This window comes from Pseudomonas sp. 1D4 (assembly GCF_001728925.1).
Classification (GTDB): domain Bacteria; phylum Pseudomonadota; class Gammaproteobacteria; order Pseudomonadales; family Pseudomonadaceae; genus Metapseudomonas; species Metapseudomonas otitidis.
In genome coordinates this window covers 1-52,303 of the sequence record NZ_LXJQ01000040.1, presented here as the reverse complement: position 1 = coordinate 52,303, position 52,303 = coordinate 1, and the positions used below count along the sequence as shown (strand labels likewise).

General features: G+C 67.0%; 60 protein-coding genes, 1 tRNA gene and 3 pseudogenes (1 of these 64 cut by a window edge). 33 read left to right on the top strand and 31 right to left on the bottom strand.

Annotated elements, in window-relative coordinates; translation table 11 throughout:
- The 4 genes from A7D27_RS19250 to katB all read right to left on the bottom strand — a co-directional run.
- On the bottom strand, positions 1 to 643 hold the 5' portion of the coding sequence (locus tag A7D27_RS19250) for a PspA/IM30 family protein (protein WP_069565782.1). 62 nt of this gene lie to the left of the window's left edge; 643 of the gene's 705 nt are visible here — the first part of the coding sequence; its start codon is at positions 641 to 643; its stop codon lies off the left edge, out of view.
- Between the two features lie 26 nt (positions 644 to 669).
- Complete coding sequence (locus A7D27_RS19245; RefSeq protein WP_069565781.1) at positions 670 to 1,326, bottom strand: YjfI family protein; 657 nt, start codon at positions 1,324 to 1,326, stop codon at positions 670 to 672.
- 173 nt (positions 1,327 to 1,499) lie between these two features.
- The gene (locus tag A7D27_RS19240) at positions 1,500 to 2,027 is read right to left on the bottom strand and encodes an ankyrin repeat domain-containing protein (RefSeq protein WP_069560517.1); all 528 of its coding nucleotides are present in this window, start codon (positions 2,025 to 2,027) and stop codon (positions 1,500 to 1,502) included.
- A gap of 477 nt (positions 2,028 to 2,504) precedes the next feature.
- Positions 2,505 to 3,968 (bottom strand): catalase KatB, encoded by a 1,464-nt coding sequence (gene katB / locus A7D27_RS19235; protein WP_371850555.1) that lies wholly within the window; start codon positions 3,966 to 3,968, stop codon positions 2,505 to 2,507.
- Positions 3,969 to 4,234: 266 nt separating this feature from the next.
- Here katB and A7D27_RS19230 point away from each other — a divergent pair, with 266 nt between their 5' ends.
- On the top strand, positions 4,235 to 5,137 hold the full coding sequence (locus A7D27_RS19230) for a hydrogen peroxide-inducible genes activator (RefSeq protein WP_069560515.1): 903 nt from the start codon (positions 4,235 to 4,237) through the stop codon (positions 5,135 to 5,137).
- A gap of 6 nt (positions 5,138 to 5,143) precedes the next feature.
- On the opposite strand, the gene A7D27_RS19225 is transcribed toward A7D27_RS19230, so the two are convergent.
- On the bottom strand, positions 5,144 to 5,500 hold the full coding sequence (locus tag A7D27_RS19225; protein WP_240924350.1) for a hypothetical protein: 357 nt from the start codon (positions 5,498 to 5,500) through the stop codon (positions 5,144 to 5,146).
- Positions 5,501 to 5,655: 155 nt separating this feature from the next.
- Complete coding sequence (locus A7D27_RS19220; RefSeq protein WP_069565780.1) at positions 5,656 to 5,919, bottom strand: hypothetical protein; 264 nt, start codon at positions 5,917 to 5,919, stop codon at positions 5,656 to 5,658.
- Between the two features lie 121 nt (positions 5,920 to 6,040).
- Between A7D27_RS19220 and A7D27_RS28010 the strand changes: the two are divergent.
- Positions 6,041 to 6,205: pseudogene (locus A7D27_RS28010) on the top strand (hydrogen peroxide-inducible genes activator); the annotation flags it as partial.
- A gap of 7 nt (positions 6,206 to 6,212) precedes the next feature.
- Here A7D27_RS28010 and A7D27_RS19215 read toward each other — a convergent pair.
- Positions 6,213 to 7,826: an FMN-binding glutamate synthase family protein gene (locus A7D27_RS19215; protein WP_069565779.1), complete on the bottom strand. Its 1,614-nt coding sequence runs from the start codon at positions 7,824 to 7,826 to the stop codon at positions 6,213 to 6,215.
- A 373-nt stretch (positions 7,827 to 8,199) separates the two neighbouring features.
- On the opposite strand from A7D27_RS19215, the gene earP reads away from it, so the two are divergent.
- The gene (earP, locus tag A7D27_RS19210; RefSeq protein ID WP_256557189.1) at positions 8,200 to 9,327 is read left to right on the top strand and encodes an elongation factor P maturation arginine rhamnosyltransferase EarP; all 1,128 of its coding nucleotides are present in this window, start codon (positions 8,200 to 8,202) and stop codon (positions 9,325 to 9,327) included.
- Between the two features lie 43 nt (positions 9,328 to 9,370).
- A complete protein-coding gene (gene efp / locus A7D27_RS19205; protein WP_044399835.1) occupies positions 9,371 to 9,937 on the top strand; it encodes an elongation factor P in 567 nt (188 codons plus the stop codon).
- Between the two features lie 63 nt (positions 9,938 to 10,000).
- Here efp and A7D27_RS19200 read toward each other — a convergent pair whose 3' ends face one another.
- A complete protein-coding gene (locus A7D27_RS19200) occupies positions 10,001 to 10,453 on the bottom strand; it encodes a MarR family winged helix-turn-helix transcriptional regulator (protein ID WP_069565777.1) in 453 nt (150 codons plus the stop codon).
- Positions 10,454 to 10,587: 134 nt separating this feature from the next.
- Here A7D27_RS19200 and A7D27_RS19195 point away from each other — a divergent pair, with 134 nt between their 5' ends.
- Entirely contained in the window at positions 10,588 to 11,100 is a 513-nt protein-coding gene (locus A7D27_RS19195) for an RDD family protein (RefSeq protein WP_069565776.1), read from the top strand.
- Between the two features lies 1 nt (position 11,101).
- Here A7D27_RS19195 and A7D27_RS19190 read toward each other — a convergent pair whose 3' ends face one another.
- Positions 11,102 to 12,058, bottom strand: coding sequence for a LysR family transcriptional regulator (locus A7D27_RS19190; protein WP_069560508.1), 957 nt, complete (start codon positions 12,056 to 12,058; stop codon positions 11,102 to 11,104).
- A 102-nt stretch (positions 12,059 to 12,160) separates the two neighbouring features.
- On the opposite strand from A7D27_RS19190, the gene A7D27_RS19185 reads away from it, so the two are divergent.
- Positions 12,161 to 12,913, top strand: coding sequence for a sulfite exporter TauE/SafE family protein (locus tag A7D27_RS19185; RefSeq protein WP_069565775.1), 753 nt, complete (start codon positions 12,161 to 12,163; stop codon positions 12,911 to 12,913).
- Between the two features lie 6 nt (positions 12,914 to 12,919).
- On the opposite strand, the gene A7D27_RS19180 is transcribed toward A7D27_RS19185, so the two are convergent.
- Positions 12,920 to 13,771, bottom strand: a complete 852-nt coding sequence (locus tag A7D27_RS19180) for a LysR substrate-binding domain-containing protein (RefSeq protein WP_069565774.1) — start codon at positions 13,769 to 13,771, stop codon at positions 12,920 to 12,922.
- 96 nt (positions 13,772 to 13,867) lie between these two features.
- Between A7D27_RS19180 and A7D27_RS19175 the strand changes: the two genes are divergently transcribed.
- The 4 genes from A7D27_RS19175 to A7D27_RS19160 are packed head-to-tail and all read left to right on the top strand — an operon-like array spanning position 13,868 to position 16,691.
- Positions 13,868 to 14,095 (top strand): DUF1127 domain-containing protein, encoded by a 228-nt coding sequence (locus tag A7D27_RS19175; RefSeq protein WP_069565773.1) that lies wholly within the window; start codon positions 13,868 to 13,870, stop codon positions 14,093 to 14,095.
- 37 nt (positions 14,096 to 14,132) lie between these two features.
- Positions 14,133 to 15,005, top strand: coding sequence for a PhzF family phenazine biosynthesis protein (locus tag A7D27_RS19170; protein WP_069565772.1), 873 nt, complete (start codon positions 14,133 to 14,135; stop codon positions 15,003 to 15,005).
- Between the two features lie 10 nt (positions 15,006 to 15,015).
- Positions 15,016 to 15,477 carry a DUF3291 domain-containing protein gene (locus A7D27_RS19165; protein ID WP_069565771.1) on the top strand — a complete coding sequence of 154 codons (462 nt, stop codon included), beginning with the start codon at positions 15,016 to 15,018 and terminating at the stop codon, positions 15,475 to 15,477.
- The gene (locus A7D27_RS19160; protein ID WP_069565770.1) at positions 15,474 to 16,691 is read left to right on the top strand and encodes a winged helix-turn-helix domain-containing protein; all 1,218 of its coding nucleotides are present in this window, start codon (positions 15,474 to 15,476) and stop codon (positions 16,689 to 16,691) included. The genes A7D27_RS19165 and A7D27_RS19160 overlap by 4 nt, the downstream gene beginning before the upstream one ends.
- Before the next feature lie 30 nt (positions 16,692 to 16,721).
- Here the strand turns inward: A7D27_RS19160 and A7D27_RS19155 are convergent, their stop codons facing one another.
- The gene (locus A7D27_RS19155; RefSeq protein ID WP_069565769.1) at positions 16,722 to 17,726 is read right to left on the bottom strand and encodes an NADP-dependent oxidoreductase; all 1,005 of its coding nucleotides are present in this window, start codon (positions 17,724 to 17,726) and stop codon (positions 16,722 to 16,724) included.
- A 227-nt stretch (positions 17,727 to 17,953) separates the two neighbouring features.
- Between A7D27_RS19155 and A7D27_RS19150 the strand changes: the two genes are divergently transcribed.
- Positions 17,954 to 18,715: an SDR family oxidoreductase gene (locus A7D27_RS19150; protein WP_069565768.1), complete on the top strand. Its 762-nt coding sequence runs from the start codon at positions 17,954 to 17,956 to the stop codon at positions 18,713 to 18,715.
- Positions 18,716 to 18,774: 59 nt separating this feature from the next.
- Here the strand turns inward: A7D27_RS19150 and A7D27_RS19145 are convergent, their stop codons facing one another.
- Both A7D27_RS19145 and A7D27_RS19140 read right to left on the bottom strand, forming a co-directional pair.
- Positions 18,775 to 19,977 (bottom strand): benzoate/H(+) symporter BenE family transporter, encoded by a 1,203-nt coding sequence (locus tag A7D27_RS19145; RefSeq protein ID WP_069565767.1) that lies wholly within the window; start codon positions 19,975 to 19,977, stop codon positions 18,775 to 18,777.
- Positions 19,977 to 20,588 (bottom strand): LysE family translocator, encoded by a 612-nt coding sequence (locus A7D27_RS19140; RefSeq protein ID WP_069565766.1) that lies wholly within the window; start codon positions 20,586 to 20,588, stop codon positions 19,977 to 19,979. Before A7D27_RS19140 ends, A7D27_RS19145 begins: the two co-directional genes overlap by 1 nt.
- Before the next feature lie 147 nt (positions 20,589 to 20,735).
- On the opposite strand from A7D27_RS19140, the gene A7D27_RS19135 reads away from it, so the two are divergent.
- Entirely contained in the window at positions 20,736 to 21,365 is a 630-nt protein-coding gene (locus A7D27_RS19135; RefSeq protein ID WP_083265703.1) for a hypothetical protein, read from the top strand.
- 6 nt (positions 21,366 to 21,371) lie between these two features.
- Here A7D27_RS19135 and A7D27_RS19130 read toward each other — a convergent pair whose 3' ends face one another.
- Positions 21,372 to 21,827, bottom strand: coding sequence for a MarR family winged helix-turn-helix transcriptional regulator (locus tag A7D27_RS19130; RefSeq protein WP_069560497.1), 456 nt, complete (start codon positions 21,825 to 21,827; stop codon positions 21,372 to 21,374).
- 81 nt (positions 21,828 to 21,908) lie between these two features.
- Here A7D27_RS19130 and A7D27_RS19125 point away from each other — a divergent pair, with 81 nt between their 5' ends.
- The 3 genes from A7D27_RS19125 (at position 21,909) to A7D27_RS19115 (ending at position 24,121) form a co-directional block, all read left to right on the top strand.
- Positions 21,909 to 23,075 carry a PLP-dependent aminotransferase family protein gene (locus A7D27_RS19125; protein ID WP_069565765.1) on the top strand — a complete coding sequence of 389 codons (1,167 nt, stop codon included), beginning with the start codon at positions 21,909 to 21,911 and terminating at the stop codon, positions 23,073 to 23,075.
- Positions 23,076 to 23,089: 14 nt separating this feature from the next.
- Positions 23,090 to 23,689 carry a glutathione S-transferase family protein gene (locus A7D27_RS19120; protein WP_069565764.1) on the top strand — a complete coding sequence of 200 codons (600 nt, stop codon included), beginning with the start codon at positions 23,090 to 23,092 and terminating at the stop codon, positions 23,687 to 23,689.
- A gap of 81 nt (positions 23,690 to 23,770) precedes the next feature.
- Positions 23,771 to 24,121: a GFA family protein gene (locus A7D27_RS19115; protein WP_069565763.1), complete on the top strand. Its 351-nt coding sequence runs from the start codon at positions 23,771 to 23,773 to the stop codon at positions 24,119 to 24,121.
- A 66-nt stretch (positions 24,122 to 24,187) separates the two neighbouring features.
- Here A7D27_RS19115 and folE read toward each other — a convergent pair whose 3' ends face one another.
- A complete protein-coding gene (gene folE, locus A7D27_RS19110) occupies positions 24,188 to 24,748 on the bottom strand; it encodes a GTP cyclohydrolase I FolE (protein WP_069560493.1) in 561 nt (186 codons plus the stop codon).
- A 143-nt stretch (positions 24,749 to 24,891) separates the two neighbouring features.
- On the opposite strand from folE, the pseudogene A7D27_RS29215 reads away from it, so the two are divergent.
- Positions 24,892 to 25,863: pseudogene (locus A7D27_RS29215) on the top strand (PAS domain-containing protein); the annotation flags it as partial.
- A gap of 192 nt (positions 25,864 to 26,055) precedes the next feature.
- Positions 26,056 to 26,406 (top strand): annotated as a pseudogene (locus tag A7D27_RS29210) (methyl-accepting chemotaxis protein); the annotation flags it as partial.
- A gap of 39 nt (positions 26,407 to 26,445) precedes the next feature.
- Here the strand turns inward: A7D27_RS29210 and A7D27_RS19100 are convergent.
- The 3 genes from A7D27_RS19100 to A7D27_RS19090 all read right to left on the bottom strand — a co-directional run bounded on the left by A7D27_RS19100 (position 26,446) and on the right by A7D27_RS19090 (position 28,071).
- Complete coding sequence (locus tag A7D27_RS19100; RefSeq protein ID WP_069565761.1) at positions 26,446 to 27,003, bottom strand: Smr/MutS family protein; 558 nt, start codon at positions 27,001 to 27,003, stop codon at positions 26,446 to 26,448.
- A gap of 48 nt (positions 27,004 to 27,051) precedes the next feature.
- Positions 27,052 to 27,372, bottom strand: a complete 321-nt coding sequence (locus tag A7D27_RS19095) for a hypothetical protein (RefSeq protein WP_069565760.1) — start codon at positions 27,370 to 27,372, stop codon at positions 27,052 to 27,054.
- A 102-nt stretch (positions 27,373 to 27,474) separates the two neighbouring features.
- Positions 27,475 to 28,071 (bottom strand): cysteine hydrolase family protein, encoded by a 597-nt coding sequence (locus A7D27_RS19090; RefSeq protein WP_044399773.1) that lies wholly within the window; start codon positions 28,069 to 28,071, stop codon positions 27,475 to 27,477.
- 326 nt (positions 28,072 to 28,397) lie between these two features.
- Between A7D27_RS19090 and prmB the strand changes: the two genes are divergently transcribed.
- A complete protein-coding gene (gene prmB, locus A7D27_RS19085) occupies positions 28,398 to 29,312 on the top strand; it encodes a 50S ribosomal protein L3 N(5)-glutamine methyltransferase (RefSeq protein ID WP_069565759.1) in 915 nt (304 codons plus the stop codon).
- An 81-nt stretch (positions 29,313 to 29,393) separates the two neighbouring features.
- Here prmB and A7D27_RS19080 read toward each other — a convergent pair whose 3' ends face one another.
- Together A7D27_RS19080 and A7D27_RS19075 are read right to left on the bottom strand one after the other, a co-directional pair.
- Positions 29,394 to 30,182: an N-acetyltransferase gene (locus A7D27_RS19080; protein ID WP_069565758.1), complete on the bottom strand. Its 789-nt coding sequence runs from the start codon at positions 30,180 to 30,182 to the stop codon at positions 29,394 to 29,396.
- A gap of 34 nt (positions 30,183 to 30,216) precedes the next feature.
- Positions 30,217 to 31,209: an alpha/beta hydrolase gene (locus A7D27_RS19075; protein ID WP_083265702.1), complete on the bottom strand. Its 993-nt coding sequence runs from the start codon at positions 31,207 to 31,209 to the stop codon at positions 30,217 to 30,219.
- A 129-nt stretch (positions 31,210 to 31,338) separates the two neighbouring features.
- Here A7D27_RS19075 and aroC point away from each other — a divergent pair, with 129 nt between their 5' ends.
- The 5 genes from aroC (at position 31,339) to mtnC (ending at position 35,644) form a co-directional block, all read left to right on the top strand.
- Entirely contained in the window at positions 31,339 to 32,430 is a 1,092-nt protein-coding gene (gene aroC / locus A7D27_RS19070) for a chorismate synthase (RefSeq protein WP_069560488.1), read from the top strand.
- Positions 32,427 to 33,578, top strand: a complete 1,152-nt coding sequence (locus tag A7D27_RS19065) for an MFS transporter (RefSeq protein WP_069560487.1) — start codon at positions 32,427 to 32,429, stop codon at positions 33,576 to 33,578. The genes aroC and A7D27_RS19065 overlap by 4 nt, the downstream gene beginning before the upstream one ends.
- A complete protein-coding gene (locus A7D27_RS19060; RefSeq protein ID WP_069565757.1) occupies positions 33,575 to 34,189 on the top strand; it encodes a methylthioribulose 1-phosphate dehydratase in 615 nt (204 codons plus the stop codon). The genes A7D27_RS19065 and A7D27_RS19060 overlap by 4 nt, the downstream gene beginning before the upstream one ends.
- 85 nt (positions 34,190 to 34,274) lie before the next feature.
- Positions 34,275 to 34,820, top strand: a complete 546-nt coding sequence (locus tag A7D27_RS19055; protein ID WP_069560485.1) for an acireductone dioxygenase — start codon at positions 34,275 to 34,277, stop codon at positions 34,818 to 34,820.
- A 140-nt stretch (positions 34,821 to 34,960) separates the two neighbouring features.
- On the top strand, positions 34,961 to 35,644 hold the full coding sequence (mtnC, locus tag A7D27_RS19050; RefSeq protein ID WP_069565756.1) for an acireductone synthase: 684 nt from the start codon (positions 34,961 to 34,963) through the stop codon (positions 35,642 to 35,644).
- Positions 35,645 to 35,657: 13 nt separating this feature from the next.
- Here the strand turns inward: mtnC and A7D27_RS19045 are convergent, their stop codons facing one another.
- On the bottom strand, positions 35,658 to 36,539 hold the full coding sequence (locus A7D27_RS19045) for an endonuclease/exonuclease/phosphatase family protein (protein ID WP_069565755.1): 882 nt from the start codon (positions 36,537 to 36,539) through the stop codon (positions 35,658 to 35,660).
- 295 nt (positions 36,540 to 36,834) lie between these two features.
- On the opposite strand from A7D27_RS19045, the gene A7D27_RS19040 reads away from it, so the two are divergent.
- Together A7D27_RS19040 and A7D27_RS19035 are read left to right on the top strand one after the other, a co-directional pair.
- A complete protein-coding gene (locus tag A7D27_RS19040) occupies positions 36,835 to 37,026 on the top strand; it encodes a PLDc N-terminal domain-containing protein (protein ID WP_069560482.1) in 192 nt (63 codons plus the stop codon).
- The gene (locus A7D27_RS19035) at positions 37,023 to 37,583 is read left to right on the top strand and encodes a histidine phosphatase family protein (protein WP_240920415.1); all 561 of its coding nucleotides are present in this window, start codon (positions 37,023 to 37,025) and stop codon (positions 37,581 to 37,583) included. The genes A7D27_RS19040 and A7D27_RS19035 overlap by 4 nt, the downstream gene beginning before the upstream one ends.
- 1 nt (position 37,584) lies before the next feature.
- Here A7D27_RS19035 and A7D27_RS19030 read toward each other — a convergent pair whose 3' ends face one another.
- Positions 37,585 to 38,085 carry a methylated-DNA--[protein]-cysteine S-methyltransferase gene (locus tag A7D27_RS19030; RefSeq protein ID WP_069560481.1) on the bottom strand — a complete coding sequence of 167 codons (501 nt, stop codon included), beginning with the start codon at positions 38,083 to 38,085 and terminating at the stop codon, positions 37,585 to 37,587.
- Position 38,086: 1 nt separating this feature from the next.
- On the bottom strand, positions 38,087 to 38,968 hold the full coding sequence (locus A7D27_RS19025; protein WP_069565754.1) for a DNA-3-methyladenine glycosylase: 882 nt from the start codon (positions 38,966 to 38,968) through the stop codon (positions 38,087 to 38,089).
- A 151-nt stretch (positions 38,969 to 39,119) separates the two neighbouring features.
- Between A7D27_RS19025 and speE the strand changes: the two genes are divergently transcribed.
- A complete protein-coding gene (gene speE, locus A7D27_RS19020) occupies positions 39,120 to 39,980 on the top strand; it encodes a polyamine aminopropyltransferase (protein WP_069560479.1) in 861 nt (286 codons plus the stop codon).
- 87 nt (positions 39,981 to 40,067) lie between these two features.
- On the opposite strand, the gene A7D27_RS19015 is transcribed toward speE, so the two are convergent.
- Positions 40,068 to 40,835, bottom strand: coding sequence for a class III extradiol ring-cleavage dioxygenase (locus A7D27_RS19015; RefSeq protein WP_069565753.1), 768 nt, complete (start codon positions 40,833 to 40,835; stop codon positions 40,068 to 40,070).
- Between the two features lie 102 nt (positions 40,836 to 40,937).
- Between A7D27_RS19015 and A7D27_RS19010 the strand changes: the two genes are divergently transcribed.
- Entirely contained in the window at positions 40,938 to 41,597 is a 660-nt protein-coding gene (locus A7D27_RS19010) for a thiopurine S-methyltransferase (protein WP_069560477.1), read from the top strand.
- A 66-nt stretch (positions 41,598 to 41,663) separates the two neighbouring features.
- On the opposite strand, the gene htpX is transcribed toward A7D27_RS19010, so the two are convergent.
- The 4 genes from htpX to A7D27_RS18990 form a co-directional block, all read right to left on the bottom strand.
- Positions 41,664 to 42,536 carry a protease HtpX gene (gene htpX, locus A7D27_RS19005; RefSeq protein ID WP_069560476.1) on the bottom strand — a complete coding sequence of 291 codons (873 nt, stop codon included), beginning with the start codon at positions 42,534 to 42,536 and terminating at the stop codon, positions 41,664 to 41,666.
- Positions 42,537 to 42,625: 89 nt separating this feature from the next.
- Positions 42,626 to 43,078, bottom strand: a complete 453-nt coding sequence (locus tag A7D27_RS19000) for a hypothetical protein (RefSeq protein ID WP_069560475.1) — start codon at positions 43,076 to 43,078, stop codon at positions 42,626 to 42,628.
- Positions 43,079 to 43,080: 2 nt separating this feature from the next.
- Positions 43,081 to 43,827, bottom strand: coding sequence for an SDR family NAD(P)-dependent oxidoreductase (locus A7D27_RS18995; protein WP_069565752.1), 747 nt, complete (start codon positions 43,825 to 43,827; stop codon positions 43,081 to 43,083).
- Positions 43,828 to 43,840: 13 nt separating this feature from the next.
- Complete coding sequence (locus tag A7D27_RS18990; protein WP_069565751.1) at positions 43,841 to 45,052, bottom strand: pyridoxal phosphate-dependent aminotransferase; 1,212 nt, start codon at positions 45,050 to 45,052, stop codon at positions 43,841 to 43,843.
- Between the two features lie 184 nt (positions 45,053 to 45,236).
- Here A7D27_RS18990 and msrB point away from each other — a divergent pair, with 184 nt between their 5' ends.
- From msrB to A7D27_RS18975, 3 genes are all read left to right on the top strand, one after another.
- The gene (msrB, locus tag A7D27_RS18985) at positions 45,237 to 45,632 is read left to right on the top strand and encodes a peptide-methionine (R)-S-oxide reductase MsrB (RefSeq protein ID WP_069565750.1); all 396 of its coding nucleotides are present in this window, start codon (positions 45,237 to 45,239) and stop codon (positions 45,630 to 45,632) included.
- Positions 45,633 to 45,750: 118 nt separating this feature from the next.
- Positions 45,751 to 46,236 carry a glutathione peroxidase gene (locus tag A7D27_RS18980; protein ID WP_069560471.1) on the top strand — a complete coding sequence of 162 codons (486 nt, stop codon included), beginning with the start codon at positions 45,751 to 45,753 and terminating at the stop codon, positions 46,234 to 46,236.
- Complete coding sequence (locus A7D27_RS18975; RefSeq protein WP_069560470.1) at positions 46,233 to 46,706, top strand: MarR family winged helix-turn-helix transcriptional regulator; 474 nt, start codon at positions 46,233 to 46,235, stop codon at positions 46,704 to 46,706. The genes A7D27_RS18980 and A7D27_RS18975 overlap by 4 nt, the downstream gene beginning before the upstream one ends.
- On the opposite strand, the gene A7D27_RS18970 is transcribed toward A7D27_RS18975, so the two are convergent.
- The gene (locus A7D27_RS18970) at positions 46,687 to 49,014 is read right to left on the bottom strand and encodes an ATP-binding protein (protein WP_069565749.1); all 2,328 of its coding nucleotides are present in this window, start codon (positions 49,012 to 49,014) and stop codon (positions 46,687 to 46,689) included. The two genes, A7D27_RS18975 and A7D27_RS18970, sit on opposite strands and share 20 nt — an antisense overlap.
- A gap of 94 nt (positions 49,015 to 49,108) precedes the next feature.
- On the opposite strand from A7D27_RS18970, the gene A7D27_RS18965 reads away from it, so the two are divergent.
- Positions 49,109 to 49,996, top strand: coding sequence for an ATP-binding protein (locus A7D27_RS18965; RefSeq protein ID WP_069565748.1), 888 nt, complete (start codon positions 49,109 to 49,111; stop codon positions 49,994 to 49,996).
- The gene (locus A7D27_RS18960; protein WP_069560467.1) at positions 49,996 to 50,478 is read left to right on the top strand and encodes a GAF domain-containing protein; all 483 of its coding nucleotides are present in this window, start codon (positions 49,996 to 49,998) and stop codon (positions 50,476 to 50,478) included. Before A7D27_RS18965 ends, A7D27_RS18960 begins: the two co-directional genes overlap by 1 nt.
- Positions 50,479 to 50,526: 48 nt before the next feature.
- On the opposite strand, the gene A7D27_RS18955 is transcribed toward A7D27_RS18960, so the two are convergent.
- Complete coding sequence (locus A7D27_RS18955) at positions 50,527 to 51,189, bottom strand: glutathione S-transferase family protein (protein ID WP_069560466.1); 663 nt, start codon at positions 51,187 to 51,189, stop codon at positions 50,527 to 50,529.
- A gap of 36 nt (positions 51,190 to 51,225) precedes the next feature.
- On the bottom strand, positions 51,226 to 51,993 hold the full coding sequence (locus A7D27_RS18950) for a hypothetical protein (protein ID WP_069560465.1): 768 nt from the start codon (positions 51,991 to 51,993) through the stop codon (positions 51,226 to 51,228).
- 235 nt (positions 51,994 to 52,228) lie between these two features.
- Between A7D27_RS18950 and A7D27_RS18945 the strand changes: the two genes are divergently transcribed.
- Positions 52,229 to 52,301 (top strand) — tRNA-Glu (locus tag A7D27_RS18945).
- Positions 52,302 to 52,303: the final 2 nt, after the last annotated feature.

Here is a 52,303-nt window from a genome sequence, read left to right as displayed (position 1 = left end):
CGCTCTGGGCGCCGATGCCGGCTTCCTGCAGGCGACGCTCCAGGTCGCCACCGTTGGCAGCGGTATGCATCTCGTCGGCGGCGGCCAGGCGGGCGTCCTGCTCGTCCTGACGCTGGCGCAGGCGGTTGAGGCTGTCCAGGGCGGACTCCACCTTGCCGTTGGCGCCACCGGTGGCTTCGGCGGTCGCGACGCGGGCGCGCTGCACCACTTCGCGGGCCTTGGCCATCTCGATCTGCTGCTTCAGGCTCTTCAGTTGGCCTTCGGCCTTGTTGACCTGGGCATGCAGCATGTCGGCCTGCTTGCCGAACTGCTCGGCCTGGTTCCTCTCCTGGTCACGCTGGGCTTCCAGTTCGGCGATCTTGTTGGCGCACTCCAGGGCCAGGCTTTCCTCGCCCTTGTTCAGCGCGGCGGTGGCCTTGCCTTCCCAGTTGGCGATGTCGTTGCCCAGGCTCTCCAGGCGCTGCTGGGACAGCTTCTGCTTGGCCTTGATGTCCACCAGGCCGTTGCGGGCCTGCAGCACGGCCTTGTCGGCGTCACGCATTTCCTGCTCGAGGATGCGGATGGCGTTGGCATCGACGATGGCTTCGCCGACTTCCGAGGCACCGCCACGTACGGCGGTGATGATTTTTTTCCAGATGCTCATGGGGCTTCTCCTACAGGGGAATTCGGTCAGGCCTTGAAGTGGTCTTCGAAGGCTTCGACGGCGCGGATCACGTTCTCGGCCAGGGTGAAGACCTCCTGCACGATGACGGTCAGCGACGAGGCGGCGCTGAGGGCACCGAACATGGAGTACACCTCCTGTCCGTCGATCACTTCGACCCCGACCGAGGACAGCGGGAACAGGTCGCGGGTACGCAGTACCAGGGCGTTGAAATAGTGCGGGTCCTTAACGTCGCTGACCGGCACCAGGGTGGCGTCGACCATGATGTGGTCGCCTTGTACCGCCAGGTAGATCGGCAGGTCGCCGTAATCGGTCATGGTCAGCTTCAGGCCGGCCTGCTCGCCTTCGGCGACGCTCAGCAGGATTTCACCCGCGGTCACCAGTTCCAGTTCGGCCAGGGCGCTGTGAAGCGAGCTGAGGGTCCAGTTGCTGTTCTCGGTCATGTAGTCCTCCAGTTTGACTCGGTCACCCAAAAAGGGCTGCCGTAACGCTCTCTCGATGCCTTTGAGGGCGTTCACGTTTTCGGGAAGGATCCAGAATTCGCGCTTCACCAAACCCGCATCGCGAAGTCGGTTCCTCATATCGCGGACGTAGTCGGCAGAAGTCTTGCCCTTGGGCGAAGTAGCCTTCCGTTCGCTGGTGTCCGTGGTCTTCTTGCGAGGCATTTCGCTCCTCCTCAAGTGCAACGGAGCGAACATTACGCCGGTCCGGGCGGTTGCGCAATTCCTTACATGAAAGATTTTATGAATCTTTCATGTAAGTATTTTTTGCGACTTTTACGGCCCTGCGCAAACGCCCGGCACAGGGCCGGGCGCGTGGCATTAGGGAGGGGAGGGCGTCAGCGGGTGCGGATCTCGCCGCTGGCGAGGCTGTGGGCGTCGTTGCCCATGGCGTCCTTGAGGTCCAGGTCCGCGCCCTTGCGGCGCAGGGCCTCCAGCAGCTCGGTGCGCTGGAACAGGGCGGCGTACATGGCGGCAGTCTGCCCGGCGGCGTTGCGCTGGTCGGTGGGGCAGTCGGCCTGCATCAGACGCCGGGCGATGCCCAGTTCGGCCTTGAAGATGGCGCCCATCAGGGCAGTGTTGCCGCGCTGGTCCTGCAGGCAGGGGTTGGCGCCGGCGGCCAGCAGGGTGTCCACGGCCTCGGTGTGGCCGTGGTAGGCGGCGAGGATCAGGGCGCTGTAGCCCTTGGCGTCCTGGGTGTCGAGGTCGTAGCCGGCCTCGATGAAGGTGGTGAGCATGTCGGTGCGGCCGTTGCGCGCGGCCTCGAAGAAGTAGTCGGCCAATTGGGCCTTGATGGCGGCCTCGTCCGGTTGCGCGGCGACCGCCAGGCTGCTGGCCAGCAGCAGGGTGCAGAGTAGGGTTTTCATCGGGCTATGTCCCAGTACCGTGTTGGGAAGGCAAGTTGGTTATCGAGTTCTGCTGATGTCTCCTGTTTCGCCTTGCCAGGCGAGTTTCTTTTTTCAATCGTCGGAATGCCGCCCACAAAAAAGAAACCAAAAAGGCTCGCCCCTGCATCCGGGTCCCGCTTCGCGGGACTCCCCTCGCTCCATCGTTGCTTCGGGGGGGCGGCGCGATGGGCCATCCATGGCCTGGCGCGCCTCTCGCGGCATCCATGCCGCTCGCTCCCCTGCACAACGACTGCACTCGGCCTCCTGAAGGGGCAGCTTCCCTGCCTCAGCTTCACGACCAGGCGTGAGCCCGGTGTGCGCTCAAGGCCTGCCCGCTCTTCCATCAAAGGAAGAGGTTGGCTGAACGACCTTGGAGCGTTGCAATACAAGGAAGAAGTACGGCAGTACATCGCGGACTCCAGGGGCCGGCCCGCATGAAGCGGGCCGGCGGTTGGGTCAGTCGGAGAGTTTCGCGGCCAGGGCCTTCACCTTGGCCAGGTCGCCACCGGCCACCTGGGTGACGCGGGTGCCGTAGTCGGCATCGGCCTTGTAGAGGAAGGACAGCATGATGTGCTTGCTCTCGCTGTCGGTGCCGGCCAGGGACTGGCCGAAGCTGTTCACCAGGTCCTGCTTCTCCTTGCGGCTGTAGGAGCGGTACAGGTCACCGGCCTGCTTGAAGTTCTGCTCGCGCTGGATGCGGCGCTGCTGGGTGGTGCCTTGCAGCGGGGTTTCCACGTAGCGGGCGGCAGTCGTCTCTTCACGCGGTTCCAGGCGGCTCGGCTGGTAGTTCACGCCGCTCAGGCTGTGGCCGGCGTTCATCGCGCCGTCCTGGTTGCCGTTGTTGACCGGGACCTTCGGGCGGTTGACCGGCAGCGACAGGCCGTTGGCGCCGACGCGGTAGAGCTGGGTGTCGGCGTAGGCGAACACGCGGCCCTGCAGCAGGCGGTCTTCGGAGGGCTCGATGCCGGGCACCAGGTTGGACGGTGCCATGGCCACCTGCTCGGTCTCCTGGAAGAAGTTGTCGACGTTGCGGTTCAGCACCATCTGGCCGACCTTGCGCTCCGGCACGTCAGGCCAGACCTTGGTGGCGTCCAGCGGGTCGAACTCGAAGCGCGCCAGGTCCTCGGGCTTGAGCACCTGCACGTAGAGGTCCCACTTCGGGTAGTCGCCCTTGGCGATGGCGTTCACCAGGTCATTTGTCATGTGGCTGTAGTCCTTGCCCTGGACGGCCTCCACTTCCTTCGGGTCGAGGTTGCGGATGCCCTGCAGGCTCTTCCAGTGGAACTTCACGTAGCTGACCTCGCCCTTGGCGTTGACCAGCTTGTAGGCGTGCACGCCGTTGCCGTCCATGAAGCGGTAGCCGGCCGGGGTGCCCTCGTTGGAGTAGAGCAGGGTGAGGGTGCGGATGGCCTCGGGGTGGTGGGAGAAGAAGTCGAAGCGGCGCGAGTCGTCGTCCAGGTTGGTGCGCGGGTCCGGCTTGAAGGCGTGGACCATGTCCGGGAACTTGATGGCGTCGCGGATGAAGAAGGTGGGGAAGTTGTTGCCCACCAGGTCCCAGTTGCCGTCGGCGGTGTAGAACTTGGTGGCGAAGCCGCGCGGGTCACGCAGGGTTTCCGGCGAGTGGTTGCCGTGCACCACCGAGGAGAAGCGCACGAACACGGGGGTGCGCTCACCGTTGCGGAACAGCTTGGCGACGGTCAGGTCGGCGAGGTCCGCCGTGGCGGTGAACTCACCGTGGGCGCCGGTGCCACGGGCATGCACCACGCGCTCGGGGATGCGTTCGCGGTCGAAGCGCTGCAGTTTCTGGATCAGTTGCACGTCCTGCAGCAGCACGGAGCCGTTGGGGCCGGCTGTCTGAGAATTCTGGTTGTCACCCACGGGGGCGCCGTTGTCGCGGGTCAGCGGGGCGCCCACGGCCATGGAAAGATTGAACAGGCATGCCGCCGCCAGCAGGCCAGGTGCGGTGCGTTGAAATCTGGACATTTGCGTCTCCTGATGTCTCTGGTTCGGGTGTTGCGGTCTGAACCATAGGGAGCGCGGAAGGGTTTGGATAATAGGATTTCGTCAGCCTGGCGATTAGGAAATATCAAGGGTCCTACGCGCGCCGCCTCCCTAGAGTTTCCGGGTACAAGTCGCAACCCGGATTCACAGGAGGCCGCCATGGCGGCCCGCACACAGGAAGACCGATGACCCTGACCGAATTGCGTTACGCCGTTGCCCTGGCGCAGGAACAACACTTCGGCCGCGCCGCCGAGCGCTGCCACGTCAGCCAGCCCACCCTCTCGGTGGGCATGAAGCGACTGGAGGACTATCTCGGCGTGCTGCTCTTCGAGCGCAGCAAGGGCGCCGTCTACCTCACGCCCATCGGCGAGAGCATCATCGAGCAGGCGCAGAAGGTGCTGGCCGAAGCCAACGCGGTGCTGGAGATGGCCCACGCCGGACGCAACCAGTTGTCCTCGCCGCTGCGGGTCGGCGCCATCTACACCATCGGGCCCTATCTGTTCCCGCACCTGATCCCCCAGTTGCACACCGTGGCGCCGCAGATGCCGCTGTACATCGAGGAGAACTTCACCCACGTGCTGCGCGAACGGCTGCGGGAGGGCGAGCTGGACGCCATCATCGTCGCCTTGCCGTTCACCGAACCCGACGTGCTGACCAAGGTGCTCTACGACGAAGCCCTGTGCGTGCTGCTGCCCGCCGACCACCCCCTGGCGGCGGAGCAGCGCCTGTCGGCGGATGCGCTGGAGGATGCCGAACTGCTGATCCTCGGCGAGGGGCATTGCTTCCGCGAGCGCGTGCTGGAGGTGTGCCCGGCCACCCAGCGAGCAAGCGTGGAATCCAGCTCCCTGGAAACCATCCGCCACATGGTCGCCTCCGGCCTCGGCGTCTCCGTGCTGCCGCACTCGGCGGTCTCCGGCCACCACTATTCGCCGGGCAGCGTGGCCATCCGCCATTTCAGCGCGCCGGTGCCGTTCCGCCAGGTGGCCATCGCCTGGCGCGCGAGCTTCCCGCGTCCCCGTGCGATCGACGTGCTGGCCGACTCGGTCAGGCTCTGCTCGGTTTCCCGTGGGCCGAACGGGGAGGTTTGAGAGGCGCTAGGGCCGCCACCTCTCCATGGCCGCGCGGCAGTCCTCCAACAGCGCCGGCATGTGTGCTTCGAACTCGTGCCAGTCCAGCAGTGCCAGGGCCTCCTGCGCCGCTGTGCGCAGCGGCGCCCATTGCGGGTGCTCGAAGTGGTTGCCTACCAGATTGACGTAGGCCTCGTGGATCAGGGCCTCGCAGGCGGCCATCAGCGCCTGCAGGTGCACATGCGCCAGGGGCAGAAGGTGCGGCGGGACGCCGTTGACGCAGGCGTGGAGGTATTCGAGGTGATAGGGCCCGAGGTTGCAGTCGGCGCAGCAGCCGATGTTCGCCTGCTGCCAATCGGCGTCCCGGGCGAGGAACTGCAGCACCGGCCCCAGTTCGTCCAGCAGGATGAGCCGGCGATATTACTCCTCGCCGTACCCGCGCCAGATCAGTAGCGCGAGGCTTTCCGCTGGCGCGTCATGGTGGTCAGTCATGGACTGCTCCGGCATGCCACCAGGCGGGGCGCCCATCCTCGAAGGCGTCATGGGGCGGCCTCAACGGTTCCACGCGTCATGACCCTGTACTGCCAGGGAGCGCGACCGCCCTTGTGATACGGCTTCTTGTAGCTGACCAGGCCTTCGAATTCGGACCCCTTGCCTGCCCAGAAGTCCTTCCACCAGATACGGATCGATGCCTGTGTCTCATCGATGAGTTCCCACTCGCCCATGTTGGGGGCGAAGAACAGGACATGGTTCATGTCGATCCTGTCGAGAGCGAAGGCATCGAAGGTTTCGCCGGAGTTCACGTCGCTGCGCGCTATCCATTTGGCGAAGCATTCCTAGGGCTGGTTGGTGTGGCTGTTTACGCCTGGCACCACGAGACGCAGGCACTTTTCGTGCGGTCGCTGCGGGTCGAGTTCGATGAACTCGGCGCTGGATGGCCATGCCACGGGCAACCTGGCGATCCGGCCTTTCGCCCCGCCGGCGCCGTTCCGCCAGGTGGCCATCGCCTGGCGCGCGAGCTTCTCTCGCTCGCGCGCCATCGATGTGCTGGCCGATTCGGTGCGGCTGTGCTCGGTGCGGCCTGCCTAGGCCGGGCTCACCAGCCGCAGGCCGCCTCGAAGCTGTCGGTGCGGGCCATGGCCCACATGCGCGCATAGAAGTCGGCTTCGAGGTCGTCCCGCAGCAGGTCGCCCGGTTTGAGAAAGACGTGGAGCTGCGAGAACAGGCGGATCTCACGGTCGGACACGCGCCGTACCAGGTGGCGCGGTTCGAGCTGGGAGGGGTGCTCCAGGCCGGCGGCGGCGAGCATCTCGGCCAGGGCCTTGAGGGTGTTGCGGTGGAAGTTGAACACCCGCTCGGCCTTGTCCGGCACCACCAGGGCGCGCTGGCGCAGTGGGTCCTGGGTGGCCACGCCGGTGGGGCATTTGTTGGTGTGGCAGCTCTGGCTCTGGATGCAGCCGATGGCGAACATGAAGCCCCGTGCGGAGTTGGCCCAGTCGGCGCCGATGGCCAGCACGCTGGCGATGTCGAAGGCGCTGACGATCTTGCCGCTGGCGCCCAGGCGGATCTTGTCCCGCAGGTTCAGCCCCACCAGCACGTTGTGCACGAACAGCAGCCCTTCGCGCAGCGGCACGCCGATGTGGTCGGTGAATTCCAGGGGCGCTGCGCCAGTGCCGCCTTCGGTGCCGTCGACGACGATGAAGTCAGGCAGGATGCCGGTCTCCAGCATGGCCTTGGCGATGCCCATGAACTCCCAGGGGTGGCCGATGCACAGCTTGAAGCCCACCGGCTTGCCACCGGAGAGCTCTCGCAGGCGTTCGATGAACTGCAGCATCTCGATGGGGGTGGAGAAGGCGCTGTGGCGGGACGGGGAGATGCAGTCCTCGCCTATGGGCACGCCGCGGGTGAGGGCGATTTCCTCAGTGACCTTGTGCTTGGGCAGGATGCCGCCGTGGCCGGGCTTGGCACCCTGGCTGAGCTTGATTTCGATCATCCGCACCTGCGGGCTGGCGGCCTGGGCGGCGAAGCGCTCCGGGTCGAACTGGCCGGTGGCGGTGCGGCAGCCGAAGTAGCCACTGCCCAGTTCCCACACCAGGTCGCCGCCGTGCTCGCGGTGATAGGGGCTGATGCTGCCCTCGCCGGTGTCGTGGTAGAAGTTGCCGCGCCGGGCACCCTGGTTGAGCGCGCGGATGGCGTTGGCGCTGAGGGAGCCGAAGCTCATGGCGGAGATGTTGAACACCGAGGCGGAGTAGGGGTGCTTGCACTGCGGGCCGCCGATCACCACGCGGAAACTGGACGGGTCGCTCAGCGGCGCAGGGCGCATGGAGTGGCCGATGAATTCGAAACCGGCCTGGTACACGTCGATCAGCGTGCCGAAGGGCTTGTCGGCGCCCTCGTTCTTGGCGCGGGCGTAGACCAGCGAGCGCTGGGCGCGGGAGAAGGGCAGTTGTTCGCTGTCACCCTCCAGCAGGTACTGGCGAATCTCCGGGCGGATGCCTTCCACCAGGTAGCGGATGTTGCCCAGGATCGGGTAGTTGCGCCGCACGGCGTGGCGGTCCTGCAGCAGGTCGACGATGCCCAGCAGGCTGAGCAGGGCGGTGAGCAGGGTCAGCGGCCACAGCCACTCGTGCTGGATGAAGGGCAGGCTGACCAGGGTGAAGAGCACGCAGAAGGCGAAGAACGCATAGCGGCTGAGAAGCGACAGGTTCATGCGGGTTCCTTGTGGGGGGAGTGCGCGGCACAGCTTAGCGGAACGCAGCGGCACCGGGTCCGCAGTCGCTCAGGGAAGCGGACGGGATCGGGCTTCGAGTGGCCGCCACCGGGTTTCATGGTCGCCTTGCTCGGCTGTGCCAGGCCCGTGCGCGGCCTGGCCTTTCAGCGGCGGGCCACCGGCGACTGGCCGCACGGCTCGGTGGGCATCCGTTGGGTTCGCCTGGACTCAGGAATGGGGGCAGGGACGGGGGCATGCTGAGCCTGGTTTCAGGGTGGGGTTGCCGGTTTTGCGCCGCCCCGGGCAAGCCCCCTGCGTTTTTTGCATGGGCCTCGGAGTAAACTGCGCGCCTCTTCAAGGCCGGGGTGATGCGGTGAACTGGGACATCTTCTGCAGCGTGGTGGACAACTACGGCGACATCGGCGTGACCTGGCGCCTGGCCCGCCAACTGGTGGCCGAGCACGGGGCGGCGGTGCGCCTGTGGGTGGACGAGCCGGCAGCCTTCCAGCGCCTGCATCCGGCGGCTGATCCCCTGGTTGACCGGCAGGTCTGTGCCGGGGTGGAGGTGTGCCGCTGGTACCGTGAATGGCCCGAGGTAGAGCCGGCCGATGGGGTGATCGAGGCCTTCGCCTGCGAACTGCCGGCGGCCTACGTGGTGGCCATGCAGGCCCGTGAGCGGCCGCCGCTGTGGTTGAACCTGGAGTACCTGAGCGCCGAGGACTGGGTCGGCGGCTGCCACGGGCTGCCGTCGCTGCAGGCCAATGGGCTGAGCAAGTTCTTCTTCTTCCCCGGGTTCCGTGCCGACACCGGTGGCCTGCTGCGCGAGGCCGACCTGCTGGCGCGGCGCGAGGCCTGGCAGGCGGACCGGGTGGCACAAGACGCCTTCCTGGCCTCCCTGGGCGTGGTGCGCGAAGCCGGTGCGCGGCTGGTCTCGCTGTTCGCTTACGAGAACTCGGCGCTGGCGAGCTGGCTGCAGGCCCTGGCAGAGGATGCCCGGCCGACCTGCCTGCTGGTGCCGGAGGGGCGCATCCTCGGTGACCTGGCGGCCTGGGCGGGGCAGGACGGGCTGGTGGCGGGGGATCGGCTGCAGCGCGGCAACCTGTCGCTGGTGGTGCTGCCCTTCGTGCCCCAGGACGACTATGACCGCCTGCTGTGGTGCTGCGACTTCAACGCCGTGCGCGGCGAGGATTCCTTCGTGCGGGCGCAATGGGCGGGGCGTCCGCTACTGTGGCACATCTACCAGCAGGCCGAGGACGCCCACCTGGAGAAGCTGGAAGCCTTCCTGGCGCTGTATGGCGAGGGGTTGTCGAGCGAGGCGGCGCAGGCATTGCGTGGTAGCTGGCTGGCCTGGAACCGGGGAGGCGACATGGGCGAGGAATGGCGTGCGCTGGTCCGCCACGAGGCCGAGCTGCAGGTCTGGGCCCAGCGCTGGTGCGGTCTGCAGGGCTCACGGCAGGACCTGGCCGCAGGGATGGTGCATTTTTATACAAATTGGATATGATACGCGGCCTGTTTTTAGTCACCCATCCAAATCGGATATTCGTATGAAAACCGCTCAAGAGTTCCGCGCCGGCCAAGTCGCCAACATCAATGGCGCTCCCTGGGTCATCCAAAAGGCCGAATTCAACAAGTCCGGCCGCAACAGCGCCGTCGTCAAGATGAAGCTGAAGAACCTGCTGACCGGCGCCGGTACCGAGACCGTGTTCAAGGCCGACGACAAGCTGGAGCCGATCATCCTTGAACGCAAGGAAGTGACCTACTCCTACTTCGCCGACCCGCTGTACGTGTTCATGGACACCGAGTTCAACCAGTACGAGATCGAGAAAGCCGATCTGGAAGGCGTCATGACCTTCATCGAAGACGGCATGACCGACGTTTGCGAAGCCGTTTTCTACAACGACCGCGTGATCTCCGTTGAACTGCCGACCACCATCGTTCGCCAGATCGCCTACACCGAGCCGTCCGTCCGTGGCGACACCTCCGGCAAGGTGATGAAGACTGCCCGCCTGCACAACGGTGCTGAGCTGCAGGTTTCCGCCTTCTGCGAAATCGGTGATTCCATCGAGATCGATACCCGCACCGGCGAGTACAAGTCCCGCGTCAAGGCCTGAGCCTGAACTGCGAGTGACAAAAAAGCCCGGCATTGCCGGGCTTTTTCGTTTCTGCCGTTTCGCTCAGAGCGCCTTCTGCAGGTTCTGGCGCAGGGCGACGAGTTCCTCCTTCAGCGTGCCGAGGTCGCCCAGGGGCATCTCGCTGGCAGCGAGGATGCAGCCGGGGATGCGCTGGGCCTCCCGATGCAGGGCGCGGCCCTTGTCGGTCAGGCGCAGCTCGACCACGCGCTCGTCGGCGCTGCTGCGGGTGCGGGTGATCAGGCCTTCGGCCTCCAGGCGCTTGAGCAGGGGAGTGAGGGAGCCGGGGTCGGTGAGCAAGCGGGCGCTGATCTCGCCGACGGTGATGCCATCGCCCTCCCAGAGCACCAGCATGGCCAGGTACTGCGGGTAGGTGAGGCCCAGCTCCTGCAGCAGGGGCTTGTAGACCTTGGTCATCAGCAGCGAGGTGGAATACAGGGCGAAACACAGTTGGTTATCCAGCTTGAGGGCTTCGCAGGGCTCGACGGGTTCGCTCATGGCCACCTCCGGGTTTGGCAAGGGCGCAATTTAGCGCACAAGCCTTTCGCGGGCAAAACAGGGCACGGGCTGTTTGCAGCCTGGCAGGAAGCGGCCACACTTGGCGTTTTCCCTCGTGCGCCAAGGAGTGCGACATGACCGACCCGCAGAACAACCCCTACCAGGCGCCCCAGGCTCCGCTCACCCAGGAAACCGTCGGCGGCCTGCCGCTGGCGCCCCGTGGCACCCGCCTGGGCGCTGCGATCATCGACAGCCTCATCCTGATCCTCGTTTGCCTGCCCCTGGGCTTCGTCTTCGGGGTCTATGACGGCATCACCTCGGGCGTGCAGCCCGGCTTCGGGCAGCAGGCCGTGGGCGCCGTGCTGGGGATCGCTGCCTTCCTTGCGGTCAACGGGGTGTTCCTCAGTCGCTACGGCCAGACCGTGGGCAAGCGCCTGCTGAAGATCGCCATCGTCGACCAGAACGGCCACAAACCGGACTGGGTCCCGATGTACCTCAAGCGCTACCTGCTCTGGGGGCTGATCGCCTACATCCCGCTGCTCGGTGGGTTGGTGTTGCTGGTGAACTACCTGTTCATCTTCCGTAGCGACCGCCGCTGCCTGCACGACCTGACCGCCGGCACCCGCGTGGTCCAGTTGGCGGCCTGAGTCAGCCGCGACCGAGGCCGCCCCGCAGGGCCAGGTCCCAGGGCGGTTCCGGGCCGAAACGGTTCTTGAGGAACTCCAGCAACAGCCGGCTCCGCGAGCTGGCTTCCCCTTCCAGTCGCAACGCGTAGATGCCGCTGGGCTCCGGCGGCGGCAGGCCCTCGTCGCAGAACAGCGGCACCAGTTCGCCGCGCACCAGGTAGTCGCTGATCAGCCAGGTGGGCAGGTGGGCCACGCCGAGCCCGGCCACGGCGGCGAACAGCAGGGTTTCGGCATTGTTGGCGGTCATCCGCATGCGTTTGGGGCGGACGATCTGCAACCGCCCGTCCAGCTCGAAACGCCAGGCGTAGGGCGGTGCCAGGGCGTCCCAGTCGAGGCCTTCGTGCTCCTCCAGTTCACGGACGTTGCGCGGCACGCCGCGCCGCTTCAGGTACTCCGGGCTGGCGCAGAGGATGCGCACCATGGGCGCCAGTGGGGTGGCCACCAGCCGGGTGTCGGCCAGTGGGCCGATGCGCAATATCAGGTCGACCTCCCCCAGGTGGGTGCCGTGCATGTCGACGAAGCTGTCGATCAGGCGCAGTTGCACGTCAAGCCCGGGGTAGGTGACCAGGAACTCGGCGATGGCCGGGGCCAGGTGGCGGCGGCCGAACGGGGCGGGGGCGTCGATGCGGATCAGCCCTTCCGGGGCACTGCTCAGGGACACGGCCTCAGCCCGGGCCAGACGCAGCTCGGCGAGGATGCGCTTTGCCCGTTCGGCAAAGGCCAGGCCCGCGGGCGTGGCGCGCACCGCGTGGGTGCTGCGGATGAACAGGGTGCTGCCGAGGGCCTTCTCCAGCCCGTCGATGCGGCGGGCCACGGCCGAGGGTGTCAGGGGGTGGCGGCGCGAGGCGGCGGAGAAGCTGCCGGCGTCGAGTACATCGAGGAACAGCGCGAGCTGTTCGGTGAGGGCGTCGGGGTACATGGGGTTGCCTGTGCGAATTGCGCAAAGCCATTGTGCGCCGCTGTGCGTTTCCCCACCAGCCAGGGCTGCGTAGCATGCGCGCCAATTCGGATGGGAGGCTCCATGGATCTGTTGTCGATCGCGATGTATGTGGCGCTGGGGGCCTGCCTGGGCACGGTGGGCGGTGTGTTCGGCATCGGCGGCGGGCTGATCGCCATCCCCGCGCTGGGGGTGCTGTTCGGCCTGGACCAGCAACTGGCCCAGGGCACGGCGCTGGTGATGGTGGTGCCCAACGTGCTGCTGGCGCTGTGGCGCTACCACCAGCGCAACCGCATCGATCCGCGCCATGCGCTGTTGCTGGCCGCCTCCAGCGTCGGCTGCGCCTGGCTGGCCTCGCTGGTGGCGGTGCGAATGGACGCCCAGAGCATGCGCCTGGCATTCGTGGTGTTCCTGCTGGCCTTGGCGGCCTACAACTTCGCCCGCATGTTCATGGCCAAGACCACGGCCAGTGCCGAGCTGCGCCATCCCTGGCCGTGGCTGGGCGTGCTGGGTGGTGCGGCGGGCACCATGGGCGGGATGTTCGCGGTGGGCGGGGCGGTGATCGCCACGCCGGTGCTCACCAGCGTGTTCGGCACCACTCAGGTGGTTGCCCAGGGCCTGTCGCTGACCCTGGCGGCGCCCAGCACCGCCGTGACCCTGCTCACCTACGGCCTCAATCACCACGTCGACTGGGCCATGGGCGTGCCCCTGGCCTTCGGCGGCCTGCTCAGCATCAGTTGGGGCGTGCGTCTGGCCCATGCCCTGCCCGAGCGGGTGTTGCGCACGGCGTTCTGCGTGTTCCTGCTGGTGTGTGCCGTGTTGCTGGCGATCGAGTGATCGGGCCTACAGGCGGAACCCCTCGATGATGTGTTCGGCCAGCGTATCGGTCACCGGCGAGGTGCTGCGTGGATTGCGCATCAGCACGATGCTGCAGCTGGGCAGCAGGGGCAGGCCTTCCGCCTCGCCGAGGATGCGCATGTCGGCGGTGATCAGGCTCTGCAGTTGGGCCGTGACCGCCAGGCCGGCGCTGACCACGGCCATGATCGCCGACAGGCTGGGGCTGGTGTAGGCCACGCGGTAGGCCCGGCCCAGAGTGTCCAGGGCATTGCAGGCCCAGGCCCGGCAGAAGCAATCGGTGTTGAACATCGCCAGCGGCATCTGCGCCTGCTCGTGGGGGCTGTGGCCGACGGCCTCGGCCCAGACGAAGCGCTCCTGGCGCAACAGCTCGCCGATCTCGGTGCCCGGCGCGCGGGTGAGAATGGTCAGGTCCAGGTCCTGGCGCTGCATGAGCTGCGAGGACGAGTCGCAATGCACCTCCACCTGCACCAGCGGGTAGGCCTGGGCGAAGCGCGAGAGGATGCCGGGCAGGAAGCGCATCACGTAGTCATCCGGCGTGCCGATGCGCAAGGCACCGACCATGTGCGGCTCGCGCAGGGTGGTCATCACCTCGCCATGCAGCTTGAGGATGCGTCGCGCATAGCTGAGCAGGATCTGCCCCTCGGCCGTCAGCCGCACATTGCGCCCCTCCCGTTCGAACACCGTGCGCTCCAGCACGTCTTCCTCCAGCCGCTTCATCTGCATGCTCACTGCCGACTGGGTGCGGTTGACGGCTTCCGCCGCGCGGGTGAAGCCGCCGTGGTCGGCAATGGCGACAAAGGTGCGCAGCAGTTCCGTGTCGATGGCGGGGTAGCTCATTCATCAATTCCCAAGATGTGATGCATAAGAAACATTCGTTGGATTGATGTTAGCCGCCACCGGAAACTGCCGCCAACCCACAAGGAGGGCCACGCGATGAAAAGTCCAACCCAGCATGTCGCCATTGTGCAGCCGTACTCACTGCGCCTGTCGGTGGCGGGGCGCACGCTACTGGCCCGTCTCAAGCGCTGGTTCCGGCTGTACCGGCAACGCCGCGACCTGGCCCAGGCCAGCGACGCGATGCTCAAGGACCTGGGCCTGTCCCGCGCCGATGTCATGCGCGAATCCGAACGGCCTTTCTGGGATGATCCCCTGGCCAAGTAACCCACCGACGCAAACGACCATCGAACAAGGAAGCCCCATGCACATAGAAGTCAGGATCGTCAACGCCTTCACCGATGGCGCGGTGGGCGGCAACCCGGCCGGCGTGGTGCTGGACGCCGACGCGCTCAGCACCGCTCAGAAACAGGCCATCGCGGCCCGTGTCGGCCTGTCCGAGACGGCCTTCGTCTCCGCCTCCGAGGTGGCACCGTTCAAGCTGGAGTTCTTCACCCCCAACCGCCAGGTGGCCCATTGCGGCCACGCCACGGTGGCCACCTTCTCGCTGCTGCGGGAGCTGGGACGGGTCGCTCCCGGCACCTCGGCGAAGGAGACCATCGACGGCCGGCGCTCGGTGTTCGTGGAGCGCGAGCAGGTCTTCATGGAGCAGGCCGCGCCGCGTTACCAACTGCTGGATGACGGCCAGCGTGCGCAGTTGCTGCAGGCCCTGGGCCTCGTGCCGGCGCAGTTGGCCGATGGCCTGCCGGTGGAGCGGGTGAGCACCGGGCTGGGCTTCGTGATCGTGCCGCTGCGCAGCGAAGCCGATGTGGCCGGCATTCGCATCGACACGCCCGCCCTGGAGCAGCTCAGTGAAGCGCTGGACCTGGTAGGCGTGTACGCCTTCTCACAGCAGACCCGCCAGCCGGACCGGCACGCCGGAGCGCGGATGTTCGCGCCGCGCTACGGCATTGCCGAGGAGTCGGCCACCGGCATGGCGGCTGGGCCGCTGGCCTGCTACCTGCACGACCGCGTCGGGCTGAAGCAGCCGGTGCTGCGCATCGAGCAGGGCCACCTGATGCAGCCGCCGTCGCCGAGCCTGATCACCGTTGAGTTCGATCTGGAGCGCGACGCCATCCTGCGGCTGATGGCCGGTGGCGCTGCCCAGGTCATGCAGACCCTGACCCTGGACTTGTAAGGACCCGCCCATGACGCATCACCTGGCACAACTGAACATCGCCCGCATGAAAGCCCCGCTGGATTCGCCGGTGATGGCGGATTTCGTCGCCAACCTGGCCCGCATCAACGGCCTCGCGGAGGCGTCTCCCGGCTACCTCTGGCGGCTGCAGGACGAGTCGGGCGATGCCACCGCGCTGCGTCCGTTCGGCGATGACGTGGTGGTGAACCTCTCGCTCTGGCGGGACCTGGATTCGTTGAAGGCCTTCACCTACCAGGGCGCCCACACCGAGATGCTCAAGCGCCGGGGCGAGTGGTTCGATCGCCTCGGTGAGGCCCACCAGGTGCTCTGGTGGGTACCGGCGGGTCACCGGCCGGACGTGCACGAGGCCGCCCGGCGCCTGGCCCGGCTGCAGGAGGAGGGCGCAGGGCCGGAGGCCTTCACCTTCCGTCACGCCCACCCGGCGCCGGCTGCCGTGAGCCCCGTGGCATGAGTGGAGCGACGCTGGCGCTGAGCGCGAGCGAGGCACGGCGTCTGGTGCTCGCGGCCCAGGGGTTCACCCGGGCGCCCCGTGGCGCGGTGCGGCCCCCGCACCTGGCGTCGCTGGCCGAGCGGCTGGGCGTGGTGCAGATCGATTCGGTGAATGCCCTGGTGCGTTCCCATTACCTGCCGTTCTTTTCCCGCCTGGGCGGCTACGACGCCGCGGCGCTGGATGCGATGGCCTGGAGCGGCGGGCGTCAGCGGCGCTTCTTCGAGTACTGGGGGCACGAGGCGTCGCTGTTGCCGCTGTCCTTCTACCCGCTGATGCGCTGGCGCATGGCGCGTTCGGCCGCCGGGCAGGGTATCTACGCCATGCTGGCGCGTTTCGGCCGTGAACGGCAGGACGTGATCCAGCGGGTGCTGCAGGCCATCCGCACGGACGGCGCAAGCGGAGCCGGTGCACTCAGCACCCGCACCGAGCGGGCCGGCCCCTGGTGGGACTGGAGCGATGAGAAGAACGCGCTGGAATGGCTGTTCGCCGCTGGCGAGGTGACGGTGGCTGGCCGGCGCGGCTTCGAGCGCCTGTACGACCTGCCGGAGCGGGTGATTCCCGCGCAATGGCTGAACACCCCGGAGCCGACGCCCGATGCGGCGATGCGCGCGCTGCTGCTGCATGCCGCACGCGCCCTGGGCGTGGCGACGGAGAAGGACCTGCGCGACTACTTCCGCCTGGAGGTGGCCGATGCCCGGCGAGCCCTGGCGGAGCTGGTGGAGGCTGGCGAGCTGCTGCCGACCCAGGTGCGTGGCTGGACACAGCCGGCCTACTGCGCCGGTGAGCCGATCATCCCCCGGCGGGTTCGCGCAGCGGCGTTGCTGTCGCCCTTCGATTCGCTGATCTGGGAGCGCAGCCGCACCGAGCGGCTGTTCGGCTTCCACTACCGGCTGGAGCTCTACACCCCGGCCGATCGCCGCCGCTATGGCTACTACGTGCTGCCGTTCCTGCTGGGGGATCGCCTGGTGGCGCGGGTCGACCTGCGTGCTGACCGGCAGGGCAGCAGCCTGAAGGTGCTGGCGGTGCATGAGGAGGCCGGCGGCCTGCCGGAGCCGGCCCTGGCCGAGCTGGGCCGCTGCCTGGTGGAGATGGCGAGCTGGTTGGGGTTGGACAGGGTGGACCTGGCCTGCGTGAGGCCGGTTTCGCAAGACTTGGGGCGCTGGCTGCAGGCATAGCGGGGGCCGCGTAGCGACCCCCGCCAGGTCTCAGCGGACCTTGAGCACCAGCTTGCCGAAGTTGCCGCCGTCGAACAGCTTGGACAGGGTCTCGGGGAAGGTTTCCAGGCCTTCCACCACGTCTTCCTTGCTCTTCAGTTGGCCGCTGGCCATCCAGCCGCCCATCTCGCGGGCGGCATCGGCGAACTTCGCCGCGTGGTCCATCACCACGAAGCCTTCCATGCGGGCACGGTTGACCAGCAGCGACAGGTAGTTGGCCGGGCCCTTCACCGCTTCCTTGTTGTTGTACTGGCTGATGGCGCCGCAGATGACGATGCGGGCCTTGGGTGCGAGGCGGGTCAGCACGGCGTCGAGGATGTCGCCGCCAACGTTGTCGAAGTACAGGTCCACGCCCTTGGGGCACTCGCGCTTGAGCGCTTCGGCGACGTTCTCGGCCTTGTAGTCGATGGCGGCGTCGAAGCCCAGCTCGTCCACCAGGAAGCGGCACTTGTCGGCGCCACCGGCAATGCCGACCACGCGGCAGCCCTTGATACGGGCGATCTGCCCGGCCACGCTGCCCACCGCGCCGGCAGCGCCAGAGAGCACCACGGTCTCGCCGGCCTTGGGCGCGCCGACCTCCAGCAGGGCGAAGTAGGCGGTCATGCCGGTCATACCCAGGGCGGAGAGGTACAGCGGCAGCGGCGCCTTGCTCGGGTCGACCTTGTAGAAGCCGCGCGGCTCGCCGAGGAAGTAGTCCTGCACACCCAGGGCGCCGTTGACGTGGTCGCCCACGGCGAAGTCCGGGTGGTTGGAGGCGATCACCTTGCCCACGCCGAGGGCGCGCATCACCTCGCCGATGCCCACCGGGGGGATGTAGGACCTAGCGTCGTTCATCCAGCCACGCATGGCCGGGTCGAGGGACAGGTAGAGGTTTTCCACCAGCACCTGACCGGGTCCAGGTTCGCCAACGGCCGTCTCGACGAAGTTGAACGTGTCGCGGGTGGCGGGCCCGACGGGGCGCTTGGCGAGCAGGAACTGGCGGTTGATCAGGGACATGGCAGGGGACTCCGAATGGGTGAGACCCACCGGTTTAGTCGGGCAGGCCGGCCAGGGCAAGGTTCGTTGTCGCGAGGAATGCCACGGCATGAATCCGGATGATCCATGGGGGTGGCCTTGATCATCCGTCTGGATGCTGCTCTCTACAGCGGCCTGATGATGCTGACGCCGTTCCGGTCCGACTGGCTAGACTCCCAGCGATTTCCACAGCATCCGAGGTTGCATCGATGAGCACGAGATTCTCCGGCCAGGTCGCCCTGGTCACCGGCGCCGGCAATGGCATCGGCCGCGCTACTGCACAGGCCTTTGCCGCTGAAGGCATCAAGGTGGTGGTGTCCGACGTGGATGTGGTCGGCGGCGAGACCACCGTGCAACTGATCCGCGAGGCGGGTGGCGAGGCCACCTTCATCCGTTGCGACGTGACCCGGGATGCCGAGGTGAAGGCGCTGGTAGAAGGCACGGTCGCGGCCTACGGTCGCCTCGACTACGCATTCAACAACGCCGGTATCGAGATCGAGAAGGGCAAGCTGGCCGACGGCAACGAGGACGAGTTCGACGCGATCATGGGCGTCAACGTCAAGGGCGTGTGGCTGTGCATGAAGCACCAGATCCCGCAGATGCTGGCACAGGGTGGCGGCGCCATCGTCAACACCGCTTCGGTGGCGGGCATTGGCGCGGCACCGAAGATGAGCATCTACGCTGCCTCCAAGCACGCGGTCATCGGCCTGACCAAGTCGGCCGCCGTGGAGTACGCGAAGAAGAAGGTGCGTGTGAACGCGGTATGCCCGGCGGTGATCGACACCGACATGTTCCGCCGTGCCTACGAGGCGGACCCGAAGAAGGGCGAGTACGCCGCTGCCATGCACCCGGTGGGGCGCATCGGCAAGGTGGAGGAGATCGCCGGTGCGGTGCTCTACCTGTGCAGCGACGTCGCGGGGTTCACCACCGGGCATTCGCTGGTGGTGGACGGTGGTGCGACGGTGGTCTGAGCCATCGCGCGGTCACACGAGAAAGGCGCCCCTGGGCGCCTTTTCCGTTACGGGGCAGGTCAGTCCCGCCCGGTCCTGACGTTGAGGATCAGCAGGGTCAGCACACCGGCCACCAGGCCCCAGAAGGCCGAGCCGATGGACAGCAGCGTCATGCCGGAGGCGGTGACCATGAAGGTCACCAGTGCGGCCTCGCGCTCCCTGGGCTCCTGCATGGCCACGGTGAGGCCGTTGCTGATGGAGCCGAACAGCGCCAGAGCCGCCACCGAGAGCACCAGTTCCTTGGGGAAGGCGGCGAACAGGGCGGCCAGGGTGGCCGCGAAGGTACCGGCGATGCCGTAGAAGACCCCGCACCACATGGCGGCGGTGTAGCGCTTGCTGCGGTCCTCATGGGCGTGGGGGCCGGTGCAGATGGCGGCGCTGATGGCGGCCAGGTTGATGCCGTGGGAGCCGAAGGGCGCCAGCAGCAGCGAGGCGAAGCCGGTGGCCGAGACCAGGGGCGAGGCCGGCACCTGGTAGCCGTCGGCACGCAGCACGGCGATGCCGGGGATGTTCTGCGAGGCCATCGCCACGATGAACAGCGGCAGGCCGATGCTGATGATGGCAGTGAGGGAGAAGGTCGGGGTGGTCCACACCGGCTGCGCCAGGTGGAAGTGGAAGCCGCTGAAGTCCAGCAGGCCGAGGGCGCCGGCGGTGATGCAGCCCACCAGTAGCGCGGCGAGCACCGCATAGCGTGGCTGCAGGCGCTTGAACAGCAGGTAGCTGAAGAACATCGCCAGGACCAGGGCGGTGCGGTGCTGGGCGGCGATGAAGATCTCGCTGCCGATCTTGAACAGGATGCCGGCAAGCAGGGCGGCGGCGAGGGAGCCCGGCAGGCGCCGCATCAGCCGCTCGAAGCCGCCGGTGAGCCCCACCAGGGTCAGCAGGATGGCGCAGACGACGAAGGCGCCGATGGCGTCGGAGTAGGGCACCCCGGGCAGGCTGGTGATCAGCAGCGCTGCGCCCGGGGTGGACCAGGCCACGGTGATCGGCGTGCGGTAGCGCAGCGAGAGGCCGATGCTGCAGATGGCCATGCCGATGGACAGGGCCCAGATCCACGAGGCGATCTGCCCGCTGGAGAGGCCGGCGGCCTGGCCGGCCTGGAACATCAGCACCAGGGAGCTGGTGTAGCCGGTGAGCATCGCGATGAAGCCGGCCACCACCGCCGACGGCGAGGAGTCGGCCAGTGGGCGCAGACGGGGCAGGGCGGTGCCGGAGTCTGACATCAGTGCGTTCCCTTGAAGTCGACGAGGATGGGGTAGAGCGAGGCCACCAGCAGAACGGCCATGCCGATATTGAACGCCCGCAGCACCCGTGGCGAGGACAGCCAGTGGCGCAGCAGGCTGCCGGCGACGGTCCAGAGGCCGACGCTGGGGCAGTTGATCAGGGCGAACAGGACGGCGATCAGCAGGGCGTTGGTGACGAAGTTCTCCTGCGGGGTGTAGGTGGTGATGGCGCCGATCGCCATGACCCAGGCCTTGGGGTTGACCCACTGGAAGGCCGCCGCCTGGAGGAAGGTGAAGGGGCGCGCCTCGCCCTTGGCGTCGTCGGGGGCGCCGGAGCCGGCGATTTTCCAGGCCAGGTAGATCAGATAGGCTGCGCCGCCATAACGCAGCAGGCTGTACAGCAGGGGAATCTGCTCGAAGACCTGATGCAGCCCCAGGCCCACCGCGGCGACCATCACCATGAAGCCGATGCTGATGCCGAGCATGTGCGGCAGGCTGCGGCGGATGCCGAAATTGACCCCTGAGGCGAGCAGCATCATGTTGTTGGGGCCTGGGGTGATGGAGGTGACGAGGGCAAACAGCGCAAAGGCGAGCAGCAGTTCCAGGCTCATGGCAGGTCTCTCTTCTTGGAGGGGAAAGCCTACGGCGTGACGCGTCGCCGCGCCCCGTACAGCGATGCGCGCAAAAAGCGATACAGTCGCGTGACGTCGCCTGTGTGCACCGCTACTGTGCCGGTCAGTTGAATCAGGAGCCCAGTGATGGACGAGAACCCCTACGCACCACCCCAGGTCGAACTGCTCCAGCCGGAGGCGCCGCGCCCGTTGCCGGAGTGGAGTGCCGGCCAGCTCAGGCTGTTGGGCTGGTTGTCCCTGGTCGGCTTCCTGGGCAACCTGATGCTGTTGTTGGGCGCGGTGTCGATCGGTTGGTTCGGCGTCGAGCTGCCGGTGGCCTTTACCGACTGGTCGGGCCTTTCCCTGGTGCTGCTGGGCAGTTATGTGTCCCTGCGCTTCAAGGCCTTTGCCGAGGCGCGTTTTGCTGCCATTGGCCTGACCTGGCCCACCTGGGTCGTGGTCGTATCCAGCGTGCTGCTGCAGGTGTGGCTCATGGCAGTGGGGGAGCGACTGGCGAGCTTCGGGTGGGAAGCGGCGCTCTACGGTGCGGGCATGGTGCTGTGCGGGGTGGGGTGTATCTGGCTCGGTGTGCGCCTGGTGAAGGTGCCGGATTCCTACCCGTCGTTCCGGGTCGTGGCCGGTTCGATCCTGGTCACGGGTGTGATGCTGGCTTCACTGCTGCTGGCCGCGTTCAGTTCGCTGCCGGCCCTGGTGTCGGTGGTGGCCACGGCGCTGGTGTTCTTCCGGGGTGCACGGGAACTGGAGGGCGGGCGCTGAGGCGCCTCAGGTGCCTTCCGACTCATCCTGGCGGGCGCCGCCCAGGGTCTGGTTGACCTTCAGCCAGCCTTCCACCGCATCGGCCCCGGCCTCGCCGAAGGCCCGCTCCAGCAGGCGGGCCTGCTCCCGGCGCAGGCTCTTCTCCAGCTTCGAGCCTTCTGCCGTCAGCCCTAGCTGGCGCTTGCGCTTGTCGTCGTCGGCGGTGCTGCTCTGCACCAGGTCCATCTCCATGAGCTGGCGCAGCGGCGTGTTCAGCGCCTGCTTGCTCACGCCGAGGTAGCCGAGCATTTCCTTCACGCTCAGCCCCGGGTATTTGGCGATGAAGAACAGGATGCGGTGGTGTACCCGCGACAGCCCGCGACGGGCGAGCATCTCGTCGGGCTTGCTGGTGAAAGCCTGGTAGCCGAAGAAGAAGGCCTCCATGGCAGCGTGCTGGACGGCGGGGTTTTTAAGGTCAAGCATATTGACGTATCCATCCCGGGCATCGTAGTTTCGGTCAAGCAGTTTGACTCAATTCCCACGCCTTCGCACCCGGTGACATCCATGGCCTTCTCCGAACGCATCGCCCGCCTGAAAAGCTCCCTGATCCGTGAAATCCTCGCTGCGGCGCAGCGCCCGGAGGTGATGTCCTTCGCCGGTGGCCTGCCGGCCGAGCCGATGCTGCCGAAGGTGGAGTGGGCGGATATGCCGGCGAGCATGGGCCAGTACGGCATGAGCGAGGGCGAGCCGGCCCTGCGTGAGGCGGTGGCCGCCGAGGCGCGCGCGCTGGGTGTGCCCTGCGATGCCAGTCAGGTGCTGATCGTCAGCGGCTCCCAGCAGACCCTGGACCTGGCGTCCAAGCTGTTCATCGACCCGGGCACCGAAGTGCTGCTGGAGGCGCCGACCTACCTGGCCGCGCTGCAGGCGTTCCAACTGTTCGGAGCCGACTGTATCGCCGTGGCCCAGGAGGCCGACGGCCCCGAGCTGGCCTCCCTGCGCCAGCGCCTGGAGCAGCACAAGCCGGCCTTCGCCTACCTGATCCCGACCTTCCAGAACCCCTCGGCAGTGCGCTACAGCGAGGCCAAGCGCGACGCCGTGGCGGCGCTGCTGGACGAGTTCGGCGTGACCCTGATCGAAGACGAGCCGTACCGCGAACTGGTGTTCGATGGCGGCAGCGCCACCCCCATCGTCAGCCGCCTGAAGAAGGCCAGCTGGATCTACACCGGCACCGTCTCCAAGACCCTGCTGCCGGGCCTGCGCGTGGGCTTCCTGATCGCCAGCCCGGACCTGTTCCCCTACCTGCTGCGCCTGAAGCAGTCCGCCGACCTGCACACCAACCGCATCGGCCAATGGCAGGCCCTGCAATGGCTGGGCAGTGAGCAGTACCGGGGCCACCTGGCCGAGCTGCGTGACTTCTACCGCGTGCGCCGCGATGCCATGCAGACGGCGCTGGAAGAACACTTCGGCGACCTGGCCACCTGGGAAGTGCCCCAGGGCGGGCTGTTCTTCTGGCTGGCCCTCAAGCAGCCGCTGGATACCCGCACCCTGCTGAAGCCGGCGCTGGATCAGAATGTCGCCTTCATGCCGGGCGAGCCGTTCTTCATCGACCCGGACAACCACCCCGGCTACCTGCGCCTGAACTTCAGTCATGTGGCGCCGGAGCGCCTGGGCGAGGGGCTGCGTCGGCTGGCCAGCGTGGTACGGGAAGCCCAGGCCGCCCAGGCCGTCTGATCGAGGAGCGGGCGATGTACAAGGTTTACGGTGATGTGATTTCCGGCAACTGCTACAAGGTCAAGCTGATCCTCGAGCTGCTGGGGCAGCCCTATCAGTGGGTGCCGGTGGACATCCTCAAGGGTGAGACCCGGAGCGAGGCCTTCCTGGCGCTCAACCCCAACGGCAAGATTCCGGTCCTGGAGCTGGAGGACGGCACCACCCTGTGGGAGTCCAACGCCATCCTCAACTTCCTGGCCGAGGGCAGCGACCTGCTGCCCACCGAGCCGCGCCTGCGCACCCAGGTGCTGCAGTGGCAGTTCTTCGAGCAGTACAGCCATGAGCCCTATGTGGCGGTGGCGCGCTTCATCAAGCGCTACCAGGGCATGCCGGTCGAGCGCGCCGAGGAGTACCAGGTGTGCCTGGTGCGCGGCTACAAGGCCCTGCGGGTGATGGAGCAGCAGCTCTCCCGCACGCCGTACCTGGTGGGTGATACCTATTCGATCGCGGACATCGCCCTGTACGCCTACACCCATGTGGCGGAAGAGGGCGGCTTCGACCTCTCCGGCTTCCCTGCCATCCAGGCCTGGATGGCGCGGGTGGCGGCTCATCCGCGTCACGTCAGCATCGGCTGAGGCGGCACGTGGCCGGCATGGCGCGCAGGGCAGCCCGGGTCTAACGTCCTCCGGGTCCGTTCCGGGCCTGGAGGCATGCAGATGAAATACCGGGGTGGCTGCCATTGCGGCCGTGTCGCATTCGAGGTCGAGGGCAGCCCCATCACCGAGGTGATGGCCTGCAACTGCTCGCTGTGCAGCAAGCGTGGCTACCTGCTGTGGTTCGTCCCGCGCGCCCAGTTGGTGCTGGAGACGCCCGAGTCCGACCTGTCTACCTACCGCTTCAATCGCATGCAGATTGCCCATCACTTCTGCGGCACCTGCGGCTGCGCGCCGTTCGGCGAGGCTTCCGATCCCCAGGGCAACGCCATGGCGGCGGTGAACGTGCGCTGCCTGGAGGGCGTCGATCCGGATGCGCTGCAGGTGCGCAAGGTGGATGGGCGCAGCTTCTAGCGGGTCGTCTTCCGGGGCTCTAAATAAAAAAACCGGCCCTGGGCCGGTTTTTTCGTGGGCGATCCCTCAGCGGATCAGGTTGAGGAACTCGCTGCGGGTCGCGGCGTTGTTGCGGAATTCGCCGAGCATCACCGAGGTGATCATCGAGGAATTCTGCTTCTCCACGCCGCGCATCATCATGCACATGTGCTGGGCCTCGATCACCACGGCCACGCCCAGGGCGCCGGTGACCTGCTCCACCGCTTCGGCGATCTGCCGGGTGAGGTTCTCCTGGATCTGCAGGCGGCGGGCGAACATGTCGACGATGCGCGCCACCTTGGACAGGCCCAGCACCTTGCCGTTGGGCAGGTAGGCCACGTGGGCCTTGCCGATGAAGGGCAGCAGGTGGTGCTCGCACAGGGAGTACAGCTCGATGTCCTTCACCAGCACCATCTCGCTGTTGTCGGAGGTGAACAGGGCGCCGTTGATCACCTCGTCAAGGGTCTGCTCGTAGCCGCGGCAGAGGTACTGCATGGCCTTGGCAGCGCGCTTGGGGGTGTCCAGCAGGCCTTCGCGGTTCACGTCCTCACCCAGTTGGCCGAGGATCGCGGTGTAGTGGCTTGCCAGTTTGTCGGGGCTAGAGTCCATGGTGCTTCCAGAATCGAGTGGATGTAGGCGGACCATTGGCATGCCCATCGGGCCCGGTTGTTGCCGGGGCAGCCCTTACGGCTGCATCGCACGCGGTGGGGGCGGGACGCTCTGACGGCGGCTTCCGCACGGCCACCCGGCACATGGTCGCGTTTCGTTCGGCGGCGATTGTACTGCGCCTGCCCGTGCTTGCCGAACTTCTTTGGCCGTTCCACCGTCTGATGGCAGTCGGCCATCGCGGCGATAGCAATCTTCGAGTGTCCATCGCTTCAGCCCATCCTTGGGCTGCCGATACCTGTGCCGTTCTTTCTATCCTCATGCCGTTTTCGAGGTCCTTCCCGATGTTCCAGTCATCCCTCAAGCGCGAACTGGCCGAGTGCCAAGCCCAGCTCGCGCAGGCTCTGGCGCGCCGTAGCGCCGTCGAACGCTCCATGGCGGTCATCGAGTTCCTGCCGGATGGCACCATCGTGTCCGCCAACGAGAACTTCCTCTCCGCGGTCGGCTACCGCCCGGAGGAGGTGCAGGGTCGGCACCACCGCATGTTCTGCGAGCCGGCCTATGCCAACAGCACCGAGTACCGCCGCTTCTGGGAGCGTCTGGCGGCGGGCGAGTTCATCCGTGACCGTTTCCGCCGGCGTGACAAGCAGGGGCGCGAGCTATGGCTCGAGGCCAGCTACAACCCGGTGCGTGACACGGCCGGGCGGGTGATCGGGGTGTTCAAGCTGGCCACCGACATCACTGCCCAGGTGCTGCGTGAACAGCAGCAGGAGAGCCTGATCAGTGCCATTGACCGTTCCATGGCGGTGATCGAGTTCAACCTGCGGGGGGAGGTGCTCACCGCCAACGAGAATTTCCTGAGCCTGATGGGGTATCGCCTGGACGAGATCCGTGGGCGCCATCACCGGCAGTTGTGTACCCGGGAGGACGCGGCATCGCCCGAGTACACGCAGTTCTGGGAGCGCCTGAATCGCGGCGAGTTCTTCACGGGCCGTTTCAAGCGGGTCAACAAGCGCGGGGATGTGGTCTGGCTGCGCGCCACCTATAACCCGGTGTTCGACGCCAACGGCACCCTCTGCAAGGTGGTAAAGCTGGCCACGGACGTGACCGAGCAGGTGCTGCACCAGCAGGCAGAGTCCGATGCTGCGCGCCTGGCCTATGAGATATCCCTGCAGACCGACGGTGGTGCGCAGCGCGGTGCCGAGGTGGTCCGGCGCACGGTGGACGTGGTGCAGGGCATCGCTGGCGAATTGAACCGGGCGGCCAGCGGCATTTCGGCCGTGAGCCAGCAGTCCGACCAGATCAGCAGTATCGTGCAGACCATCCGTGGTATCGCCGATCAGACCAACCTGCTGGCGCTGAACGCCGCCATCGAGGCGGCACGGGCCGGCGAGCAGGGGCGCGGGTTCGCCGTGGTGGCCGAGGAGGTGCGCAACCTGGCGGTACGCACGGCTCAGGCGACGGTGGAGATCGTCGACGTTGTACGGCGCAACCATGAGCTGTCCCAGGAGGCGGTCCAGAGCATGGAAAGCAGCCGCGAGAAGGTGGAGCAGGGGGTGGAACTGGCCAGTCATGCGGGCCAGGCGATCTTGGAAATCCAGGAAGGTGCCCAGCGTGTGGTGGAAGCCATCCGCCAGTTCAGTTCCACGCTGGGGCGCTGAGCCGAGGGGGCGCCCGGTGCCGGGCGGCGCTGGTCACGTCTACTCGTCGCGGCCTTCGAGCATGGTGCGGCGCAACATCACGTAGAGGGCACCGGTGCCGCCGTGGCGCGGCAGGCAGGAGGTGAAGCCGAGCACCTGGGGATGCTGGCGCAGCCAGGTGTTGACGTGGCTCTTGATCAGCGGGCGCTTGCCATCCAGGCGCGCCGCCTTGCCATGGGTGATGCGCACGCAGCGGATTTCCAGCTTGGCGGCCTCGGCGAGGAAGTCCCAGAGGGTCTCTCGGGCCTTCTCCACGGTCATGCCGTGCAGGTCGAGGCTGCCCTCGAAGGCAATCTGGCCCTGCTTGAGCTTGCGCATCTGGCCTTCCTGGACGCCGTCGCGGGCCCAGTGCAGCTCATCCTCGGCACCCACGTCGATCACGAAGAGGTCGGACAGGCCGTCCACCTTGGTGCTGGTGCCCGCCTGGGTGGCGTTCTGCCGGCGACTGACGACCTGCTGGCGGTCGGCACGCGGCTTGCCGACATCGGCGCGGTCGTGCTGGATGCGTTTGACGCCACGCATCTGCTGGCTGAACAGGGAAAAATCGTCGTCTTGCATGAGGGCCTCCACAGCGGCTGCCCAGTTTACCCGTGAGGCGGGGCGACGTCAGTGGCGTTTCTTCATCAGTCGGGGTGACAGGTCCAGGTTGCTGCGCCGGCGGAAGCGCCACCGTGCATGGCGCCAGAGCCCAACGCCGAAGGCCAGCAGCAACAGGCCGGTGACCAGCAGGGTCAGCGCGGCGCCGGTGCTGTCGTTCAGTGGGCCGAGCGCAGGCGGACGGCCGAGCAGGGTGGCCGAGCCGGCCATCGCCAGGAGGATGCCCAGGGTGGCGATCAGGGCTGCACAGCCGGCCAGCAGCCGCCAGCCCAGGTGCCGGGGCGCATGGGGGCGAAGGCGGCGGGCGTCGAATCCATCGGGGTGTTTCATCCGGTGTTCCTCGTCTTGATCGGGCGTATGACCGGAACCAGCGGGTGGGGTTCCTGCCATTCGCCCGATAGGAGAGGGCCGGCTTTGCGGTGAGGCGTTGCCTCAGGCGAGGGCGCGTGCGTTGGGTACGACGCTGGCGAAGTTGTCGGCGAGGGCGATGACCTCGACGCGGTGCATCTCGTCGGCGCTGATCACGCCGCCGTCAGGGGTGGGCAGGTCACGGGTGGCGCAGGCGGCAGCGACCAGGGTGCAGCGGTAGCCGTAGTCCTTGGCGGCGCGCACGGTGGTGCTGACGCTGGAGTGGGTCATGAAGCCGCAGACGATCAGGTCCAGGTGGCCGATCTCCTGCAGGCGATCGTGCAGGTCGGTGCCGGCGAAGGCGTTGGGCAGGCGCTTCTCGACGACCACCTCGCCGGGCAGCGGGGCGGCTTCGGGCATCTGCTGACCACGCTCGCCCTGGGGGTCCAGCAGGCCACCCGGCACACCCAGGTGCTTGACGTGTACGACAGGGGTGCCGGCTGCGCGAGCGGCGGCCAGCAGGGTCGCGATCTCCTCCAGTGCCGCGTCGAGGCCGGGCAGTGCCAGGACACCGCTGCGGTACTCCTCCTGGACGTCGATGATGACCAGCGTGGCGTTGCTCAGGGTGGTCGGCGGGTAGCCCCGGCCGCTGAGTTGGAACATGGATTTGGGAGCAGACATGCGAATCTCCGGTACGGCGTAGGCCGCTATTGTCCGCCGAGTGACGCGATAAGTGAACCATGTCGCGCAATCCTCTTGCGGGAACCCTCCCGCCGGGCGCACCATCGGAGCTCTTCGGATGGAGTCGAAGTCGCCGTGTGCAAGGAGTTGCCGCATGAATAGCCTGTCTGATCTTCCCCCCTCTTTCTGGCTGCTGTTCGCCTGCGCCGTGGCCATCGCCGTGCTGCGCGAGTTGCGTCGTGAGCGCAGGGAAGATCCCTAGGTGCGTCGCAAGCCTCGAGCGGTCGGGTGTAGAATTCGCGTCCCGTTCCTAGAGGTAGAGCGTCGTGTCCGAATCCCGCCTGCGCACCCTGCGCGACCACATCCGCTGGGCCGTTAGTCGTTTCCATGGGGAGAACCTGTTCTTCGGCCATGGCACCGATAACGCCTGGGATGAAGCCCGCCAGCTCGTCCTCGGCGCCCTGCACCTGCCCTATGAAATTGCCGACAGCTACCTGGACTGCCGCCTGGAGGATGACGAGCGCGAGCATGTCCAGGCGCTGCTGAGGCGCCGCATCCACGAGCGCGTACCGGCTGCCTACCTGCTGGGCGAGGCTTGGTTCTGCGGCCTGCCGTTCGTGGTCGACGAGCGCGTGCTGGTGCCCCGTTCGCCCATCGGCGAGCTGATCGAGCAGGGCTTCGAGCCCTGGCTGCCGCACATGCCGGCGCGCATTCTCGACCTTTGCACCGGTTCCGGCTGTATCGGCATTGCCGCCGCCCACGCCTTCCCCGAGGCGGAGGTGGTGCTGGCCGACCTGTCCTTCGATGCGCTGGAAGTGGCCAACCAGAACATCGAACGCCACGAACTGGACGACCGCGTCTACACCGTCCAGGGCGACGGCTTCGACGGCCTGCCCGGCCAGCGCTTTGACCTGATCCTGTCCAATCCGCCCTATGTCGATGCGGAAGACTTCGCCGACATGCCCGAGGAGTACCACCATGAGCCCGCCATGGGCCTGGCCTGCGGTGATGATGGGCTCGACCTGGTGCGGCGCATGTTGGCCGAGGCCGCCGACCACCTGACTGAGCAGGGCACCCTGATCGTCGAGGTGGGCAACAGCCAGGTGCATGTGGAGGCGCTGTACCCGGAAGTGGACTTCACCTGGCTGGAGTTCGCCCGGGGCGGGCATGGCGTGTTCCTGTTGAGTGCCCGCCAGTGCCGTGAGCACCAGGACCTGTTCCGCGCCCGCCTGACGGGCTGAAAGGGTCGCCCCCGGTCGCCGCGTCTCTGAAAACTGAGGCGATGCCGCATTGGCAACGCAGGTGGTTCTTGGGCATGCCCCTCAGTGGGTGGCGATCCAGATCAGCAAGCCGGCCTGGAACACGGCGAAGACCACCAGGCAGGTGATGGTGAAACGCAGGCCGCTGTCGTCGCGCTTGAGCTCGGCGACGCGGTCCTCCAGCTTGCGGACCTGGATTTCCTGCTGATGCAGGTTGTGGTCGGCCTGCTGCAGCATGTTGGCCGCGTCCAGCAGGCCGATGACCTGCACCTTCTCCTTGTTCCAGTCATCCAGCAGCTCGCTGACGCGACCGGCGCCGTAGTTGGCGTGCAGTTGCAGCGGGTCCTGGTAGGTGACTTCGAATCCCTGGGCCTTGAGCACATGGTCACGGCGCTGGCGGATGTCTTCCGAGGCGGCCAGGGTGTTCGGCAGTGCGCCCCCTTCGACCCGGTAGTGGGCCCACTGGCGTCGTGCCCAGTGGATGCCTCGGGCCAGCAGGAAGCGTCCCAGGCCGCGGTTCTGGGGCTCCAGTCGAAGGCCGTCGTCGGGGCCGAAGCGGACCTCCTTGCTGCGGTGATCGGCCCAGACCTCCAGGCGGTTCTGCTCCTTGCGCATGAGTTGCCCTGGCAGGTTCAGGCTGAGCACCAGCAGGCTGTGGTCGGGGCTGTGCCGCTCCACCTCGCCCAGCTCGATGAAGCGCAGTGGTCGGGGCCCTGTGGCGGGGTCGGCCGGCAGCGGCGCGAGCCTCAGCAGCAGGTGGTTCTCCGGCTCCAGGTCGGCCCAGGGGTGCGGTGGCACCACCACGGGTGTGGGGTCCAGGGCCTCGGGGGGCGGGGTGTCGGTGTCGCTCATCGGACTTTCCTGTTGCAGGCGCGGTGTGATCCGGTTATCGGCCGCCAGGCGGCGGGCTGGAGGGCAGGGCGGCGATGAACGCCAGCAGGTGCTGGCCGAGCTCGCGAGCCAGCGGCAGCTCGGCGGCATTATAGGAGGCCAACTGCTCCTGGATACCGGCCGGTGTGATGCGCAGGATGTGGTTCATGCCGCCGATGATTGCCAGTTCTGCGTCGGGCTTCGCCGCCTTCAGGGCCTCGGCATCGGCAACGCCGACCTGGATGTCGTGGCTGCCCTGCAGGATCAGTGCGGGGATCTTCACTGCTGCGAAAGCCTCAACCGGGTCGTGGGCCAGTAGCGAGATCAGGTAGGGCTGCACGCTGGGTCGGAACAGCACCATCAGTGGTGGCGGAACCTCGTCCATGGTCTGGCCGTTGCGCAGGGCCGTGAGGATCGCGGCGCTCCGTGCCAGGAGTGGAGGCGGCAGGCGTTGGCGCAGTTGTTCCATCAGCAACTGGTCGAAGGGCCGGCCGCTGCCGGCGATCACCACCAGGGCGGCGGCCCCGGTGCGTGGCGCGGCCAGGCTGGCGATCAGCGCGCCTTCGCTGTGGCCGATCAGGATCAGCCTGGAAAACCGGGGGTCGGCTCTGAGCTGGCGTGCCCAGGCGACGGCGTCGTCCACGTAGCCGTCCAGGCTCAGTTGGCGTTCGTCCGGGCCGGCGTCGTGGCTGGCGGCAATGCCGCGCTTGTCGAAGCGCAGGCTGGCGATGCCGTTTCGCGCCAGCAGCTCGGCGAGCTTCTTAAGGTTGTCGTTACGCCCGCCCATGGGGTTGTTGCCGTTGCGGTCGGTGGGGCCGGAACCGGCCACCAGTAACGCGACGGGGGGCGGCTCCTTGCCGCCTGGCAGCAGCAGGGTGCCGTGGAGCACGCCGGTGCCGGTGTTCAGGTCCAGGGGGCGCTGCAGCACGGTATGGGCGGCGAAGCCGGTGGCGGGTGGGAGAAGGCTGCAGAGCAGCGGGGCGAGCAGGGTGTACAGCAGTCGGGGCATGGGGGAATCCGTGTGGGCGTGCCAGGCTTGGATGCCGGCACCGGCGCAAGGTTCGTGGATGAACTGGCCGGGCGCCGCAGGTATACTCCTCGGCCTTTCTTCGAGGCCCATTTCAGCGGAGCACTGTGCATGTCCGGCAACACCTACGGCAAGCTGTTCACCGTCACCACGGCTGGCGAAAGCCACGGCCCGGCGCTGGTCGCCATCGTCGACGGCTGCCCGCCGGGGCTGGAGCTTTCCCTGGAGGACCTGCAACGTGACCTCGACCGCCGCAAGCCGGGTACCAGCCGCCACACCACCCAGCGCCAGGAGGCCGACGAGGTGGAAATCCTCTCCGGCGTCTTCGAAGGCCGCACCACCGGCTGCTCCATCGGCCTGCTGATCCGCAACACCGACCAGAAGTCCAAGGACTACTCGGCGATCAAGGACCTGTTCCGCCCGGCCCACGCCGACTACACCTACCACCACAAGTACGGCGTCCGCGACTACCGCGGCGGCGGCCGCTCCTCGGCGCGCGAGACCGCCATGCGCGTCGCCGCCGGCGCCATCGCCAAGAAGTGGCTGGCCGGCCAGGGCATCCGCATTCGCGGCTACATGAGCCAGCTCGGCCCGATCGAGATCCCCTTCAAGACCTGGGACTCGGTGGAGCAGAACGCCTTCTTCAGCCCCGACCCGGACAAGGTGCCGGAGCTGGAGGCCTACATGGACCAGTTGCGCCGTGATCAGGATTCCGTCGGCGCCAAGATCACCGTCGTCGCCGAAGGCGTGCCGCCAGGCCTGGGTGAGCCGATCTTCGACCGCCTGGACGCGGAACTGGCCCACGCGCTGATGAGCATCAACGCGGTGAAGGGCGTGGAGATCGGCGCCGGCTTCGCGTGCGTTGCCCAGCGCGGCACTGAGCACCGCGACGAGCTGACCCCGGAAGGCTTCCTCAGCAACAACGCCGGCGGCATCCTCGGCGGCATTTCCTCGGGCCAGCCGATCGTCGCCCACCTGGCGCTCAAACCCACCTCCAGCATCACCACACCGGGCCGCTCCATCGACGTCGACGGCAACCCGGTGGACGTGATCACCAAGGGTCGCCACGACCCCTGCGTCGGCATCCGTGCCACGCCCATCGCCGAAGCCATGATGGCCATCGTGCTGATGGACCACCTGCTGCGCCATCGCGGGCAGAACGCCGATGTGCGCGTCAGCACCCCGGTGCTCGGCCAGCTGTGACCGGCGGCGCGCTGCCGTACTGGCGGCTGTCCGGCTTCTACCTGTTCTACTTCGCCCTGCTGGGTGCCACGGCGCCCTTCCTCGGGCTCTACTTCGCCCACCTGGGCTTCTCCGCCGCGCGCATCGGCGAGCTGGTGGCCATCCCCATGCTGATGCGCTGCGTGGCGCCCAACCTCTGGGGCTGGCTGGGCGACCGCAGCGGCCGGCGCCTGGCCATCGTGCGGCTGGGCGCGCTCTGCACCCTGTGCACCTTCGCGCTGATCTTCGTCGACAAGAGCTACGCCTGGCTGGCGATGATCATGGCCCTGCACGCCTTCTTCTGGCATGCGGTGCTACCGCAGTTCGAAGTGATCACCCTTGCGCACCTCAAGGAGCAGGCGGCGCGCTACAGCCAGATCCGCCTGTGGGGCTCGATCGGCTTCATCCTCACCGTGGTCGGCCTGGGCAAGGCGTTCGAGGTGTTCAGCCTGGACGTCTACCCGGTGGCGCTGGTGGTCATCATGGCCGGCATCGTGCTCAGCAGCTGGTGGGTGCCCAATGCCACGCCGGTGGCCCGGGAGGGGGGCGCCAGCGGCGGCTTCCTCGACCAGTTGCGGCAACCCGGCGTGCTGGCGTTCTACCTGTGCGTGGGGCTGATGCAGCTTTCCCACGGCCCGTACTACACCTTCCAGACCATCTACCTGGAAAGCCTCGGCTACCCGCGCGGCTTCATCGGCCAGCTTTGGGCGCTGGGCGTGGTGGCGGAGGTCTTGATGTTCCTGGCGATGGCGCGCATCCTCTCGCGCTTCCCGGTTCGCCAGGTGCTGGCCGCGAGCTTCCTGCTCGCCGCGTTGCGCTGGCTGCTGCTGGGGCATCTCGCCGACAACCTCGCGGTGCTGTTGTTCGCCCAGGTGCTCCATGCGGCGACCTTCGGCAGCTTCCACGCGGCGGCCATCCATTTCGTGCAACGCCAGTTCGGCCCGCAGCAGCAAGGCCAGGGCCAGGCGCTCTACGCAGCCCTCGCCGGCACCGGCGGTGCGCTCGGGGCCCTGTACTCCGGTTACAGCTGGAACAGCCTGGGCGCCTCCTGGACCTTCGTCATCGCCAGCCTGGCCGCCATGGCCGCTGCCGTTATCATTGCCACTCAATTGAAAGAGGAGCGGGCATGAACCGCGAAACACTCACCCGTGAAATCATCGAGGCCGGCCGCTTCCTCTATGGCCGCGGCTGGTCGCCGGCCACCAGCAGCAACTATTCAGCGCGGCTGTCGGCCGACCAGGCGCTGCTGACCGTCTCCGGCAAGCACAAGGGCCAGCTCGGCGAGGACGACGTGCTGGCCACCGATCTCGACGGCATCAGCCTGGAGCCCGGCAAGAAGCCCTCCGCCGAGACCCTGCTGCACACCCAGCTGTACCGCTGGCAGCCCGGGATAGGCGCCGTGCTGCACACCCACTCGGTGAATGCTACCGTGCTCTCGCGGCTGACCCTGAGCGACTCGCTGGTGTTCGCCGACTATGAACTGCAGAAGGCCTTCAGCGGCGTGACCACTCATGAAAGCCAGGTGGAAGTGCCGATCTTCGACAACGACCAGGACATCGCCCGCCTGGCAGCCAAGGTCCAGCCCTGGCTGGACGCGCACCCCGAGTGCGTCGGCTACCTGATCCGTGGCCACGGCCTCTATACCTGGGGCCCACGCATGAGCGACGCGCTGCGCCAGGTCGAAGCCTTCGAGTTCCTGTTCGAGTGCGAGCTGAAGGTTCGCGCCCTGCAGGCCCGCTGACGCCACCCTCCGCCGAGGGAGCCTTGACCCAGACCGCCCGTGCGACCGGCCAGCAGAGCCGGAGCCGGCGACCAGGAGTACACCGATGAGCAGCCTTTCCGTTTACCACGAGTCCAGCCCCGACCTGCCGAACAAGGTGCTGACCCATGTCGACGACATCGCCTCCACCCTTGCGGCCGTGGGCGTGCGCTTCGAGCGCTGGCAGGCCAGCGCGCCGCTGGCCCCGGGGGCGAGCCAGGACGAGGTGATCGCCGCCTACCGCCCACAGATCGACGCGCTGATGAAGGAGCGCGGCTACGTGACGGTGGACGTGGTCAGCCTCGACCGCAGCCACCCGCAGAAGGCCGAGCTGCGTGCCAAGTTCCTCGACGAGCACCGTCACGCCGAGGACGAGGTGCGCTTCTTCGTCGCCGGGCGCGGCCTGTTCACCCTGCACATCGACGACTACGTCTACGCCGTGCGGTGCGAGAAGAACGACCTGATCTCGGTGCCGGCCGGCACCCGCCACTGGTTCGACATGGGCGAAGAGCCGCACTTCGTCGCCATCCGCCTGTTCAATAATCCCGAGGGCTGGGTTGCCCAGTTCACCGGGGACGACATCGCCAGGCGCTTTCCTCAGTTGGAGGATTGAGGTCGTAGGCGGTGCAGGGAACGTGGTGGGCTGAAGCCCACCCTACGCCCACCCGACACACCCGCCCGGTACGCCTGTCTGAGTCCATCCATCCCTGCGATTGCGCCGGGTCCAGTGAATATCGAAATACCGGAGTCCGCATGCCCATCAAGGCCATCCTCACTGACATCGAAGGCACCACCAGTGCCGTGAGCTTCGTCTTCGACGTGCTGTTCCCCTATGCCGCCCGGCACCTGCCGGGCTTCGTCAGCGAGCACGCCGCCGAGCCGGCCGTGGCGGAGCAGTTGGAAGCGGTGCGTCGCGAGAGTGGCGAGCCCGAGGCCAGCGTCGAGCGCGTGGTGGCGATCCTGCTGGAATGGATTGCCGAGGACCGCAAGGCCACCCCGCTCAAGGCGCTGCAAGGCATGGTCTGGGAGCAGGGCTACCGGGCCGGGCAGCTCAAGGGTCATGTCTACCCGGATGCAGTCGAGGCGCTGCGCCGCTGGCACGCCGAGGGCTATCGGCTGTACGTCTACTCCTCGGGCTCGATCCAGGCGCAGAAGCTGATCTTCGGCTGTTCCGAGGCGGGTGACCTGAGCCTGCTGTTCTCCGGCTACTTCGACACCACCAGCGGCCCCAAGCGGGAGACTGGGTCCTACCGCCGTATCGTCGAGGCCATCGGGCTGTCGGCAGAGGAGGTGCTGTTTCTCTCCGACGTGGTGCAGGAGCTGGACGCGGCGCGCGAAGCCGGCCTCCCCACCATCGGCCTGGCCCGCGAGGGCGGCGAGCTGGCCGGGCATCCGACCGTGGCCAGCTTTGCGGTGATCGACCCGGCACACACCTGAGTCGACCCTCTCGTCAGTAGTCCAGCCACACCGCGCGGTGGTCGGAGCCTTGCCAGGGCAGGGCGCCCACCGCCTTCACCGTGCGGTCGCTGCGCAGCAGGATCAGGTCCACGCCCAGCAGCCCCGGCCACCAGGTGGGGCGCACGCGCTGGGCGGTGAGGCGCAGGCCGGCATCGGCCAGAAAGTCCTGCAGGCGCGGTGAGAACGCCGTGCTGTTGAAGTCCCCCATCACCACCACTTCGCGACCTTCCAGGACGATCTGCTCGGCCAGCTGGCGCAGGCTTTCGTCCCGGGCTGCCGCCAACTCCGGCCCCAGGGGCGGCGGCGGGTGGATGCCGTAAAGCACGGTGCCGTCATCCAGCTCGGCGCGGATGTAGGGGTAGGCGGCCAGTCCGCGCGGCTCCAACACCTGGCAGCGGCGCACCGGTTGGCGGGTGAACAGCGCCAGGCCGAACGGGCCGTCCTGGTAACGGGCGCAGGCTTCCCGGGCTTTCAGCGGCGCCAGGCGTTCGCCCCAGGCGGGAGTTGCTTCGGTGAGGAACAGGGCATCGGCCGGCAGTGCGTTGAGCCAGGCGGCCTCGGCGTCGGCGCGGGGGCTGTCCAGGCGCAGGTTGTAGGCCATCACCCGGCGCTCCTGCCCGGTGCTGCCCGGCGCGTCGTGTGGCCAGGGGGTGAGGCCCCAGCCGATCACCCCGGCGCCCGCGAGGACGAACAGCAGCGACGAGGCATTGCGCGGGTTGGCAAAGGCCCCCACCAGCATCAGGCCGGCCTGCAGTGGGGCGAAATGGCTGAACAGCTCCAGCACCCAGTGGAAGCGACCGAACTGGCCGAGCACGAGGGTGACCAGGCCAAGCCAGGCAAGCTGGTTGAGGTGGAAGCGCAGGGCCTTGAGCACGGAAACATCCTGATGACGGCGGGTGGGAGATTGTAGGGCATCCGCCGATGGACGGAACCTTGCCCGTGGTCATCTGCCAAACCCGCTGTTCACCCGGACGGCAGGGGCGCGATGCCCCCGTCACAATCCTGTGCATGGGAGGACGCCATGAGCGGAGCGGCAATTGCTTTCTACGGTGGGCTGGGCGCACTTTACCTGCGTCCCCGTGCTCGAGCTGTTCAACTGGGCCTGGAGGGGCCCGCGCAGGCGATGTCCGGGTGCCGCCTGATCCGTCTTTCCCAACAGGAGCGTTGTCATGGGTTCGCTGCTAAACAGCCTGGCCGGCCTGGTCATCCTGGCCCTGGATATCTGGGCCATCCTCAATGTCATCAAGAGCAAGGCCGAGATCGGCATGAAGGTGCTGTGGGTCCTGCTGATCGTGCTGCTGCCGGTGCTTGGCCTGATCATCTGGGCCATCGCCGGCCCCCGTGGCGAAGTGCGGTTGTGAGCCGTCGGCTACGTGCCTGGGTGGGCTCCTTGCTGGCCCTGGGCTGCCTGACGGCCCTGGCCGAGCCCCAGGATGACGCCTGGGCGGCGCTGCGCAGTGGCCAGGCCGCCCTGTTGCTGCGCAATGCCAACGCGCCGGGAGCGGGTGATCCGGCGGGCTTCCGGTTGCAGGACTGTCGGACCCAGCGCAACCTCGACGCCCAGGGCCGGCGGGAGGCCCAGCAATGGGGCCAGTTGCTGCGCCGCCACTGGATCGAGGGGCCGCGCATCTATGCCGGGCGCTGGTGCCGCACCCAGGAAACGGCTCTGGAACTGGGGCTCGGCGCGGTGGAGACTCTGGATGCGCTGGATTACTTCGATGGTGACCTGACCGCTGCGAAGCGCCTGCGTCAGCGCGTCAGCCAGCTGCCGCGTGGCATGCCGCTGGTGCTGGTGACCCACGCGGTGAACATCGGGGCGCTGGCCGGCATCACGCCGGTTCCAGGCGAGGCGGTGATCGTGGCGATGCCGATCAGCGAGCCGCCTCGGGTGCTGGCGCGGGTGCCCGCGCCGCATTGAGTCAGATGAGTTGCAACTGGTCCTGGGCCGGCTGCAACTGGGCGCCTTCAAGACGCAGCAGGATGGCCTTGCGCTCCAGCCCGCCGGCAAAGCCGGTGAGGCTGCCGTCGCGGCCGATCACCCGGTGGCAGGGAATGATGATGGCGATGGGGTTGGCGCCATTGGCGGCGCCCACGGCGCGCACGGCCCGGGGACGGCCGATTTCCTGGGCGAGGGCGGCGTAGTGGGTAGTCTGGCCGTGGGGAATCGCCTGCAGGGCCCGCCAAACGTCCTGCTGGAAGGGCGTGCCGCGTGGCGCCAGCTTCAGTTCGAAGCGTTTGCGCTTGCCGGCGAAGTAGGCGTCCAACTGCCGGCAGGCATCGTCCAGCTCGCGTGTGGCGGGCTGCCAGGTCGGGTCCAGTTTCCAGGGCGTGGCGCTGTCCATGTGCAACATGCGCAGCCCTTCCTCGTCGCCGGCCAGCAACAGGGTTCCGATGGGGCTGGGGTGGTGGCGGAAGTACACGTCAGTTCTCCGTTGCGTAGCTGTGCCAGAGGTACACGGCGGCGTAGGCGCGCCACGGCCGCCAGCGCTCGGCGCGTTCGGCGAGCTGGCGTGGGCTGATGCCGCCGGCCCCCCAGAGGGGGGATTTGAGCAGGCCCAGGTCGGCCGTGGGGAAGGCATCCGCGTCGCCGAAGGCCCGCAGGGCAATGTACTGGGCCGTCCAGGGGCCGATGCCGGGCAGGGCGCAGAGCCGCGCCTGGAAGGCTTCGACGCCGTCCGCCAGGCTCAGTTCCAGCTCGCCCGATGCCACGGCGGCGGCCAGTCGGCGCAGGGTCTCGACCCGCTTGCCAGGCATGCCGATGCCGGGGAGGGCGTCCTCGGCGATGGCCGTCGGGGTGGGGAACAGGCGCAGGCCGTCGGGGCTTCCGGGCAGGGGCGTGCCCAGGCGTTCCACCAGGCGGCCGGCGATGGTCACGGCGGCCTTTACTGTTACCTGCTGGCCGATGATGGTGCGCACCGCCTGTTCGAACGGGTCGAAGGCGACCGGCAGGCGCAGCCCGGTGTGCCGCTCCAGGAGCGGCTTCAGCACCTCGTCCCGAGCCAGGGTGGCGGCGACGGCGAGGGGGTCGCAGTCCAGGTCGAACATGCGCCGCACCCGCTGGGCGATATCCGCCTGGGCCGCTGCGGCCTCGGGCGGCAGTTCCAGCAGCAGGGCGTCGGGCGTGGGCATGACGCGGAACCAGCTGTGCAGGCCGCCCAGGCGGATGCTGCGGGTGTAGCCGTGCTCTTCCACCCGTTCGACGCCGGGCAGGCGACGCAGGCTGAAGTGGGCGTGGAACTGGTGCCAGTGCCAGGGCGGCTGGAAGGGCAGAGCCTGGCGCAGGAGAGGGGCGGGTGTCTGCATGGCGCGACGATACCCGCTGAGGGCGTGGCCTGTCGCGGGAAAATCGGCCGTCGCTACGGTTCGACCTGAAACGGTGAGCGTCGTAGAATGCGCGCCTTTCTCCGGGCGGGCCGCTGTTCCGTCCTTCTGCAGCCACTACGGGAGACCGCTCATGAGCGATTACCAGGAAACTCTCTATGACGGCTACGGCCAGCGTTTTCGCATGGACAAGCTGCTTCATGAGGTCCGCACCGAGCACCAGCATCTGGTGATCTTCGAGAACGCGCGCATGGGTCGCGTGATGGCGCTGGACGGTGTGATCCAGACCACCGAGGCGGACGAGTTCATCTACCACGAGATGCTCACCCATGTGCCGATCCTGGCCCATGGCGCTGCCCGCCGCGTGCTGATCATCGGTGGTGGCGACGGCGGCATGCTGCGCGAGGTGCGCAAGCACAAGGCGGTCGAGAGCATCACCATGGTGGAGATCGACGGCACCGTGGTGGACATGTGCAAGGAGTTCCTGCCGAACCACTCCAAGGGCGCCTATGACGACCCGCGCCTGAACCTGGTGATCGACGACGGCATGCGCTTCGTCGCCAGCACCGAGGAGAAGTTCGACGTGATCATCTCCGACTCCACCGACCCCATCGGGCCGGGCGAGGTGCTGTTCTCCGAGAACTTCTACCAGGCCTGCCGCCGCTGCCTGAACGATGGCGGCATCCTGGTGACCCAGAACGGCACGCCCTTCATGCAACTGGCCGAAGTGCAGACCACCGCGTCGCGCATGAACGGCCTGTTCGCCGACTGGCACTTCTACCAGGCGGCGGTGCCCACCTACATCGGCGGGGCCATGACCTTCGCCTGGGGCGCGACCCAGGGCGATACCCGCAAGGTCTCCCTGGAAGTGCTGCGCCAGCGCTTCGCCGGCAGCGGCATCGTGACCCGCTACTACAACCCCGAGGTTCACCTGGGCGCCTTCGCGCTGCCGCAGTACGTGCTGCAGGCCGTGGGCAAGCCCAGCAACGACTGAGGTGCCCTGCCTCCTTTCCGGGGGCTGGCTGGATGAAAAAACCGCTGCCGGATCGCTCCGGCAGCGGTTTTTTCATGGCGGTTTGCTTCAGCCGAAGCGGTAGATGTCCATGCCCAGTGCACCGAGGGTGAAGCCGCTGTGGGCCAGGCGGAATGCGCCGCCGGCTCCGCGTGCGAAGTACAGCGGCAGCAGGTGCTCGTCGCTGGGGTGGCTGCGCACTGCATTGGGCGCCTGGGTGCGGTAGTGGTGCAGGGCGTCTTCGTCATCGCGGGCCAGGTGCTCGACCATCCAGTCGCGGAAGGCCTGGGCCCAGTCGGAGCCGTGGTCGTCCTGCGCGTGCCAGTCCAGCTCCCGCAGGTTGTGGGTGATGCTGCCGGAGCCGATCAGCAGCACGCCTTGGTCGCGCAGGGCGGCCAGGGCACGGCCGACCCGGGTCTGGAAGGCCGGACCAAGGCGACTGGGCAGGGACAGTTGCAGCACCGGGATGTCCGCTTCCGGGTACATCAGCGACAGCGGCACCCAGGCGCCATGGTCGAGGGGGCGCTGGTCATCGATGGCAGCGTCCAGGCCGGCGGCCTTCAGCAGCCCCTGGACTTCGCGCGACAGTTCGGGTGCGCCGGGGGCGGGGTACTGGACGGCGTAGAGCGCCGGCGGGAAGCCGTAGAAGTCGTGCCAGGTCTCGGGGTGGGCGCCGCCGGTCAGGCTCAGGCCCTGGCTCTCCCAGTGCGCGGACACCACCAGGATGGCGCGCGGGCGCGGCAGCTCGGCTGCCAGGCGGGCGAGGGCGGGGCCGCTGGCGCCGGGTTCCAGTGCGAGCATCGGGGAACCGTGGGAGATGAACAGGGTGGGTAGCATCCGTGGCGTCCTCCGTTAGGATGGGCGCCATGTTCTGCGCTGGACGTATCGACTTCCAGCATAAAATTCTGCGCGTATCTATCGAATCATCAGGAGGATCAGGTGGAAGAGTCATTCTGGCAGGCACGTTGGCACAGCAATCAGATCGGGTTCCATCAGGACGAGGCGAACCCCTGGCTGCTGCGGCATTGGCACGCCCTGGCACTCCCGGCCGATGCGCAGGTGCTGGTGCCACTCTGCGGCAAGAGCCTGGACCTGCTGTGGCTCGCTGAGCAGGGCCATCGGGTGCTGGGCGTGGAGCTGGCGGAGAAGGCGGTGCTGGACTTCTTCGCTGAATGGGGCGTGGAACCGGGTGTGAGCGAGGTTGGGGCGCTGCGCCGCTTCAGTGCCGGGCGGGTGGAGATCCTTCAGGGGGACTTCTTCGCCCTGACGCCCGAGGACACCCAGGACTGTGTTGCGCTGTATGACCGCGCGGCGATCATCGCCTTGCCGCCGGCCATGCGCGAGGCTTATGTCGAACACCTCACTCGCCTGCTGGCGCCGGGCTGCCGGGGGCTGTTGGTGACCCTGGAGTACGAGCAGTCGCGGCTCGAAGGCCCACCGTTCTCGGTGCCGGAAGAGGAAGTCCGCACGCGCCTGGAAGCGGATTGGAACGTGGAGCTGCTGGAGCGGGAGAATGTGCTGGAAAACAACTGGAAGTTCGCCTCACGTGGCCTGGACGCCTTGCACGAGCCAGTATTCCGCCTGCAGCGCAGGGGTTGAGGCTCGGCGGCACACAATGAAAAAGGGCAGCCTCAGTGGCTGCCCTTTTGGTTGGCTTCGGTCGGATCAACCGCGGCGGCGCAGGGCCTCGATGCGGTCTTCCAGGGGCGGGTGGCTCATCAGTAGGCCGGCCAGGCCGTTCTTCAGGCCACCGTTGATGCCGAAAGCGGTCAGGCTGTCAGGCATCTGCACCGGCACGCCCTGTTCGGCGCGCAGGCGCTGCAGGGCACCGATCATGGCGTTGGTGCCGGCCAGTTGGGCGCCGGCTTCGTCGGCGCGGTACTCACGTTTGCGCGAGAACCACATGACGATGATGCTGGCGAGGATGCCCAGGACCAACTCGGCGAAGATGGTGGCGATGAAGTAGCCAATGCCGTGGCCTTCTTCGTTCTTCAGGATCACCTTGTCGACGAAGTTGCCGAAGATGCGCGCGAAGAACATCACGAAGGTGTTCACCACACCCTGGACCAGCGCCAGTGTGACCATGTCGCCGTTGGCCACGTGGCCGATCTCGTGGGCCAGCACCGCTTTCACCTCATCGGGCGAGAAGCGCTCCAGCAGGCCCTGGCTGACGGCGACGAGGGCGTCGTTGCGGTTCCAGCCGGTGGCGAAGGCGTTGGCTTCGTAGGCAGGGAAGATGCCCACCTCGGGCATCTTGATGCCGGCCTCGCGGGACAGCTCCTCGACGGTCTGCAGCAGCCACTGCTCATGGCGGGTACGGGGCTGGGTGATGATCTCGGTGCCGGTGCTCATCTTCGCCATCCACTTGGAGATGAACAGCGAGACCAGGGAGCCGGCGAAGCCGAACACGGCACAGAACACCAGCAGACTGCCGTAGTTCTGCCCGGTGAAGCGATCTACTCCCAGCAGCTTCAGCGTAATGCTGGCAATCACGAGGACTGCAAGGTTGGTGGCCAGGAACAACAGAATTCGCATCATGATTGGGACGGTCTCCTCACGGCGGGAAGCGGTTTGATATGCGGGGGTATATAAGGTTCGGGCGAGGGCGATTCAACCGAACCCTTATTTCAAACTGTGTCGCCTGCCGCGCCATCGGGGCCGCTGAACAGCAGGCGTGACAGCCGCGCAATGCGTTCGCTGCTGCGGCTGGCCAGTGCTTCGCGCAGTTGGTGGGCGAGGGTGCCGTGGACCCTCCGCACACTTGGCGGCAGCGCCCCTTCGTCGCCGACCGCGTGGGGAATGCTGCGGGACAGGCGCAGGAAGCCCTTCTCCGTGAGCACGGCCTGGTCCAGCGCTTCGTAGCGGATGGTGCTCTCGTAGCGGATGTAGCCTTCTTCGGCCAGCCAGATCAGGGCGCCCAGGCAGCTCTGGTGGCGTTTGCTGGGCAGGCCGAACTCGTCCGGCTCCTCGTGGCCGATCAGGTCCTCCACGTACAGTGCGGATTTGCGCGGGAAGGCGAGGTAGAGCGTCAGCAAGCCGGCTGCGCAATCCTTGTAGAAGTCGTCGATCTGCAGGTCCATGTTCAGAGTGCTCGCGCCAGCAGCGCGTTGGGGAGCAGCGGCAGCAGGCGGCCGATCAGCGCCCAGGGCCAGCCGGGCACGTAGGCGCGGCGGGTCTGGCGCTCGATGTGCTGGGCGATCAGCCGGGCGCCGCGCTCCACGTCGATGAGGAAGGGCCGTGGCCCTGCTCCCTGGTTGATGGGGGTGTCGATGTAGCCGGGCAACAGCAGGGTGGTACGCAGGGGGCTGCGGTACAGTTCCAGTTCGAGGGCTTCCATGTAGCTGATCAGCCCGGCCTTGCTCGCCGAATAGCCGGCGGTGGCAGGCAGGCCGCGCTTGCCAGCGACCGAGGCTACGGCCACCAGGTGACCATGGCCCTGCTCGCGGAACAGTTGGGCGGCGGCGTCGAGGCAGGCGATGGTGCCGATCAGGTTGGTCTCCAGGGTCTGCTGGTAGCGCTCGAAACGGCCCGTGCCCACCTTGCCCGCCAGCCCGATGCCGGCGTTGGCGATGAGCCCGTCGAGCCCGCCCAGGGCGTTCTTCGCCAGGCCCACGGCGTCCTGGCAGGCGGCGTAGTCGGTGACGTCGAGGGGCAGCACGGCGATGTTCCGACCGTGGCGCGCGCGCAGCTCTTCGGCGAGTTGCTGGAGGGGTTCCTCCCGGCGTGCCGCCAGGGCCAGGTCATGTCCCCGGGCAGCCAGCTCGCGGGCCAGGGCCATGCCGATGCCGGAACTGGCGCCGGTGAGCAGGTAGCGGCGGGGCTGGCCCATGGCGGTACTCCTTTTACTGGCGGTAGGTCTTGAGGAAGTTGCCGATGCGGCCGATGGCCTGCTCCAGGTCGTCGACGCGGGGCAGGGTGACCACGCGGAAGTGGTCCGGCCACGGCCAGTTGAAGGCAGTGCCCTGGACGATCAGCAGCTTCTCGGAGAGCAGCAGGTCGAGCACGAATTTCTCGTCGTTGTGGATCGGGCAGACCTTCGGATCGATGCGCGGGAAGGCATAGAGCGCGCCCATGGGCTTGACGCAGCTGACGCCGGGGATGTCGTTGAGCAGTTCCCAGGTGCGGTTGCGCTGCTCCAGCAGGCGACCGCCGGGCAGGACCAGGTCGTTGATGCTCTGGTAGCCGCCGAGTGCGGTCTGGATGGCGTGCTGGCTCGGCACGTTGGCGCACAGGCGCATGTTGGCCAGGATGTCGAGGCCTTCGATGTAACTCTGGGCGCGGTGCTTGGGCCCGGAGATGGCGATCCAGCCGGAGCGGAAGCCAGCCACGCGATAGGACTTGGACAGCCCGTTGAAGGTCAGACAGAGCACGTCCGGCGCCAGGGAGGCGGTGGAGATGTGCTGGGCCTCGTCGTAGAGGATCTTGTCGTAGATCTCGTCGGAGAAGATCACCAAGTTGTGCTGGCGGGCCAGCTCGACGATTTCCAGCAGCAGTTCGCGAGAGTACACGGCACCGGTGGGGTTGTTGGGGTTGATCAGCACCAGGGCCTTGGTGTTGGGGGTGATCTTCGCCTTCATGTCGGCGATGTCCGGGAACCAGCCGGCCTGCTCGTCGCACAGGTAGTGCACCGGCTTGCCGCCACCCAGGGCTACGGAGGCGGTCCAGAGCGGGTAGTCGGGGGCGGGGATCAGCACCTCGTCGCCGTTGTTCAGCAGGGCCTGCAGGGCCATCACGATCAGCTCGGAGACGCCGTTGCCCAGGTAGATGTCCTCGATGCCGACGCCTTCCACCTGCTTCTGCTGGTAGTACTGCATGACGGCCTTGCGGGCGCTGAACAGGCCCTTGGAGTCGCTGTAGCCCTGGGCAGTGGGCAGGTTGCGGATGACGTCCTGAAGGATTTCCTCCGGGGCTTCGAAGCCGAAGGGGGCCGGGTTGCCGATGTTCAGCTTGAGGATGCGGTGGCCTTCCTCTTCCAGACGTTTGGCGTGCTTGAGCACCGGCCCGCGAATGTCGTAGCAGACGTTGGCGAGCTTGTTGGATTTGCTGAACTGCATGGTTCTGAGGGTCCCGAATGTGTTGATGTGCCGGGGGGGCGGCCGCTGGGGCAATGGAAGGGGCGGATACCTTGGCAGCCGGCAGCGCCGCTGCCAGACTGGCGCCCGAAGGCACGCATGATACGTGCGGCCCGATGGCCGGAAAAGGTACGGGTCGGGCTTTTTTCCGCAACGAGGTGACCCTATGGAAAAGCTGGACAAACCCCTTGAAGCCTGGCGCGAAGAGCTGACCGACGCGCAGTTCCACGTCTGCCGCCTGGGGGGCACCGAACGGCCCTTCACCGGCGAATACAACGGCACCAAGACGCCCGGCATCTACCACTGCGCCTGCTGCGGTGCGGCGCTCTTCGATTCCGATGCCAAGTACGACTCCGGCAGCGGCTGGCCCAGCTACTTTCAGCCGGTGGACGACCGGGCCATCGCCGAGCTGGAGGACTTCAGCCACGGCATGCACCGCGTCGAGGTGCGCTGTGCCCGTTGCGAGGCCCACCTGGGGCATGTCTTCCCCGATGGACCCAGGCCGACCGGGCTGCGCTACTGCATCAATTCGGTGGCGCTGAAGCTCGTGCCTCGGGACTGAGTGCCAAGGCCCGCCGCTGGCGGGCTTTGTTTTTTTAGGTTAGTTGTGTGCAATTCAATTGAGCGCTATTTTTATCGCGGCTTTCCCTTCCTGACCTTCATCGTTTGAGGCGCGCACCATGAGCGATCGGCTTCTCGACATTTCCGTCACCACCATCAAGGGCGAACAGAAAACCCTGGCGGACTTCGGCGGCAAGGCGCTGCTGGTGGTCAACACCGCCAGCAAGTGCGGCTTCACCCCTCAATACAAGGGGTTGGAGGCGATCTGGCAGCAGTACCGCGACAAGGGCCTGGTGGTGCTGGGCTTCCCCTGCAACCAGTTCGGCAAGCAGGAGCCGGGTGACGAGGGGGCGATCTCGGAGTTCTGTGAACTGAACTTCGGCGTGACCTTCCCACTGTTCCGCAAGATCGAGGTGAACGGCGCGGGAGCCCACCCACTCTACGTGGCGCTGAAGAAGCGGGCGCCGGGCCTGCTGGGCAGCCAGGGCATCAAGTGGAACTTCACCAAGTTCCTGATCGACGGCGAGGGCCGCGAGGTCAAGCGCTTTGCGCCCACCACCAAGCCCGAGGAACTCACTGCCGAGATCGAAGCACTGTTGAAATGAAGCCGTTTTCGTCGCCATCCGAGGCAGACCTGCTGCTGGAGAACCAGCTCTGCTTCAAGCTCTACGCCGCCTCCCGCCTGGTGATCCGGGGCTATCGGCCGTTGCTGGAGCGCCTGGGGCTGACCTACCCGCAGTACCTGGCGATGCTGGTGCTCTGGGAGTGGCAGGTGCGACCGCCCGAGCAGCCGACGGTGAAGGCCCTCGGAGAACGTCTGATGCTGGATTCCGGCACCCTGACCCCCTTGCTCAAGCGCCTGGAACAGCTGGGTCATGTGCAGCGGCGCCGGGCGGCCCAGGACGAGCGCGAGGTACACCTGGCGCTTACCCCCTCGGGGCTGGCCCTGCGTGACGAGACGGCGGCGCTGCGTGCCCACCTGATCTGCGACAGCGGGCTGGATCTGGACGAGATGGTCGCGCTGCGCGCGCGACTCTCCGAATTGCTGGAACGCTTCAGCGGGTTGGCTGGGTAGCTGGCAGCCAGTTGTCCAGCAGGGTCACCAGGTCTTCCCGGCGGAACGGCTTGGCCAGGTAGTCGTCCATGCCGGCAGCGCGGCAGCGCTCGCGTTCGTCCGGCAGGGCGTTGGCCGTCAGTGCGACGATGGGCAGATCGGGCCATTGGCCGCTCTGGCGGATGCGCCGAGTGGCTTCGTAGCCGTCCATGATCGGCATGTTGCAGTCCATCAGCACCAGCTCCACCGGCTCCCTCGCCAGCACTTCCAGCGCTTCGCCGCCGTGGCTGGCCACCAGCACCTCGCAGCCGAGCTTGCTGAGCATGCCTTTGGCCACCAGTTGGTTCACCGCGTTGTCTTCCACCAGCAGCACGCGCGCGGAGTGGTGCGGGCGCGGCCGTTGCTCGCTGCTGGGTTGGGCGGTGTGCTCGTGAGGGTGCAGGCTGCGATGCAGGGCCTGGTACAGGGTGGAGCGCGAGATCGGACGGGCCAACTGCTGCAACGGTGCCAGCGGCGCGGCGCGTTCGGCAGGCAGGAAGCTGCCGTAACCGGTGACCAGCAGGATCGGTGTCGACCCGGCGTCACGCAGGCGGGGCAACTGCTCCGGCGCGTCGGTGATCACCTGGTCCCACGGGCCATCATCCAGGGCGGCGTCAGGGTTGCGTCGCTCGTAATGGATGCCCCAGATCGGCAGCCAGACCTTGAGCAGGTCCGACAGGCCACTGCCTGCCGGGCAGAGGGCCAGGACGCGACCCTTGAGCGGAGGTGGCAGCATGGCGGGGGTGTCCTGGAGCAGTGGCAATTCGGCGCTGAACTGACTGCCCAGGCCTTCTTCGGAATGCACCTGGAGGCGGCCTTCCATGGCTTCGCACAGGCGGCGGGTGAGTGCCAGGCCGAGGCCGGTGCCGCCGAATTGCCGTGCGATCCCCGCGCCGCCCTGCGCGAAGGGCTGGAACAGCTTCGGCAGGGCTTCGGCGGAGATGCCGATGCCGGTGTCCCGCACGCTGATCACCACGCCCTGGTCGCCGGCCGGCGTCACCCGCAGGTCCACCCGGCCGACACGGGTGAACTTGAGGGCGTTGGAGAGCAGGTTGCTGACGATCTGCCGTACCCGCGTCGGGTCGCCCATCACCAGGGAGGGCAGGCGTGGGTCCACCTGGCAGCTCAGCTCCACGCCGGGTGCGGCGTTCTGCGAGAGCAGGCTGGCGGTGTCTTCCACCAGCACGCCGAGGTCGAATGGGATGGCCTCCAGCTCCAGTTGGCCGGCTTCGAACTTGGACAGGTCGAGGATGTCGTTGAGCAACTCCACCAGCACGCTGCCGGAGTCGTGGGCGATGGTCAGTTGCTGGCGTTGCTCGGGGCTCAGGGGGCCGTCGAGGGTGAGCGAGAGCATGCCCAGCAGGCCGTTGAGCGGCGTGCGGATCTCGTGGCTCATGTTGGCGAGGAAGGCTGCGCGAGCCTGGGCGGTTTCCAGGGCGCTGGCGCGGGCCATCTCCAGCTCGGCGTTGGACTGGCTGAGACGGCGGTTGGTGGCCTTCAGCTCGGCGGTTCGGGCCGAGACGATGTTCTCCAGTTCGGCCAGGTACTGCGTAAGGCGGTCTTCCGCGTCTCGGCGCTGGCCCATCTCGGTCATCAGGCTGGCCAGTTGGCGGTTGATCACGTCCACCAGCACGCCGATCTCGTCCTGTTCATGGCCGGGCGGGTAGGGCAGGCGGTTTTCGCCGGAGGGGCGGCTGTCCCGCTCACTGAGGCCGCGGATCAGTCCCACCAAAGGTTTGGTCAGCATGCTGTAGAACAGCACCAGCAGGATCAGCGAAAGCAGCAGGCTGCGTACGAAGCCGGACACCATGGTGAGCATCGAGCGCCGCAGGAAATGGTTGCCGAAGGCGAAGGTATCCACTTCCAGGCGCAGCAGGCCCAGGGCTTCCTCGGGGGCGTGTGCGATGAACAATGGGTCCTGGAACTCGCGGCGGGCGCCGAACAGGAAGTCGCTCAATACGCGGTAGTCGCTGCGGGCTGCCGGACGGCTGACGCTGGCGAGCACGGTGCCGCTGTTATCGATTATCTCGGCGCGGATCACTGCCGGTGAGCGCAGCAGTCCGGCTACCAGTTCCTGGGCCAGTTCCGAGTCGATGTTGTAGGTAATGCGGGCGGCGGGGTTGTGGCTGATTTCCAGCAGGGCGCGGATTTCCCGGTCCAGCGAGGCGTTCTCGCTGGTGTAGTCGATGCCGACCTGGATGACGCTGAGCAGTGTTCCGAGGATGAAGGCCACCAGCACGGTGAGACTGGCCTGCTTGAACGACAGGCGTTGGGTCAGCGGGATATCCATGGGGGGTGATTCGGCCTTGTTCCGTGGGCTTGCCAAGCATAGCCTATCCCACCTTTCGGCCATCTGGCTGTGCCTCATTACAAGGAGTTGGAACGTGGATTCCCGATTGCTCGACTTCCTCGAACGCGCCGACGCGGTGCTGGCTCGTCTGGAGCCGTTGCTGCCGGTGGAGCGCCCGGTTATCGACTGGGATCGCTGCCTGGCTGCGCGTTGGCTCCGTGACGGGCGCAGCGGCTTTCTGCAGCCGCTGGAAGTCAGTCTGGACCTGGATCTGGGCGACCTGATCGGTGTGGACCTGCAGCGGGACACCCTGGCGCGCAACACCCGTCAGTTCGTCGACGGCCTGCCGGCCAACCATGCCCTGCTGTGGGGCGCACGGGGCACGGGCAAATCCTCGCTGATCCGGGCGCTGCTTGCGGCCCATGCCGGGGAAGGGCTGCGCCTGGTGGAGATCGAGCGTGACCACCTGGCGGACCTGCCCCGCGTGGTGGAGTTGCTCGCCGGGCTGCCGCAACGCTTCGTACTGTTCTGCGACGACCTTTCGTTCGAGGCGGGCGAGGGCGACTACCGGGTACTCAAGAGCGTGCTCGATGGCTCCCTGGAACGGGCACCGGACAATGTGCTGCTCTACGCCACCTCCAACCGCCGCCACCTGGTGCCGGAGAAGCAGAGCGACAACGAGAACTGGAAGATGGTGGACGGCGAGCTCCACCCCAACGAAGCGGTGGAGGACAAGATCGCCCTGTCCGACCGCTTCGGTCTCTGGCTCTCCTTCTATCCCTTTACCCAGGAACACTTTCTGGCAGTGGTGCGCCACTGGATCAGCTCCCTGGCCGCTACGGCCGGGCTGGAGTGGGCGTGGGATGAAACCCTGGAGAAGGAAGCCATCCGCTGGGCCCTCGGGCGCGGCAACCGTAACGGCCGTTGTGCCTATCAATTCGCCCGCCAGTGGGTTGGCCGGGCGCTGCTGGAGATTGCTTGATGATCGATCTGAAAACCGCCGGTGCCGGCCTCGACGGCTACGCGCTGCTGGCGGCGCAACTGGAATCCCTGCTGGCCGACGAGCGTGACTTCATCGCCAACGCCTCGCAGTTCGCAGCGTTCCTGTTCAATGAGCTGCCCGACCTGAACTGGGCCGGCTTCTACCTCAACAAGAACGAGCAACTGGTACTCGGGCCATTCCAGGGCAAGGTGGCCTGTGTACGGATTCCCTTCGACAAGGGTGTCTGCGGGGCTGCTGCCCGTACCCGGGCGACCCAGCGTGTGGAGGATGTGCATGCCTTCCCCGGGCACATCGCCTGCGACAGCGCCTCCAATAGCGAGCTGGTGGTTCCCCTGGTGAAGAGCGGCGTGCTCATCGGGGTGCTGGACCTGGACAGTCCGAGCGTCGGGCGTTTCAGTGAGGCAGACCAGGTGGGTATCGAGAACCTGGCGTCGATCTTCCTGCGGTTGACCGACTGCTGAGGGGCGTATCCCGGCACCGTGGCGGTGCCGGGATTGCTGGAGCAGGGCTCAGGCCTTGCCGGAGAGCTTGTCGATCGTGCGCAGTTCGCCAGGCAGCACAGCCTGGACCGACTCCCGGGCACGGATGCGCTGGTAGTGGGCGGCAAGCGCCGGCCAGCGGCTGGCATCGATGGTTTCGCCACCATGCTCCATGTTGATCAACTGGCAGCACAGGGCCAGGTCCGCCATGGTCGGGCCTTCGCCGACGAAGTAGTCGGCATCGCCCAGGGTCTTCTCCAGGTAGTCGAAGTGGGGCGGCAGCTTGTCCGAGAGCGCTGCCTTTATCGCCTCCTCGTCCGACGGCTTGCCCATGGTGGGCTTGAGCACCCGGTTGCGGAATACCGTGAAGGTGGTGAGCGGGGCGAGTTCGTAATCGGCGTACTTCTCCAGCCAGCGGATGCGCGCACTCTGTTGCGCATCGCTGCCGTACAGCGGCATCCGCTCGGGGTGCTGCTCTTCCAGGTACTGGCTGATCACGCTGGAGTCGGCAAGGGTAACGTCGCCGTCACGTAGTGCGGGAATGCGGCCCAGCGGGTTCAGCTCCCGGTACCAGGCCGGCTGGCCGAACGGAGTGATGATCTCCAGCTGGTAGTCCAGCGCCTTCTCCAGCAGGCACAGGCGAACCTTGCGCACGAAAGGGGACAGGGGCGCGCCGTACAGGGTGATGCTCATCGTTGTTGTCCTCGTCTGAGCAGGGCGGGGGGCGTATCAGTCGTAGATGTTCTTCTTCTTCCACATGTCCTCGTCGTCCAACTGGTCGAGACCGGCGGTGAGTTCGCTCGGTTCCTCCGGGGCGGGCTTCTTGTCGAGGGAGAGGGCATCGGCACGGGCCAACTGGGCTTGCAGGGCCTGCAACTGGGTCTTGTAGCGGGTCGGGTCGGGCTGCTTCTGCAGATACTGCACGCCGCGCTCGAAGGCCAGGCGGGCCTGGCGGGGCTGGCCGTCATGCAGCGCCTGGGTGCCTATGTTGGTGAAGAACTCGATGTGCAGCTGCACCAGCATGCCGCGGATGTCGTTGACCCAGCGTTTGGCATCGGCCACCGGCAGGTAGCCGTCCTTCGCCGAGCGGGTGAGCTGGCCATGCAGGGATTCCAACTGGAAGCGCACTTCCTTGGCCTGGGCTTCGTTGAGCACCTTGAGTGGCGCATTGCGGATCGGCATGCCTTCGCCCAGGTTCACCAGGCCGCGCAGCTCTTCTATCTGCACCTTCAGTTGTGCATTGCCTTTATCCAGAGGCAGGAGGCGCTCACAGAACAGCAGTTGCAGGCGGGTGAGGGTGAGCTTCAGTTCGGGTGTCATGAACTGGCCGGGCAGGGACTCGGACAGGTCGGCGCAGCGGCGCCAGCGGTCCTGGAGGTCGGCACGCTGGCGCGCCTTCTCCAGCTTGCTGTTTTCCACCATGTGATTGGCATAGCCGATGACCAGCAGCAGAACGATGCCGGCTATTACCATCAGGGTGATCAGGAGTGGGGACATCTTCTTACAGCTCCCGTGGATTGAGCGTTTCGCCGGAGTGTAGTGGCTTGGCTTGTCCCCTCATAGCTCTGCGTCATGTTTTGATCTGAAGTCTTTGATTTTGAAAAGTTTTTGATAGAGGGTTGACGACTGTCGAATGGCTCCCTAGAATGCGCGCCACTTCGACGCGATGCCCGAAAGGCAAAGCGAAAGAAGCCGGAAGAAAGCGTCAAAGCTGTTGTAAGTTCCGGGCTGCGTCCCCTTCGTCTAGTGGCCTAGGACACCGCCCTTTCACGGCGGTAACAGGGGTTCGAGTCCCCTAGGGGACGCC

Coding starts and splice junctions, on each gene's coding strand:
- A7D27_RS19245 (WP_069565781.1), bottom strand. CDS start 1,326: ATGCCTCGCAAGAAGACCACGGACACCAGCGAACGGAAGGCTACTTCG.
- A7D27_RS19240 (WP_069560517.1), bottom strand. CDS start 2,027: ATGAAAACCCTACTCTGCACCCTGCTGCTGGCCAGCAGCCTGGCGGTC.
- katB (WP_371850555.1), bottom strand. CDS start 3,968: ATGGCCGTGGGCGCCCCGCTGACCCGCGACAACGGCGCCCCCGTGGGT.
- A7D27_RS19230 (WP_069560515.1), top strand. CDS start 4,235: ATGACCCTGACCGAATTGCGTTACGCCGTTGCCCTGGCGCAGGAACAA.
- A7D27_RS19215 (WP_069565779.1), bottom strand. CDS start 7,826: ATGAACCTGTCGCTTCTCAGCCGCTATGCGTTCTTCGCCTTCTGCGTG.
- efp (WP_044399835.1), top strand. CDS start 9,371: ATGAAAACCGCTCAAGAGTTCCGCGCCGGCCAAGTCGCCAACATCAAT.
- A7D27_RS19200 (WP_069565777.1), bottom strand. CDS start 10,453: ATGAGCGAACCCGTCGAGCCCTGCGAAGCCCTCAAGCTGGATAACCAA.
- A7D27_RS19195 (WP_069565776.1), top strand. CDS start 10,588: ATGACCGACCCGCAGAACAACCCCTACCAGGCGCCCCAGGCTCCGCTC.
- A7D27_RS19190 (WP_069560508.1), bottom strand. CDS start 12,058: ATGTACCCCGACGCCCTCACCGAACAGCTCGCGCTGTTCCTCGATGTA.
- A7D27_RS19185 (WP_069565775.1), top strand. CDS start 12,161: ATGGATCTGTTGTCGATCGCGATGTATGTGGCGCTGGGGGCCTGCCTG.
- A7D27_RS19180 (WP_069565774.1), bottom strand. CDS start 13,771: ATGAGCTACCCCGCCATCGACACGGAACTGCTGCGCACCTTTGTCGCC.
- A7D27_RS19175 (WP_069565773.1), top strand. CDS start 13,868: ATGAAAAGTCCAACCCAGCATGTCGCCATTGTGCAGCCGTACTCACTG.
- A7D27_RS19170 (WP_069565772.1), top strand. CDS start 14,133: ATGCACATAGAAGTCAGGATCGTCAACGCCTTCACCGATGGCGCGGTG.
- A7D27_RS19165 (WP_069565771.1), top strand. CDS start 15,016: ATGACGCATCACCTGGCACAACTGAACATCGCCCGCATGAAAGCCCCG.
- A7D27_RS19160 (WP_069565770.1), top strand. CDS start 15,474: ATGAGTGGAGCGACGCTGGCGCTGAGCGCGAGCGAGGCACGGCGTCTG.
- A7D27_RS19155 (WP_069565769.1), bottom strand. CDS start 17,726: ATGTCCCTGATCAACCGCCAGTTCCTGCTCGCCAAGCGCCCCGTCGGG.
- A7D27_RS19150 (WP_069565768.1), top strand. CDS start 17,954: ATGAGCACGAGATTCTCCGGCCAGGTCGCCCTGGTCACCGGCGCCGGC.
- A7D27_RS19145 (WP_069565767.1), bottom strand. CDS start 19,977: ATGTCAGACTCCGGCACCGCCCTGCCCCGTCTGCGCCCACTGGCCGAC.
- A7D27_RS19140 (WP_069565766.1), bottom strand. CDS start 20,588: ATGAGCCTGGAACTGCTGCTCGCCTTTGCGCTGTTTGCCCTCGTCACC.
- A7D27_RS19135 (WP_083265703.1), top strand. CDS start 20,736: ATGGACGAGAACCCCTACGCACCACCCCAGGTCGAACTGCTCCAGCCG.
- A7D27_RS19130 (WP_069560497.1), bottom strand. CDS start 21,827: ATGCTTGACCTTAAAAACCCCGCCGTCCAGCACGCTGCCATGGAGGCC.
- A7D27_RS19125 (WP_069565765.1), top strand. CDS start 21,909: ATGGCCTTCTCCGAACGCATCGCCCGCCTGAAAAGCTCCCTGATCCGT.
- A7D27_RS19120 (WP_069565764.1), top strand. CDS start 23,090: ATGTACAAGGTTTACGGTGATGTGATTTCCGGCAACTGCTACAAGGTC.
- A7D27_RS19115 (WP_069565763.1), top strand. CDS start 23,771: ATGAAATACCGGGGTGGCTGCCATTGCGGCCGTGTCGCATTCGAGGTC.
- folE (WP_069560493.1), bottom strand. CDS start 24,748: ATGGACTCTAGCCCCGACAAACTGGCAAGCCACTACACCGCGATCCTC.
- A7D27_RS19100 (WP_069565761.1), bottom strand. CDS start 27,003: ATGCAAGACGACGATTTTTCCCTGTTCAGCCAGCAGATGCGTGGCGTC.
- A7D27_RS19095 (WP_069565760.1), bottom strand. CDS start 27,372: ATGAAACACCCCGATGGATTCGACGCCCGCCGCCTTCGCCCCCATGCG.
- A7D27_RS19090 (WP_044399773.1), bottom strand. CDS start 28,071: ATGTCTGCTCCCAAATCCATGTTCCAACTCAGCGGCCGGGGCTACCCG.
- A7D27_RS19080 (WP_069565758.1), bottom strand. CDS start 30,182: ATGAGCGACACCGACACCCCGCCCCCCGAGGCCCTGGACCCCACACCC.
- A7D27_RS19075 (WP_083265702.1), bottom strand. CDS start 31,209: ATGCCCCGACTGCTGTACACCCTGCTCGCCCCGCTGCTCTGCAGCCTT.
- aroC (WP_069560488.1), top strand. CDS start 31,339: ATGTCCGGCAACACCTACGGCAAGCTGTTCACCGTCACCACGGCTGGC.
- A7D27_RS19060 (WP_069565757.1), top strand. CDS start 33,575: ATGAACCGCGAAACACTCACCCGTGAAATCATCGAGGCCGGCCGCTTC.
- A7D27_RS19055 (WP_069560485.1), top strand. CDS start 34,275: ATGAGCAGCCTTTCCGTTTACCACGAGTCCAGCCCCGACCTGCCGAAC.
- mtnC (WP_069565756.1), top strand. CDS start 34,961: ATGCCCATCAAGGCCATCCTCACTGACATCGAAGGCACCACCAGTGCC.
- A7D27_RS19040 (WP_069560482.1), top strand. CDS start 36,835: ATGGGTTCGCTGCTAAACAGCCTGGCCGGCCTGGTCATCCTGGCCCTG.
- A7D27_RS19025 (WP_069565754.1), bottom strand. CDS start 38,968: ATGCAGACACCCGCCCCTCTCCTGCGCCAGGCTCTGCCCTTCCAGCCG.
- speE (WP_069560479.1), top strand. CDS start 39,120: ATGAGCGATTACCAGGAAACTCTCTATGACGGCTACGGCCAGCGTTTT.
- A7D27_RS19015 (WP_069565753.1), bottom strand. CDS start 40,835: ATGCTACCCACCCTGTTCATCTCCCACGGTTCCCCGATGCTCGCACTG.
- htpX (WP_069560476.1), bottom strand. CDS start 42,536: ATGATGCGAATTCTGTTGTTCCTGGCCACCAACCTTGCAGTCCTCGTG.
- A7D27_RS19000 (WP_069560475.1), bottom strand. CDS start 43,078: ATGGACCTGCAGATCGACGACTTCTACAAGGATTGCGCAGCCGGCTTG.
- A7D27_RS18995 (WP_069565752.1), bottom strand. CDS start 43,827: ATGGGCCAGCCCCGCCGCTACCTGCTCACCGGCGCCAGTTCCGGCATC.
- A7D27_RS18990 (WP_069565751.1), bottom strand. CDS start 45,052: ATGCAGTTCAGCAAATCCAACAAGCTCGCCAACGTCTGCTACGACATT.
- msrB (WP_069565750.1), top strand. CDS start 45,237: ATGGAAAAGCTGGACAAACCCCTTGAAGCCTGGCGCGAAGAGCTGACC.
- A7D27_RS18980 (WP_069560471.1), top strand. CDS start 45,751: ATGAGCGATCGGCTTCTCGACATTTCCGTCACCACCATCAAGGGCGAA.
- A7D27_RS18975 (WP_069560470.1), top strand. CDS start 46,233: ATGAAGCCGTTTTCGTCGCCATCCGAGGCAGACCTGCTGCTGGAGAAC.
- A7D27_RS18970 (WP_069565749.1), bottom strand. CDS start 49,014: ATGGATATCCCGCTGACCCAACGCCTGTCGTTCAAGCAGGCCAGTCTC.
- A7D27_RS18960 (WP_069560467.1), top strand. CDS start 49,996: ATGATCGATCTGAAAACCGCCGGTGCCGGCCTCGACGGCTACGCGCTG.
- A7D27_RS18955 (WP_069560466.1), bottom strand. CDS start 51,189: ATGAGCATCACCCTGTACGGCGCGCCCCTGTCCCCTTTCGTGCGCAAG.
- A7D27_RS18950 (WP_069560465.1), bottom strand. CDS start 51,993: ATGTCCCCACTCCTGATCACCCTGATGGTAATAGCCGGCATCGTTCTG.